Source organism: Pseudomonas syringae CC1557 (genome assembly GCF_000452705.1).
Taxonomy (GTDB): domain Bacteria; phylum Pseudomonadota; class Gammaproteobacteria; order Pseudomonadales; family Pseudomonadaceae; genus Aquipseudomonas; species Aquipseudomonas syringae_F.
In genome coordinates, this window is record NZ_CP007014.1 from 4,742,501 (window position 1) to 4,800,171 (window position 57,671).

The following is a 57,671-nucleotide window of genomic DNA, read 5'->3' on the forward strand; positions in this document are numbered from 1 at the left end:
AGGTAGATGGATTCAGGCGTGACGTCAGACTCTTTGGAGTCAGACGCAGAAGGAAGCTTGATTAGCATGATGACTCCGCAGCCTAGGGGGAACTGATGCACCAATAGACTACGGAGTATGGTGGAAATTAGATCATTGCGATGCTTTATGGCGACGCAGCAAAAACTGAATCGGTCCCGATAGCGCGTAGGCGAGGAATATCAGCAGCAGAATGCGCGGCGGATCACTGAACACCACGGCAAACACCAGTACCACCGCCAGAATCGCAACGAAAGGTACACGGCCCTTCAAGTCCAGCTCCTTGAAGCTGTTGTACTTGATGTTACTGACCATCAGCATCCCGGCCGCTGCAACCAGCAGCGCCACGAGAAAGGACAGCTTGGAACCCTGAATGCCGAAATCGCTGAACGCCCAGACCGTTCCCGCCACGACACCCGCCGCCGCCGGACTGGCCAGACCAATGAAGTAGCGCTTGTCCGCCTTGCCGACCTGGGTATTGAAGCGCGCAAGCCGCAAAGCAGCACCCGCTACGTAGATGAAGGCGACCATCCAGCCGACCTTACCCATGTCACCCAACGCCCAGCCAAATGCCAGCAACGCCGGGGCAACACCGAAAGCGACCATGTCGGACAGAGAATCGTATTCGGCGCCAAATGCGCTCTGGGTGTTAGTCATGCGCGCAACGCGGCCATCCAGCCCATCAAGGACCATGGCGACAAAGATAGCGATTGCGGCGAATGCGAAATACTTGCTCGCAGCCGCATAATCCCCCGCACTCATGGCGCTTTGCGCGCTCATGGAACTGATGATCGAGTAGAAACCGGCGAACAGATTCGCCGTGGTGAACAGGTTGGGCAGCAGATAGATGCCGCGATGCCGGACCTGACGGCCTTCGGCGTCATGCCCTTCTTCAACATGCTCATCGATGGGTAGCAGACTTTCAGCGTCAGAGGCCTTAATGGGCTCTTCAGGACGTTCGCTCATGGAGATTACCTTACAGCGGTATGAAAAGGTTCGACACAGGTCTGCGGCGAGGGTTCGCCGGCAAACGTTGCAGCTTTATACCAGAGCTTGATCCATAACAAAAAAACGCGACCGATTGGTCGCGTCTTTTTTATAGACAAGCTGTGAACCAGAGGTAGCCGGCGGTAAACCGGACCAGCTTAGTTCTTTTCTTTGTCGACGATTTTGTTTGCCGCGATCCAAGGCATCATCGAGCGCAGTTTCTCACCGATGATTTCAATGCCATGCGCAGCGTTGTTACGACGCTTGGCGGTCATCGAAGGGTAGCCGGTAGCGCCTTCAGTGATGAACATCTTCGCGTATTCGCCGTCCTGGATGCGCTTCAGAGCGTTGCGCATAGCCTGACGGGATTCGGCGTTGATGACTTCAGGGCCGGTCACGTACTCGCCGTACTCGGCGTTGTTGGAGATCGAGTAGTTCATGTTGGCGATACCGCCTTCGTACATGAGGTCAACGATCAGCTTCAATTCGTGCAAGCATTCGAAGTAAGCCATTTCTGGCGCGTAGCCTGCTTCAACCAGTGTTTCGAAACCGGCTTTGACCAGTTCGACAGTACCGCCACACAGAACAGCCTGCTCGCCGAACAGGTCGGTTTCAGTCTCGTCCTTGAAGGTAGTTTCGATGATACCGGTACGGCCGCCGCCAACGCCCGACGCGTAGGACAGAGCAACGTTCTTGGCGTTGCCCGAAGCATCCTGATAAACCGCGATCAGGTCAGGAATACCGCCGCCTTTGACGAATTCGGTACGCACCGTGTGGCCTGGAGCCTTCGGCGCGATCATGATCACGTCGAGGTCAGCGCGTGGCACAACCTGATTGTAGTGAATCGCGAAACCGTGAGAGAACGCCAGCGTTGCGCCCTTTTTCAGGTTCGGCTCGACTTCGTTCTTGTAAAGCTGGGACTGGAACTCGTCCGGGGTCAGGATCATGACCAGATCGGCAGCAGCAACGGCAGAAGCAACGTCAGTAACTTTCAGGCCATGAGCCTCAGCCTTGGCGACAGTGGCCGAACCTTTGCGCAGACCGACAGTGACATCAACGCCGGAGTCTTTCAGGTTGCACGCTTGAGCGTGGCCTTGTGAACCGTAACCGATGATGGCGACTTTCTTGCCCTGGATGATCGAAAGGTCACAGTCTTTGTCGTAGAAAACTTTCATGGAAATCCCCTGTTGTCCTGGCCGTTCAGGCCATTTGCTTAATTGATTTAAATGCTCAGCACTTTGTCGCCACGGGCAATACCCGTCACGCCGCTGCGTACTGTTTCCAGGATGGCGGCTGTACCGATGGCCTGAATGAAGCTGTCCAGTTTGTCGCTCGTACCGCTCAGTTGCACGGTATAGACGCTGGCCGTCACGTCGACGATCTGCCCGCGAAAAATATCCGTGGTGCGCTTGATCTCTGCACGCTGCGCGCCGGTAGCCTTGACCTTGACCAGCATCAGTTCACGCTCGATGTGAGCGCTCTCCGACAGGTCGACCAGCTTGACCACTTCAATGAGCTTGTTGAGGTTCTTGGTGATCTGCTCGATCACCTCATCGTGACCCACGGTGGTCAGCGTCAGACGCGACAGGGTCGGGTCTTCGGTTGGCGCAACCGTCAGGCTTTCGATGTTGTAGTTACGCTGCGAGAACAGACCGACCACACGCGACAGCGCACCCGGTTCGTTTTCCAGCAGTAGGGAAATGATATGGCGCATGATTATGTCCGCTCCGTCTTGCTCAACCACATATCGCGCATGGAGCCGTCTTTGATCTGCATCGGGTAGACGTGCTCGGCCACATCGACCTGAATGTCGAGGAACACCAGCCGGTCAGTCATGGCAAAGGCTTCTTCCATCCTGGGCTTCAGATCTTTCAAATCGGTGATGCGCATGCCGACGTGGCCGTAGGCTTCGACCAGTTTGACGAAGTCAGGCAACGACTCCATATAGGAATGCGAGTGACGCGCGCCGTAGCTCATGTCCTGCCACTGACGAACCATGCCCAAAACGCCGTTATTGAGCAGGATGATCTTTACCGGCAGACCATATTGCAGGCAGGTCGACAGCTCCTGAATGTTCATCTGGATACTGCCTTCACCGGTCACACAGGCCACATGCTCGTCCGGGAAGCTAAGCTTGACGCCCATCGCAGCAGGGAAGCCGAAGCCCATGGTGCCCAGACCGCCCGAGTTGATCCAGCGGTTCGGCTTGTTGAAACGGTAGTACTGCGCCGCAAACATCTGATGCTGGCCTACGTCAGAGGTGACATAAGCGTCGCCCTTGGTAACTTCGCACAGTGTTTCGATCACGGTCTGCGGCTTGATGACCGAGCCATCGCCACGGTTGTACGGGAACAGATCGCCTGTCCCGCGCCACTCGTCGATCTGCTTCCACCAGGCATCGACCGATGCCTGGTCAGGCGTTTCGCCGATCTCTTTCAGGGTGGCAACCATTTCGGTCAGCACGCTTTCGACTGGACCAACGATCGGCACGTCGGCCTTGATGGTCTTGGAGATCGAAGCCGGGTCGATATCGATGTGGATAATCTTGGCATTCGGGCAGAACTTGCTCGCGCCATTGATGACCCGGTCGTCGAAACGCGCGCCGACGGCCAGAATCACATCGGTGTGGTGCATCGCGAGGTTGGCGGTGTAGCTGCCATGCATCCCGAGCATGCCGACGAACTGACGATCAGTGCCCGGATAGCACCCCAGCCCCATCAGGGTATTGGTGACCGGAGCATTCAGCAGTTGAGCCAGTTCGGTCAGTTGCGCCGAAGCGTTGCCCATGATCACGCCGCCACCGGCATAGATAATCGGACGCTTGGCGACCAGGAGCATTTCCACAGCCTTGCGGATCTGGCCGGAATGACCACGGACCGCAGGGCTGTAAGAGCGCAGCTTGGCTTTTTTCGGGAAGACGTATTCGAATTTCTCGGCCGGATTGGTCATGTCTTTCGGAATATCGACTACCACAGGACCAGGACGACCGGACTGCGCCAGATAGAACGCTTTTTTCAGGATTTCCGGGATTTCCGACGGGTGCTTGATCATGAAGCTGTGCTTCACGATAGGCCGGGAGATACCGATCATGTCGGTCTCCTGGAACGCATCGGTGCCCACCAGCGTGCTCGCTACCTGACCGGACAGAACCACCATCGGAATGGAGTCCATGTACGCGGTGGCGATGCCGGTAATGGCATTGGTCGCACCGGGACCCGACGTCACCAGCACCACGCCCGCCTTGCCGGTCGCACGTGCATAGCCGTCGGCCATGTGCGTGGCAGCCTGCTCGTGACGAACAAGGATGTGGCTTACCGCCGGTTCTTTGAACAGGGCATCGTAGACATGCAGGAGGGCACCACCCGGGTACCCGTAGATGTGCTCAACGCCTTCGTCACGCAAAAAGCGGACGATCATTTCAGCGCCAGATAAAAGCTCCACGTTGTTCACCTCTAAAACGCCAGAATACCGCCCATTAACGGACGGGTCTTTATAGGTTTACTGCCAGCAGAGCATGAGCGACGGTGGTCGCCGACTACGTCAGCACTGACTGAGCAAGTATTGGGATGTCCCTGAGTGTTGCGGAACATTCCCACCCAGCGCGAGGTAACGCGTTGCGGGTGTTACAGGTCGGCGCGGGTGTGCGCCTCATGATCTACCGAGAGGGTCTGCTTCTGGCAGTCCTTCTACAGCGAACTTTGGATTGTTGTGATTCCCCCCCCTCAAGTCAAGTCATCCGTGCGCTTTCTTGGCAGCAAGCTCATGAAATCGCACCGTTTCGGACGGAAACGCACTGTTATGGTAGTTTTCCAGAGGCACAGATACCTCAAGGACTCGACATGCGCTGGATGATTCTCGCCACAGCACTGACCATCGCAACAGCTGGCCAGGCCGCTTCCGTTTATAAATGGGTCGACGCCCAGGGCGTGACCCACTTTGACGCTCAACCGCCGACCGGCCAGCAGGCCCAGCAAATCAACGTGCAGCAGCCGCCGCCTGTCGCTGCACCGGCCACGCCTGCGGACGATGGAGTCACGCAGCAACGCGCCATCGACCAGAGAGTCAAGAATCAGGTGAAAATGCAGGAAGCCAAACGTTCCGAGAATTGCGAGACCCTGCGCACCAATCTCGCGCAACTGCAGAACAATCCACGAGTACGCGAGCAGGTGGGCGGAGAGTCGAGGCGTCTTACGGAGGAGAACCGCAAGACGCGTATCGAAGAAACCGAACGGGCGATCGGTGACTTCTGCCGCTAGCGATCAACGCGCCTCGCCGATCAGATGATCGAACCGCGCAAGATGCTGCAGTAGCAGGCGGGTTTCACTCAAGCGACCGGCATAGACCATCTCGGCCATTTCCACGATGCCGGACGCATTGGGCAGCGGCAGGTCGCGTTCAAGGATGACTTTCATGCGCGGCAGAAAGATCCATTGCAGCCACTGAGCGAATTCCAGCGTATCAACACTGAACGGCTCCTGACTGGACAGCGCCGCCTCGCTGGGCGGCGTGGCGTCCCACCAGCCCAGCGCACGCAACTCGCGCTCTATCAGCAGCAACTGCTCGGCAACTTCAGGCAGGCGCTGATCCATCAGCGAGCCTTCTGACGAGCCAGTGCAGCACCCGCTGCATCACCCTGCTTCTCACGAGACTGCGCAATCAAACCCCAAAGGCTGGCCTGAAGGCTGGCACGGCCATTGGCGTAAGTCAGACCGCGACGAGCCAGTTGCTCGGCCTGGGCAGCATCGCCCTGAGCAAGACGAACCTGCGCCAGACGATAAAGCACCTGCGGCTCGCGCGGCGCAACACGCTGCGCGCGCTCAAGGCTGGAAGATGCGCCGTTGAGATCACCGCTGCTCTGCTGTTGCTGTGCCGTGGTCAGCAAGGCCAGTACCGGACCATCCAGTTGCTCGTCCTCGGACAGACCACCGCCGCTGGAAGGAATGCCGCTGGGTGCAGATGCAGCCGGCATGCTGTAGCTGTTGTTCGCAGCCGGAGCCGGGCTGCTCGGTGCTTGCGTGACTGGAGCAGCATCGACCGGCGGCGTGTTGACGCTGAACGGAGCCTGACTGGCAGGAGCAGAGAAACTCTGACCCGCATCAGCGCCGCCCCCGCCAGGCACCATCACCACGACGCCCGAATCCTGTGGCACGGCTTGCGGCTGTTGCTGAACAGGCGCGGTGTTGGCCCGATAGGCGCCCTTGTTTGTAGCTGCCACACGCTCACCGTTGGACACTCTGGAACTCGAATCCTCGACCGGAATTGAGCCGCGCTCCACGCTGGCGCAGCCATTCAGCAAAGCCAGAGCCGTTACAGCTGGAATCCACCATTTATTCACGTCAAAACCTCGATTGCCTAGTTCAACCAACCCTTGACCCAGTCCATCACCTCAGTCGCAGGTGCTGGAGCGCCGCCGCATGTCGCGCCGGGCTGGGGCTCACTGCCGCGAATATACGGCATCTGCACTGCATTCGGGCAGCTGGCGTCCGAACCCTGGCCGGTCTGCGCATCCACCCACGCCAGCACGACGTTGTCCGGCATTGCCATGTCCAGCGGCAGCGGATCAGCCTTGCGCATGAAGCTCGTCCAGACCTGCAAGGCCCCGGTAGCACCGGTGAACGGTGTCTTGCCGTTATCGTCGCGGCCCATCCAGACCACTGCCAGCAGATCCTGACTGAAACCGGCAAACCAGCTGTCGCGGGAATCGTTACTGGTGCCGGTCTTGCCCGCCAGGTTCAACGAGCTCGGCAAGACGTTGTAAACAGATTTGCCCGTACCTTCACGCATAACGCGCTGCATCGCATTCTGTACCAGATAAATCGCACCTGGATCAAAGCGCTGCTCGATCTTGAACGGATAGCGCTTGAGCGGTTCACCTTCAGCGGTCAACACGCTGCGGATACCGCGCATCGGCGTATTGAACCCGCCACTGGCGATGGTCTGGTACATGGTGGCGACCTCCATCGGACTCAAGCCGCCTGCCCCCAGCAACATCGAAGGATAAGCAGGCCATTCGCGGGTAACGCCCAGCTTGGCCAGCGTTTTGAACACATTCGGAATACCCAGATCAAGGCCCAGCTTGGCGGTCGACAGGTTGTAGGAATGCGCCAGCCCCTGATACAGAAAGATATTGCCGTGGGACTTGCGATCGTAATTCTGCGGCTTCCAGATCTGACCGTCGGCGCCCTTGACCTGGAACAGCTCGTCGGCGATCCAACTGGTGAGCGTGTATTGGCTCGGGCGCTCCAGCGCCGTCAGATAAATAGCCGGCTTGACCAGCGAGCCAATCGGCCGCACCGCGTCGATCGCCCGGTTGAAACCCGAGAACCCGGCTTCACGTCCACCGATCAGCGCCTGCACTTCACCGGTCTCCGGATTGGTGACGACCATGCCCGCTTCTACTTCATCAACACCCTTGCGTCCGGCGAGCTTTTTGAACGTATCGTCTATGGCGGCCTGGGATTTCATCTGCAGGATCGGATCGAAACTGGTGAAGATCCGCAGGCCCTCTTCGGTCAAGTCTTCATCACGATAGTCTTCACGTAACTGACGTTTGACCAGATCAAGAAACGCCGGGAAAGAACTGTCGGCAAGCGTGCCGGTTTTGGTCACACCCAGTGGCAGTTTTTTCGCAGCGGCGACCACTTCCGGCGTGGCAACACCTTGCTGCTCAAATAAGTCGAGCACCAGATTACGGCGTTCCAGTGCGCGCTCGGGATTGCGACGCGGGTTATAGAAAGACGGCCCTTTGACCAGACCGACCAGCATCGCCACCTGATGGATTTTCAGCTCGGACAGCGGCTGACTGAAGAAATACTGACTGGCCAGGCCGAAACCGTGGACAGCACGCTGGCCGTCCTGACCGACAAATACCTCGTTGAGATACGCTTCGAGGATTTCCTGCTTGCTGTAATGAATCTCCAGCAAGACAGCCATCATGGCTTCGGTCAGTTTGCGGGTCAGGCTGCGCTCGTTGGTCAGGTAGAAGTTCTTGACCAACTGTTGAGTCAGCGTACTGCCGCCCTGGCGCATCTGCCCTTGGGAGGTGTTGACCCAGATAGCCCGGGCGATGGATTTGGGCGACACACCAAAGTGGTGATAGAAATCCCGGTCCTCGACCGCCACCAGCCCGTCGAGCAGATACGGCGGTGCCTGATCGAGCTTGATCAGAATGCGGTCTTCGAGATTTTTCGGATACAGCCCGCCGATCAGCAGAGGCTCAAGCCGTGCGACTGCAAGCTTGGCGCCGTTGCCCGAGGACAGGTCGGCTACATAGTCACCAGAAAAGCGCACGCGAACCTGCTGCGCTGCGTCAGTGCCTTCGTAGAACTGAAAGCCGCGCGTATTGAGATCGACGGTATTGCCGTTCACCGCTGCGGCGCCGGGCCCGTTCGCCACGCTTTCGCGGCGATAGCCCAGAGCGTCCAGCTCGATGAGGAAGTCATCGCGGCTGAGTTTTTGCCCGACGAACAGCTCCAGCGGCCGAGCGTAGACCTTGGCCGGAATGGTCCAGCGCTTGCCGGAGAATTTTTCCTGAACAATGGCATCGAGATAAATCGCCAGGCCGCCCAGCAGAACCAGGCCGACGATACCAAGCTTCAACGCCCAGCCCAGCCACTTGTGCAGGCTGCGGGGAGGTTGCTTTTTGGGGGAACGAGAGGTGCGGGATCGAGTCATGGGCGCGGATTATACGCACTTTGCCAAGGATCGACAGACGCCTGAGTCAGCGGTTTGCAGCCTCGTGCCAAGCGGCCATAATGGCTGCATCCGGTACTTACATTTTGAATACATTCCTGAAGGATCGTCCGTGAGCCAGTCTTTGATTGCAGCCCTGCAGAACCCTGCCCTCTTCCCTCATCCGGTGGAGCATTTTCAGGTCATCGAAACGCACATTTCGTGGGTTCTGCTGACCGGCCCTTACGCCTACAAAATCAAAAAGCCGATGAACTTCGGCTTTCTCGACTTCACAACACTCGCCCTGCGCGAGCATTTCTGCCGTGAAGAGCTGCGCCTGAACAAGCGCACCACCGACGATCTGTACCTGGAAGTGCTGTCGATCACCGGCTCGCCCGAAGCGCCACAATGGGGCGGCGACGGCGAAGTTATCGAGTATGCACTCAAGATGCGCCAGTTTTCTCAGGACGGCTTGCTGAGTACGCTTCAGGCAAATGGCGAACTGACCACCGCGCATATCGATGCGCTGGCACAGCAGATCGCGGATTTCCATCTCGACTCGCCACGCGTTACCAGCGAAAGCGAGTTGGGGTCGCCTGACAGCGTCATGGCGCCGGTGGTACAGAATTTCGAGCAGATTCGCCCGTTAATCAGCGAAAAGTCCGACCTGGATCAGCTTGATGCCCTACAGGCGTGGGCTGAATCGAGCTTTGCACGACTCAAACCACTGCTGACCCAGCGCAAGGCTGACGGCTTTATCCGCGAGTGCCATGGCGATATCCATCTGGGCAACGCAACCGTGATCGACGGTAAGGTCGTGCTCTTTGACTGCATCGAATTCAACGAGCCCTTCCGCAAGACGGATGTCTACGCAGACATCGGCTTTCTGGCAATGGACCTTGAAGACCGGGGCCTGAAATCACTTTCACGGCGTCTTGTCAGCCAATACCTGGAAGTGACCGGCGATTATGAAGGCCTTGAGTTGCTGAACTTCTACAAGGCCTACCGCGCCATGGTTCGTGCCAAGGTTGCGCTATTCAGCCAGGCACCCGACGCCGATGGATTGCAGCGTGCGGCAACGCTGCGCCAGTATCGCAACTACGCCAATCTGGCCGAAAGCTACAGTGCCATCCCCTCGCCATTCCTGGCCATCACCCACGGTGTCTCCGCGGTAGGCAAGAGCCACGTAGCCATGCGGCTGGTCGAGTCACTGGGCGCTGTGCGCCTGCGCTCCGATATCGAACGCAAACGCCTGTTTGCCAGTCAGGGCACAGAGCTGTATGGCGAGCAGGCCAGCATTACCACCTATGCGCGCTTGCACGAGCTGGCTGAAAAGACCCTGCGTGCAGGTTTCTCGGTTGTCATCGACGCCACTTATCTCAAGCATGGGCAGCGTGACGCCGCGGCCAAAATAGCTGAAATCACAGGTGTGCCGTTCCTGATCCTCGATTGCGAGGCGCCACAGGCGGTCATCGCTGGCTGGCTCGCGCAACGTCAGGCACAGAACAACGATCCGTCCGACGCAACTCTGGAGGTTATCGAAGCTCAGCAAGCCAGTCGCGAACCGCTCGAAGCAGACGAAATCCTGCGCAGCAAGAAGGTTGCGACCAATGTCAGCAGCGATCTGGACAGCCTTGTCGACACCCTGCGCCAGCGCCTGCCAAGCCTGTAACACCGACGCATGGCCGTTGAGCAATTAATGCTTCACGGCCTCAGGCCGATGGCAATATAGTGGCGTCATAATTTCAACGCAACCAAGAGGCCGTCATGAGCCAGCCCAAACAGATCGACTCACCGCTTTACATGCTGCTGCGCAAGGAAAATATCGAAGGCTTCAATCAGGAAAAACCACGAACCGGCACCATCGACATGGTCGGCGGCGATTTCCGTGGTCTGGACCTGCGTTCGCTGGACACCGCAGGCATCGACTTCACCGATGCCTACTTCCGATCCGCCGACCTGCGTGGCCTGGATCTGCGCAACACGCCGATGGAAGGTGCAAGCATCGCTCACGCACAGATCTCTGGCGTCTTTTTCCCGCCCGAGCTTTCCGCCGACGAGATCCTGATGTCCGTCAATTTCGGTACGCGACTGCGCTATCGCATTCGTTGAATGCCCGGTATCTCCAGCCTGCATGCGCCCTGCATGTGGGACCGGTGAGGTATTGCCGGTCACCTCTTGATCCATCATGACGCTGTCGCCTGCGTAGCGCTGTCGATTACCTGCACAGAAACGCTTGCCACTGCTCGGCAGAGAACCGGGGAAAAAGATCTGTTGACTTACAAATGAGAATCGTTATGATTATCACATTCAGTCGCAAGACTGAACGGTAGCCTGAAAGACCTTGGTTCGGACTTTCAGATTATCTCCTCATCAGGCTAATCACGGTTTTTGACCCGGCTTTTTGCCGGGTCTTTTTTTGCCCGCCTGAAGCAGGAACCACGTCAGAAACCGCCGCTTTCACCCGCTACTTCCTGCAGCCCCAATCGCCCCAGCAGGTCATCCAGCAGACTGGAACCGCCCAAACGCACGCGTCCGGCATTGACCCACTGCGTACCAAACCGTCCGCGAGCCAACGCCAGGTAAAAGCGTGCCTCGTCGTACGTGCGAATGCCTCCAGCGACTTTGAATCCGACCTGCCCGCCAACATCAGCGATGGACGCCAGCATGATGCGTGCAGCTTGCGGAGTGACGTGGGTGGCGGCCTTGCCCGTGCTGCTCTTGATGAAGTTGGCCCCTGAGGCAATTGCGTCGCAACAGGCGGCGTGGATGGTTTGCGAGTCCCGCAGATCACCTGTCTCAAGGGTCACCGTGAGCGCCACTTGCCCGCCGCACAACGAACTGCACGCCGATATCAGATCTATACCGGTCTGCCGGTCCCCACCCAGCAGTGACCGAAAGGGATAGACAATGTCAATCTCGTCAGCGCCAGCTATCAACGCAGCGCGCACTTCGGAAACCACCGATTCGATATTGCTGCTGCCGTGGGGGAAGTTGACCACAGCTACCACCTTGATATCGCGCGCCAGCATCCGGTCAAGCGTGGTGCGCGCCAGGCATACGAAGCGCGGCTGAACGCAAACTGCCGCGACAGGCCCGACTGGCGTCCAGGCCCGCTGGCAAATACCGACAACGCGCTGTTCGGTGTCGTCGATGTTGAGGGCGAAAAGCTCCATCAACCTGATAGCCTGGCGCGCCTGCCACTCGTCATCTGCAGTCATGGGTTTCATGGTGTTCCCGTTTTGAAAGACATGGCAGGACGATATACGGCCTGATAGACCAACAGGGACGGGCAACACACTCCGGGACATGAACTACATAAATATCGGAAAAGTACTACGCCACTTGTGCTGGGATAAAGCGGGACGCTCTTCAAAGCGGCGGCCTGTGGAAGCTGTCAAACTGAGCGGAGCGTAGTTCAGTAATGGTTGAAAGTCGCCCTCCGGAGTCCCTTTGAGATTTCTTTGCACCTCCAGTCAGTTGCCCGAAGCACAAAGTCGCGGGTTTGAAGTCGGTGAGCACAAACTGCTGGCGATCCGTCGTCAGGGAAGCGTGTTCATCTATCGCAATCGCTGTCCGCATCGCGGCATTAGTCTGGAGTGGCAGGCGGATCAATTCCTCGACAGCAGCGCCAGCCTGATCCAGTGCGCCACGCATGGTGCGTTGTTTCTGATCGAGAGCGGCGAATGTGTTGCCGGGCCGTGTGAAGGTCAGTCGTTGACAGCGATTGGCTGCCGTGAGGATGACCAGGGTATCTGGGTCGAGCTGCCGCAAGATGATGACGGCTGTTGAATACCCTTTACGCGCCTAGTCCAGCCATTGCACCGTCAAAGGTCGGTCGATGTAGACCTGCTGCGGCGTCAGTTGCACGCCATACGCCAGAATCTGCACACCTGCGTCGACCGCTTCCCGCAACGCAGATGCATAGGCAGGGTCGATTTCCTTCGCCGGACGCACGGCATCGACGCCGGTCAGGTTGACGCAATACAACAACACGGCACGCACACCTGCATGCGCCAGCGTCGCAAGCTCCCGCAAGTGCCGTGCACCCCGCTGGGTGACAGCATCGGGAAACGCGGCCACCGCAGAATCATCGAACCCCAAGGTGACGCTCTTCACTTCCAGGTACAGGTAGCCATCCGGGTATTCCAGGCGAAAGTCCACCCGGCTTTTTTCCTGTCCATAGGCCACCTCGCGCTTGAGTGCGGTAAAGCCGTTGAGCTCGCTGATGACGCCAGCGCGCAAAGCTTCCTCGACCAGCGTATTCGCGCGCCCGGTATTGATGCAGGCCAGGCGACCCTGTGGCGTTTCGCTGATTTCCCAAGTGCCCGGCAGCTTGCGTTTGGGGTCATTCGAGCGACTGAACCACACTCGCCCGCCAGGCATCATGCAATTGAGCATCGAACCGGTGTTGGGGCAATGAATGGTCAGCCTTTCGCCGCTGTCGGTTTCGATATCAGCCAGAAAGCGCTTGTAACGAATCAGCAGGCGGCCTTGCTCAAGTTCCGGAGTAAAGCGCATCAGGCGTTCCAGCTCCGCAGACCGCGAGTGATGCGCTCGACGGCCTGTTCCAGGCGCGGCAGGCTCTGCGTGTAGGCGAAGCGCACATGATGCCCCGCCTGATGGCGACCGAAGTCCAGCCCCGGGGTGAAGGCCACATGCTCGGTTTCCAGAAAATGCCGACAAAACGCGATGGCGTCACCGCCAAACGCAGAAATGTCGGCATACAGATAAAAAGCACCTTCCGGCTCGACAGCGATGCCAAAACCCAACGCCCGCAAAGCAGGCAGCAGAAAGTCCCGACGGCGGCCGAACTCGGCACGGCGCTGCTCGAGGATTGCCAGCGTCTGTGGCTCGAAGCAGGCCAGCGCGGCATATTGCGCCATGCTCGGTGCGCTGATGTAGAGGTTCTGCGCCAGCTTTTCCAGATCAGCCACCGCATCGGGTGGCGCAACCAGCCAGCCCAGCCGCCATCCGGTCATGCCGAAATACTTTGAAAAACTATTCAGCACGAAGGCGTCGTTATCCACCTCCAGAACGCTGCTGGCTTCAACACCATAGGTGAGACCGTGATAGATCTCGTCCACCACAAAATGCCCGTTACGCGCCTTCAGTGCCTCGGACAAGGCTGCCAACTCGCCACGCTGCAACAGCGTGCCAGTAGGGTTGGCAGGCGATGCGACCAACGCTCCGACGCTGTTCTGATTCCAGTGAGCAGCCACCAATTCGGGCGTAAGCTGATAACGCTCCTGCGGCCCGACCGGGACCAGTTGCGCTTCGCCTTCGACCAGACGCAGAAAATGTCGATTGCACGGGTAGCCTGGATCGGCCAGCAACCAATGCTTGCCTGGATCGACCAACAGACTGCTGGCGAGCAACAAGGCCCCCGAACCACCCGGGGTGACCAGAATGCGCTGCGGATCAATGTCGAGCCTGTAGCGCTGGGCATAAAAACCAGCAATGGCTTCACGCAGTTGCGGCAGGCCACGGGCGGCGGTGTAACGAGTTTTGCCATCTGCCAGCGCCGCCTGTCCCGCCTTGATTATCGGTTCAGCGGTCGTGAAGTCGGGTTCGCCGATTTCCAGGTGGATGACATCATGGCCCGCCGCCTGTAATTCATTGGCCCGCGCCAGAAGCGCCATGACATGAAAAGGTTCGATGGCGCGACTGCGTGCGCTGTAAGGCTGAGCCATGGGTCTTCCTTATAGTGAAGCGGGAGCAAAACATGATTGTCATGACGGCGAGGCATGATTCTACCCGACCGCCCGACTGCCGTGCCTTTCCAGGCTTGCCTGTACGGGTCGGCGGATGCCGGGCAAAAGATAAATACGACGGAGCGAAGCAGCTAGAGTTCATTTATGTGCAGGGCTGTTTAGCAAGAGCCATCTTTGTAGGCCAATTGCGCCATCATGCTCGACAACCGGGAGTAGCGCACTCCGATTTGATCTGGTAAGTTCGCCCGCTTGCAGTTGCAGGGCCGACCGGTGTCGGTGATGGAACAATCCTGCACAACGGATTAGAAGAGTGAGAGGCGGTCCAGACATGCCCACCCAAGAGAACCAACAAAGCAAGCCAATCAGCGGCTTTGAACCCTACGTGCAAACGAAGGGCGAAGAGTACATGGGCGAGTCCATGCGCTTGCATTTCACCAAAATCCTGAACAAATGGAAGCAGGACTTGATGAAAGAGGTCGACCGCACGGTTGACCACATGAAGGACGAAGCTGCGAATTTCCCTGATCCGGCCGACCGTGCCAGCCAGGAAGAGGAGTTCAGCCTTGAGCTTCGTGCCCGTGATCGCGAGCGCAAATTGATCAAGAAGATCGACAAAACGCTGCAACTGATCAAGGACGAGGAATATGGCTGGTGTGAATCCTGCGGCGTTGAGATCGGTATCCGCCGCCTTGAGGCACGCCCAACGGCTGACCAGTGCGTCGACTGCAAGACGCTTGCAGAAATCAAGGAAAAACAGGTCGGCAAATGACCTGACGTTGGCCTTGAACTGAAAAAAGACGCTTCGGCGTCTTTTTTTGTGCCTGCTTGAATCACGACGATAGTCCAGGTGCCCTATTTCTGGAGTCTGTAGCGGCCTCTTCGCGAGCAAGCGCTGCGCCAGAATCAACAGCGGATTTGCCTATAACGATGAGCACTGCGCGTGGTGCTGCGTTTCGCTTGCTCGCTCACGCTCGCCGCCCTTAACATCCCGGCCATGAAAAAACCGACCTATATCGGGCGCTTTGCGCCGACTCCCAGTGGTTATCTGCATTTCGGCTCGCTGGTCGCAGCGCTGGCGTCGTATCTGGATGCGCGTGCGGTGGGTGGGCAGTGGTTGCTGCGCATGGAAGATCTCGACCCGCCTCGCGAAGAGCCGGGTGCACAAACGGCGATTCTCGACACCCTGGAGCGTTACGGTTTCGAATGGGACGGCGCGATGGTCCGCCAGAGCGAGCGTCATGAAGCCTATGCTGAAATCATCCAGCGCTGGTTCAATCATGGCCTGGCGTACGCGTGCACCTGCTCGCGCAAGCAGCTTGAGTCGTTTCAGGGTATTTACCCGGGGTTCTGTCGCGATGCGGGACACGCACCAGACAACGCGGCAATCCGCATTCGTGTACCCGAGCTGGAATACCGTTTCGAAGACCGGGCGCAGGGCATCTTTCGCATGCATCTGGGCCGTGAGAGCGGTGATTTCGTGATTCGCAGGCGTGACGGGCTTTACGCCTATCAGCTCGCGGTGGTCATCGATGACGCCTGGCAAGGCATCACCGACATTGTGCGCGGCGCCGATCTGCTGGACTCGACCCCTCGGCATTTATATCTGCAGGAACTGTTGGGCCTGCCTCAGCCGCGCTACCTGCATGTACCGTTGATCACCCAGCCGGACGGTCACAAGCTCGGCAAATCCTATCGTTCCCCGCCGCTACCGGCCGACCAGGCAACACCGCTATTGCTGCGGGCCCTGCGCGCGCTGGGCCAGACAGTCGAAGCGCACATGGCCGAGGGCACCGCGAAGGAAGTGCTCGCCTGGGGAATCGAGCACTGGAACGCCGACCTGATCCCCAGGCTGCGCACGATTGAAGAAGCCCGGATAGACTGATCCAGAGCGGTCGCCGAAAACTGCGACTTATGGATGCTTGCAGGTTATCCGGCATCCGTTAACATGCCGCTCCTCATCTACCAGCGCAGGGAGACCAGATGTACATATACCGGTTGGTTTTGCTTCTGGTGGTAGGCATCTACCTGTTCTCCCCGGCCATCATGGACTGGTGGATCGACGCAACCGGCGCCTGGTATCGGCCGTACATGCTGTGGCTGATCCTGATCGTGGTGACGTTCATTCTGCAGAGCCAGCGAGATGCCGATGAGCTTTAGTCTGACGCAGATGCTGCTGGTCAGCGCCGCCTACCTGCTGCTGCTGTTCGGCGTGGCCTGGGTCAGCGAGCGCGGCCTGATTCCGCGCTGGATCATTCGCCATCCTCTGACCTACACCCTTTCACTCGGCGTGTACGCCAGTGCCTGGGCGTTTTACGGCACTGTCGGGCTGGCCTACAAATACGGCTACGGCTTTCTGTCCAGTTACCTCGGCGTTTCCGGCGCATTCCTGCTGGCGCCGGTGCTGCTTTACCCTATTCTCAAGATTACCCGCACCTACCAACTGTCATCGCTGGCCGACCTGTTCGCCTTCCGTTTTCGCAGCACCTGGGCCGGCGCGCTGACCACCATTTTCATGCTGATTGGCGTGTTGCCGTTACTCGCCTTGCAGATTCAGGCAGTGGCTGACTCCATCAGTATCCTGACCCGTGAACCGGTGCAGGACCGGGTCGCCATTGCCTTTTGCGCATTGATCACCCTGTTCACCATCTTCTTTGGCTCGCGGCATATCGCGACCCGCGAGAAGCATGAAGGTCTGGTGTTCGCCATTGCATTCGAGTCGCTGATCAAGCTGATCGCGCTGGGGGGTGTCGGCCTTTATGCCTTGTACGGCGTGTTCGACGGCCCGCAACAGCTTGAATTATGGCTGCTGCAGAATCAGACCGCCCTCGCCTCGCTGCACACGCCCTTGCAGGAAGGGCCCTGGCGCACCCTGCTGCTGGTGTTCTTCGCCTCGGCCATCGTCATGCCGCACATGTATCACATGACCTTCACGGAAAACCTCAATCCGCGCTCGCTGGTCAGCGCCAGTTGGGGGCTGCCGCTGTTTTTACTGTTGATCAGCCTGGCCGTGCCGCTGATTTTGTGGGCCGGGCTCAAGCTAGGCGCCACCACCAGTCCGGAATATTTCACCCTTGGAATCGGCATCGCCGCCAACAGCAAGTCGCTGGCTCTGCTTGCCTACATCGGAGGCCTCTCGGCAGCCAGCGGGCTGATCATTGTCACCACACTGGCGCTGTCCGGCATGGCACTCAACCATCTGGTGCTGCCGCTTTACCAGCCACCGGCCGAAGGCAATATCTATCGCTGGCTGAAATGGACCCGGCGCGGGCTGATCGTGGCAATCATCGCCCTGGGCTACGCCTTCTATCTGATGCTGGGTGCCCAGCAGGATCTGGCCAACCTGGGCATCGTCGCCTTCGTCGCGACCCTGCAATTTCTGCCCGGCGTACTGTCAGTGCTGTACTGGCCGACCGCCAACCGGCGCGGTTTCATTGCTGGCCTGCTGGCCGGGATTTGCGTGTGGGTGGTCAGCATGCTGCTGCCGCTGATCGGCAACCTGCAGGGCTTTTATATCCCTTGGCTGAACATGATCTACGTACTGGACGACACCAGTTGGCACATGGCAGCGATTGCTTCGCTGGCGGCCAACGTGTTGCTGTTCACCCTGATTTCGCTGTTCACCAACGCCAGCCCTGAAGAAGTCAGTGCCGCCGAGGCCTGCGCAGTTGATAACGTGAGCCGCCCGCAACGCCGCGAACTGCATGCGGTGTCACCGCAGGAATTCGCCACGCAACTGGCCAAGCCCCTCGGCGCGAAAGCCGCGCAGAAAGAAGTCGAACAGGCGTTGCGTGATCTTTACCTGCCCTTCGACGAGCGCCGTCCTTATGCGCTACGCCGCCTGCGCGACCGGATCGAAGCCAACCTGTCGGGCTTGATGGGCCCCAGTGTTGCGCAGGACATGGTGGAAACCTTCCTGCCCTACAAGTCCGGCAGCGAAAAATACGTTACCGAAGACATTCACTTTATCGAAAGCCGGCTTGAGGACTACCACTCGCGCCTGACCGGGCTTGCCGCCGAACTCGATGCCCTGCGCCGCTACCACCGGCAGACGTTGCAGGAACTGCCCATGGGCGTGTGTTCACTGGCCGAAGATCAGGAAATATTGATGTGGAACCGGGCGATGGAAGAGCTCACCGGAATTGTTGCGCAACGTGTCGTCGGCTCACGCCTGGACACCATCGCGGAACCATGGAAAGGGTTGCTGACTGGTTTCACCAGCGTGCCGGACGAGCATTTGCACAAACAGAAACTCGGTCTGGACGGACAGACCCGCTGGCTCAACCTGCACAAGGCGGCCATCAATGAACCGCTCGCACCCGGTAACAGTGGCCTGGTAGTGCTGGTTGAAGACCTGACCGATACCCAGATGCTTGAAGACAAGCTGGTGCATTCCGAACGACTGGCCAGCATCGGACGCCTGGCTGCCGGCGTGGCGCATGAGATCGGCAACCCGATCACCGGCATCGCCTGCCTTGCGCAAAACCTGCGTGAAGAACGCGAAGAAGACGGCGAACTGAAGGAAATCAGCAGCCAGATCCTTGAACAGACCAAGCGCGTATCGCGGATCGTCCAGTCGCTGATGAGCTTCGCCCACGCGGGTGCTCATCAGCACAGCGACGAGGCCGTCTGTCTGGCCGAAGTGGCCCAGGATGCTATTGGTCTGCTGGCGCTGAACCGGCGCAATTTCGAAGTACACTTCTACAACCTGTGCAACCCCGAACACTGGGCCGTCGGTGATCCGCAGCGCCTTGCGCAGGTCCTGATCAACCTGCTCTCCAACGCACGCGACGCGTCCCCTGCGGGCAGCGCAGTCAGGGTCAAGAGCGAAGTATCCGAGCACACTGTCGACCTCATCGTCGAAGACGAAGGCAGCGGAATTTCAAAGGCAATCATGGACCGTTTGTTCGAGCCATTTTTTACCACCAAGGAGCCTGGCGAAGGAACCGGACTTGGCCTTGCGCTGGTCTATTCCATCGTTGAAGAGCATTATGGACAGATCACTATCGACAGCCCGGCCGACCCCGAGCAACAGCGTGGCACTCGAATTCGGGTGACCTTGCCACGCCATGTCGACGCGACGTCCACCGCGAACTGAGACCGTCGAGAGAACTGAATCAATGCCGCATATTTTGATCGTCGAAGACGAAACGATTATCCGCTCAGCCCTGCGTCGTCTGCTTGAACGCAATCAGTATGAGGTCAGTGAAGCGGGCTCCGTTCAGGAAGCTCAGGAACGTTTCAGCATTCCATCATTTGATTTGATTGTCAGCGACCTGCGTCTGCCAGGCGCACCCGGCACCGAACTGATAAAGCTGGGCGAAGGTAAACCGGTGCTGATCATGACCAGTTACGCAAGCCTGCGCTCGGCCGTCGACTCGATGAAGATGGGCGCGGTGGATTACATCGCCAAACCTTTCGATCACGACGAAATGCTCCAGGCTGTCTCGCGTATTCTGCGGGATCGCCAGACCGTGAAGAGCCTGCAAGCCGAACGCAGCGCCATGAGTAAGGTGAACGGCGCCGAAAAAGTCACCTCGCAGAACGCCAGTGGCGAGATCGGCATCATCGGCTCCTGCCCGCCGATGCTCGATCTTTACAGCAAGATCCGCAAAGTGGCGCCGACCGACTCCAACGTTCTGGTTCAGGGTGAATCCGGTACGGGCAAGGAACTGGTCGCCCGTGCACTGCACAACCTTTCACGCCGTGCCAAGGCACCGATGATTTCGGTCAACTGCGCAGCGATCCCTGAATCGCTGATCGAGTCCGAACTGTTCGGTCACGAGAAAGGCGCATTCACCGGAGCCAGCGCCGGTCGTGCCGGGCTGGTCGAAGCGGCAGACGGCGGGACCCTGTTTCTCGACGAGATCGGCGAACTGCCACTGGAAGCCCAGGCGCGCCTGCTGCGCGTCCTGCAGGAAGGCGAAATCCGGCGTGTCGGTTCGGTGCAGTCACAGAAGGTCGATGTGCGCCTGATTGCTGCAACACACCGAGACCTCAAGACCCTGGCCAAGAATGGCGAATTCCGTGAAGACCTGTTTTACCGTCTGCACGTTATCGCCCTCAAGCTGCCGGCGTTGCGCGAACGTGGCAGCGATGTACTGGAAATTGCCCAGGCGTTTCTGGTGCGGCAAAGCGCCAAGGTTGGCCGTGACGACCTGAAGTTTGCCCCGGACGCCGAACAGGCCATCCGTCATTACAGCTGGCCGGGCAACGTACGCGAACTGGAAAACGCCGTCGAGCGCTCGGTGATCCTTTGCGAAAACCCGGACATTACCGCCGACCTGCTGGGCATCGACATCGAACTGGACGGTCTCGATGACGACGAGTACATGGGCATGGCCCCACTGCCCGGTTCCTCGAACACCACCGGCAGCGAGCCGAGCGAAGACCTTTCGCTGGAAGACTACTTCCAGCACTTCGTTCTGGAACACCAGGACCACATGACCGAAACCGAACTGGCGCGCAAGCTGGGCGTCAGTCGCAAGTGCCTGTGGGAGCGTCGCCAGCGTTTGGGCATCCCGCGCCGCAAGGGTGTGGCCAGCGAAACCTGAAACCCTGCGCGGGGCTCTGGCATGCGGCGCACAGGGCGACACAGAAACTGTTACCGCCAATACTTCACGTAACAAAAGCCGGGTCTTACGGTAACGCAGGCCCGGCTTTTTTATGCCCGTTTGCGCCGACAAATTCCGCTCGTTGCTCGCGAAGCCCCGATTACCGGGCCTTCGCAAAAGTTGGCACAGCATCTGCAATATGTCTGATACAAGAACAACAACAAGCAGTACGGCACCCATAATAAAAACAATACGAATCGACTCACGCATAACAAGAACAACACGGCGGAGGCGCAGCTAACTGATTCTTTTGGAGAGGAGTTGTATTTGGGGCTTACCCCGCGACCAGGCTGAGAACAACAAAAACTACCCTTAGGTAGCGCCTGAACTGGTTGGATCGAATGATCATTGCAACGCAGCGACCAAAGCAATCCGTTTGCTCTTGACTCCCGATTGGGAGGCTTCACAGACGCAAGTCTCGTGAATGGGCACTCAACAAAAACAAGAAGCCCTAACAGAAAACAACAATAAAGAGCACACACTTTGGGGGAGCTTCGGCTCCCCCAGTAGCTTCCAGGCTAAAAGTGAAACCGGCTCTTGAGACATGGCTCCAGGCCATAGTTTGTTCCTTCCGCGACAGCTTCCTACACCATCCCTCGACTAAATGCTAGAATCCCGACCCATCATGCGGTCATTCCCCGTTTTTGGCCGAATATTCCTTCAAACAGTGCATCCCATGCTGAAGAAGTTGTTCCAGTCATTTCGTTCCCCATTGCGCAAACCGCAGCAACACACGCGTACCACGCCTGAGGTGCTCAACAGCGGCCAGCACTCGCTGCAGCGCGGCCAGTTCAGCCGCTATGCCGTCAATATTGTCGAGCGCCTGCAAAACGCTGGTTACCAGGCCTATCTGGTCGGTGGCTGCGTACGCGACATGATGCTCAACATCACGCCCAAGGATTTCGACGTCGCCACCAGCGCCACGCCAGAACAGGTAAGGGCCGAATTCCGCAATGCGCGGATCATTGGCCGCCGGTTCAAACTGGTGCATATCCACTTCGGTCGCGAAATCATCGAAGTCGCGACGTTCCGCGCCAATCATCCTCAGGATGACGAAGAAGAGGACAGCAATCAGTCTTCGCGTAATGAAAGCGGCCGCATCCTGCGTGACAACGTATACGGTACGCTCGAAGAGGACGCCCAGCGTCGCGACTTCACGATTAATGCGCTGTATTACGATCCGGTCAGCGAGCGTGTTCTGGATTACGCCAACGGCGTGCACGACATCCGTAATCGCCTGATCCGCCTGATTGGCGATCCGGAACAACGCTATAAGGAAGACCCGGTGCGCATGCTGCGCGCGGTACGCTTCGCCGCCAAGCTGGATTTCGGTATCGAGAAGCACAGCGCCCAGCCGATCCGCGCACTGGCGCCGATGCTGCGTGATATTCCTTCGGCGCGTCTGTTCGAAGAAGTGCTCAAACTGTTCCTCTCCGGATACGCCGCGCCGACCTTTGAAATGCTGGTCGACCTGGAACTGTTTGATCCGTTGTTCCCGGCCAGTTCCAAGGCGCTGGAATACAACCCGACGTATACCCATACACTGATCAGCAGTGCCCTGCTCAATACCGACCTGCGCATCAAGCAGAACAAACCGGTCACACCGGCGTTCCTGTTTGCCGCCCTGCTCTGGCCTGCGCTGCCGGCCAAAGTGCTGCGTGCGCAGGAGCGTGGCATGCCGCCGATTGCGGCCATGCAGGACGCTGCTCACGAACTGATCATCGAACAATGCCAGCGCATCGCGATCCCGAAGCGTTTCACGCTGCCGATCCGCGAAATCTGGGACATGCAGGAACGCCTGCCACGTCGCTCCGGCAAACGCGCCGACCTGCTGCTGGATAATTCGCGCTTCCGTGCCGGTTACGACTTCCTGCTGCTGCGTGAAAGCGCGGGCGAGCAGACTGATGGTCTCGGTCAATGGTGGACCGACTATCAGGATTGCAACGAAAGCGAACGCCGCGACATGATTCGTGACCTGAGCAACAAGCCGGAAGCCGCAGGCACTGCGCCGCGCAAACGTCGTCGTACCAGCGGTGCCAAGCGCAAGCGCACCAGCGGCGAGACGCAAAGCGGTGAATGAACCGCTGTTGACCGGTGAACGCGTGTACATCGGCCTGGGCAGCAACCTCGCTGACCCGGCCGGGCAGTTGCGCAACGCGCTCAAGGCGCTGGCGCAACTGCCCGATTGCGAGCTGGCTGGCGTGTCGTCTTTCTATGTCAGCGACTCGTTACTGCCGGGCCAGCCGCGCTTTACCAACGCTGTCGCAGCGCTGGACACATCTCTGCCACCCTTGGCACTGCTCGATGCGCTGCAAGCCATCGAACGGGATCAGGGCCGTGAGCGCCACGAACGCTGGGGGCCGCGCACGCTGGACCTCGATATCCTGCTGTTCGGCGAGCGCCTTATCGACGAGCCCCGCCTCAAAGTGCCGCATTACCACCTGCACGCCCGAGCGTTCGTGCTGTACCCGCTGGCAGAATTGGCTCCCGACCTGATTCTGGCGGATGGCCGCGAATTGAATCAGTTGCTCGACGATTGTCCGTTTACCGGCCTGGAACGCTTGTCTGGCGCTGCGTAGCTTTAGCCTGTTACCTCACCCGTGTAACCGATCCTGCATACAGGTAACACCCGCAATTGACTTAACGCCCCCTCCTCACGAAGATAGGCCTCCCGCCGCCTGGCCACTGGCGAACGGGTGCGAAACAGGCCTTTGCAAAACACCGCGACACGACGGTGTGCCTGCTTTTCCAGAATGACTCTCACGCGCTGAATACGTTTCTTTACAGCGCCTGATGGAGGACTTTACATGCCGAACATAACCGTTACGTCGCTGCTGGACATGAAGCAAAAGGGTGAAAAGATCACCATGCTGACCTGCTACGACGCAACCTTCGCTCACACAGCCTGCCAGGCCGGTGTCGAAGTGCTGCTGATAGGCGACTCGCTGGGCATGGTCCTGCAAGGTCACGATAGTACGCTGCCCGTCACCACCGCCGAGACGGCCTACCACGTTGCCTGCGTCAAACGCGGCAATGCGGGCGCGCTGATACTCGCCGACCTGCCGTTCATGGCCAACGCCACGCTGGAACAGACGTTCATCAACAGCACCACGCTGATGCAGGCCGGTGCGCACATGATCAAGGTCGAAGGCGCTGCCTGGCTCGGCGAATCCATTCGCCTGCTGGCCGAACGCGGAATCCCGGTCTGCGCCCACATGGGCCTGACGCCGCAGTCAGTCAACGTGCTGGGCGGCTACAAGGTTCAGGGTCGTCTGGAAGCCCAGGCACGGCAGATGCGCGCCGACGCCATCACTCTGGAACAGGCGGGTGCGGCGATGATCCTGCTGGAGTGCGTGCCGAGCGAACTGGCCGAAGAAATCACCCAGGCCGTAAAAATCCCGGTGATCGGCATCGGCGCAGGCAGCGCCACTGACGGCCAGGTGCTGGTGCTACACGATATGCTAGGCCTGTCCATCAGCGGGCGTGTGCCCAAGTTCGTGAAGAACTTCATGATCGGTCAGCCCGATATCCAGTCCGCCATTCAGGCCTACGTTACCGCCGTCAAAGACGTCAGCTTTCCGGCCATTGAACACGGATTCTCTGCATGAACACAGTCAAAACTGTCCAGGAACTGCGTGCGGTGATTGCGCGCGCACGCGGCGAAGGCAAGCGGATCGCCTTGACGCCGACCATGGGCAACCTGCACAGCGGGCATGCCGCTCTGGTCGCCAAGGCCGCTCAACGTGCCGATTTCGTGGTCGCGACCATCTTCGTCAATCCGTTGCAGTTCGGCCCAAGGGAAGACCTCGCGACCTACCCTCGCACACTGGCTGCCGATCAGGAAAAACTGCTGCAGGCCGGCTGTAATCTGCTATTCACACCCAGCGTCGAAGAAATGTACCCGCACGGCACGGCCAGCCAGACCATCGTCAGCGTTCCGCACCTGTCGCAAGGCTTGTGCGGTGCCAGCCGTCCCGGCCATTTCGAGGGCGTCGCCACCGTGGTCAGCAAGCTGTTCAATATGGTGCAGCCTGATCTGGCGATTTTCGGCGAAAAAGACTTTCAGCAACTGGCCGTCATTCGTGCCATGGTTCGCGATCTGAACATGCCGATCCAGATCATTGGCGAACCCACTGTACGCGCTGACGATGGCCTGGCGCTTTCATCGCGCAACGGCTACCTGAACGAAGAGCAACGTGCTGCTGCGCCTGCGCTGTATCAAGCCCTTCGCCAGATAGCCGACGCCCTGCGCGCAGGCGAGCAGGACTTCGACACGCTGCTGACCGGCAAAAAGCAGCAACTGGAAGCTGCCGGTTTCCGGATCGACTACCTGGAAATCTGCGAAACCGACAGCCTGCGTCCGGCGACGGCGCAGGACCGTGATGTGGTGATTCTCGCCGCTGCGTTTATGGGCAAGACCCGACTGATCGACAATCTGCACCTGACCAGCAGCTGAAGGGATGCACCGGTCAATGAACTAAGCCGCACCTGAAATGCCATACCGGTACAGGTTGCCCGAAGCGCAATAGACAGTATTTGAGTGAAAACCCCGGTTCCTTACGTGCGAAAAAGTACCGGGGTCAGGTAGGACGAGGCGCAGACAAACAGGTACGTGAAGGGTAGTCTGCGACGTATAGCCAGTGAGACAGCTTGCAACCTCGCTCTAAAAATTCCAGGATCGAACCCGTTAAAGGAAACCCGCAGCGATGGCGTACTACCGCAATCCTTCCGATGTGACCGCTCTGCCCGCTTGGCAGGCATTGAACAAACACCGCCAAGACATGCAGGACTTCAGCATGCGCGAGGCCTTCAATGCCGACCCGCAGCGCTTCAGCCAGTTCACGCTCAGCAGCGCCGGTCTGTTTCTCGATTACTCCAAAAACCTGATCACCACCGAGACCCGTGACCTGCTGGTCAGCCTGGCTGGCGAAGTGGGCCTCAAGGACGCGATCAAGGCGCAGTACGATGGCGAGCTGGTCAACTCATCCGAAGGTCGCCCGGCACTGCACACCGCGCTGCGCCGTCCGGTTGGTGACAAGCTGAAAGTCAATGGCGTCGACGTGATGCCTGACGTCCATCGTGTGCTCAACCAGATGACCGAGCTGGTTGGTCGCATCCACGATGGTCTATGGCGCGGTTACACCGAAAAGCCGATCACCGACGTGGTGAACATCGGCATCGGTGGCTCGTTCCTGGGTCCGGAGCTGGTTTCAGAAGCCCTGGTGGCCTACGCGCACAAAGGTGTACGTTGCCATTACCTAGCGAACATCGATGGCAGTGAGTTCCACGAGCTGTCGATGAAGATCCGCGCCGAGACGACGCTGTTCATCGTCTCGTCGAAGTCTTTCAACACGCTGGAAACCCTGAAGAACGCCCAGGCTGCACGCGCCTGGTATCTGGCTCAGGGCGGCTCGGAGCAGGAACTGCATCGCCACTTCATCGCGGTCTCCAGCAACAACGCCGCTGCGATCGCGTTCGGCATTCGCGAAGAAAACATTTTCCCGATGTGGGACTGGGTCGGCGGTCGCTACTCGCTGTGGTCGGCCATCGGTCTGCCTATCGCGCTGGCCATCGGCATGTCCAACTTCAAGGAACTGCTGTCCGGTGCCTACACCATGGACCAGCATTTCCAGAGCGCACCGTTCGAGCAGAACATGCCGGTATTGCTGGCGCTGCTCGGTGTCTGGTACGGCAATTTCTGGGGTGCTCAGAGCCACGCAATCCTGCCGTATGACCATTACCTGCGCAACATCACAAAGCACTTGCAACAGTTGGACATGGAATCCAACGGCAAGAGCGTACGCCAGGACGGCACACCCGCGTTAACCGACACCGGACCAGTGATCTGGGGCGGCGTGGGCGCCAACGGTCAGCACGCTTATCACCAGTTGCTGCATCAAGGCACACAGATGATCCCGGCCGACTTCATTGTGCCGATCGTCAGCTTCAACCCGGTTGCCGACCACCACCAGTGGCTGTACGCCAACTGCCTGTCGCAGAGCCAGGCCTTGATGATGGGCAAGACCCGCGCCGAAGCCGAAGCCGAGTTGCGTGACAAGGGCATGGGCGAGGACGAGGTGCAGAAACTGGCGCCGCACAAAGTCATCCCCGGCAACCGTCCGAGCAACACGCTGGTGGTAGAACGCATCAGCCCGCGTCGCTTGGGCGCGCTAGTGGCAATGTATGAACACAAGGTGTTCGTGCAGAGCGTGATCTGGGGCACCAACGCGTTTGACCAATGGGGTGTGGAACTGGGCAAGGAAATGGGCAAGGCGGTGTACCAGCGTCTGACCGGCGGCACCGAAGAACCGGCCGACGATGCCTCGACCCAAGGCCTGATCAACTACTTCCGCGGCCGTCACCGCGGCTGATTTTTCCCGTTCATGAATATCGTTCCCACGCTCGCGTGGGAATGCTGTTCATGACGCTCTGCGTCACAAAGAGGACGCAAAGCGTCCAGAACTGCATGCCGACGCGGAGCATCGGCACGATAATCAGTTGGATTTGTGCATCACGATGAGCGCTGCGCGCTTGGCATGAGCTTCAGTCAGTTTTATTCACGTCCCGCCCCGATGCACGAGCCCGACATGGAATTCATCCGTACCCGCATCGAAACCCAGGTCATTAGCCTCACCGGCCTTGCGCTCGGTCAGCTGGATCTGGAAAACCCCAAAGGTGATCCCGGCCTGTTCGGCCCGCAGGCGGTGTGCTGGACGGTGCATGGTGATTTCACCAGCATGCTGGTCGGCGGCATCAGCGCCTTGATGCTGCAAGTGCTGCATCCGCTGGCATTGGCGGGAATCTGGGATCATTCCAACTTTCGCCAGGACATGCTCGGCCGTCTGCGACGTACCGGGCAGTTTTTGTCCGGCACCACCTATGGCGCCACACAGGATGCCAACTGGCTGATCGACAAGGTGCGCACCATTCACCTGAAAGTCACCGGCACGGCGCCTGACGGTCGTCCTTACGCCGCCAGCGACCCGGACCTGCTGACCTGGGTACACGTCGCTGAGGTCAGCAGCTTCCTTGCGGCGCATTTGCGCTACCACAATCCGGCGCTGTCACTGGCCGATCAGGACCTGTATTACGCCGAAACCGCTCTGATCGCCGAACGTCTGGGCGCTCGCAACGTCCCGCATTCGCGGCAGGCAATCGACGACTATCTGGCAGCCATTCGCGGGCAACTGGTCTGTGACGAGCGCAGCCGCGAAGTGCTGCGCCTGCTGCTCGATGCGCCTGCACCCAACTGGCTCGCCAAGCCCTTCGGCGTATTGATGATGCGCGCCGGTCTCGACCTGCTGCCGGACTGGGCCAGCGCAATGCTCGACGTCACGCAAAGCCCGTTGCAGCGCCGGATTATCCGCCTCGGCGTCAACAGCACCGCGCCGATACTGCGCTGGGCGGTGCGGGACGGATCGGCGCAACGTGCAAACCGCCGCATGGGCCTTTGAGCAATAGGTGCAGGCCAGCCGTAAAACGTGACTGAGCGGTTCGCGGTTGGAACCGGCATCCCTATCTGTGCCACCATGAGCCCTCAATAACAATGAGGATCAGCGCCATGCAAGACGTCGTTATCGTTGCCGCCACCCGCACCGCCGTGGGCAGTTTCCAGGGCTCACTGGCGGCCATTCCAGCGGTCGATCTGGGTGCTGCGGTCATTCGCCAGCTGCTTGCGCAGACCGGTGTGGATGGCGCGCACGTCGATGAAGTCATCATGGGCCAGGTACTCACCGCTGGCGCCGGGCAGAACCCTGCGCGACAAGCCGCCATCAAGGCAGGCCTGCCCTTCTCGGTCCCGGCCATGACCCTCAACAAGGTGTGCGGCTCGGGACTCAAAGCCCTGCATCTGGCCGCTCAGGCGATTCGCTGTGGCGACGCTGACATCATCATCGCCGGCGGCCAGGAGAACATGAGCCTGTCCAACTACGTCATGCCCGGCGCGCGAACCGGCCTGCGCATGGGCCACGCAACCATGGTCGACACGATGATCAGTGACGGTCTGTGGGACGCATTCAACGATTACCACATGGGCATCACCGCAGAAAACCTGGCGCAGCAATACGACATCAGTCGCGAGGCACAGGATGCCTTCGCCGCGCATTCTCAGCAGAAAGCGATTGCCGCCATCGAAGCCGGGCGCTTTGCCGACGAGATCACCCCGATCCTGATTCCTCAGCGCAAGGGCGACCCGGTGTCCTTCGCGGTCGATGAGCAACCTCGTGCCGGTACCACGGCCGAAACCCTGGGCAAACTCAAACCTGCATTCAAAAAGGACGGCACGGTCACGGCCGGTAACGCCTCGTCACTCAACGACGGCGCTGCCGCAGTGATGCTGATGAGCGCTGCCAAAGCAGAACAACTGGGACTGCCAGTGCTGGCACGCGTTGCTGCTTATGCCAACGCCGGCGTGGACCCGGCGATCATGGGCATCGGCCCGGTCAGCGCCACTCGCCGCTGCCTGGACAAGGCTGGTTGGGCACTGGACGAACTGGACCTCATCGAAGCCAACGAAGCATTTGCCGCGCAATCTCTGTCGGTGGGCAAGGAACTGGGGCTGGACCCGGAGAAGCTCAACGTCAACGGCGGAGCCATTGCTATCGGCCACCCGATTGGCGCATCAGGCTGCCGCGTGCTGGTAACGCTGCTGCACGAGATGATCAGGCGGGATGCGAAAAAAGGTCTGGCCACGCTGTGCATCGGTGGTGGCCAGGGGGTTGCCCTCGCGCTGGCGCGCTGAGGGCGTCCAGATCAGGCGCCTGCGGGCGCCACTTCCATCTCGGCGGGCTCCGGCCGCTTGATCAGCGCATACACCACGCCGGTCAGCAGACTGCCCGCAATGATCGCCAGCAGATACAGCAGCGCGTGATTGATGGCGTTCGGGATCAGCATCACGAACAGGCCGCCGTGTGGCGCCATCAGCTTGCAGCCGAAGTACATCGACAAAGCACCCGTCAGCGCACCGCCGACCACGCTGGCCGGAATCACCCTTAGCGGGTCTTTGGCAGCGAATGGAATGGCACCCTCCGAAATAAAGCACAGCCCCAGCACAAACGCTGCCTTGCCCGCTTCACGTTCGCTCTGAGCGAACTTGCGACGGGCCAGGATCGTGGCAATGCCCATCCCAATGGGCGGCACCATACCGGCAGCCATGGCAGTGGCCATCGGTGCGTAGCTTTGCGAGGCCAGCAAACCGACCGAGAACGCGTAAGACGCCTTGTTGATCGGCCCGCCGAGGTCGACGCACATCATTGCGCCCAGCACCACGCCCAACAGAATCGCGTTGGTGGTGCCCATGCTGTCGAGGAAGTGGGTTAGCGCTTCGAGCATCCCGGCTACCGGCTTGCCGACCACGTAGATCATCACCAGACCGGTGAACAGGCTCGACAGCAACGGAATGATCAGAATCGGCTTGAGCGCTTCGACGCTGGCAGGCAGACGGGCGTAGCGATTGATCGCTGCGGCGCTGTAACCGGCCAGAAAACCGGCAATGATACCGCCGATGAAACCAGCGCCCAGCGTGCTCGCCAGCAAACCACCGATCATCCCCGGCGCCAGGCCCGGGCGGTCAGCGATGGAATAAGCGATGTAACCGGCCAGCAATGGCACCATCAGTTTGAACGCGGCTTCACCGCCAATCTGCATCAATGCCGCAGCCAGTGTGCCCGGCTCCTTGAACGCGGTAATGCCGAATACGAACGACAGCGCGATCAGCAAACCACCGGCAACCACCATCGGCAGCATGAACGACACGCCGGTCAGCAAATGCTTGTAGACCCCGGTCTTCTCTTGTCGGGCCGGCGATTTGGCAGTCGCCGAATCGGACTCGACCTGCCCTTCGGCCAATGCTTTTTTCAGGGTGGCTTCGGACTGCTTCAGCGCAATCCCGGTACCGCAACGGTAGATTTTCTTGCCGGCAAAACGATCCGTGTTGACCTCGATATCGGCGGCCAGCAACACCACGTCGGCGTCGGCAATCGCCTGAGCACTGAGCGGATTGCGTGCGCCGACCGAGCCTTGGGTCTCGACTTGCAGATCGTAGTTCAGACGCTTGGCAGCCTGCTGAATCGCCTCGGCGGCCATGAACGTGTGAGCGACGCCGGTCGGGCAGGCCGTGATGGCCACAATGCGCGGTTGCGCACCGGCACTGCTGGCACCGTCAGCAGCATCCGCCTGCGACGCTACATGCACCTGCGCTTCTTTTACCGCACGCTGCAAAAAGCCATCGACATCCTGCAACGCGTGCGCGGGCGAGTCTTGAAGCACGCGCTTGCCGACGAAGCGGCTCAGGTCCACCGGACCGGTATTGACCACCAGCACCAGATCAGCGGCCTGGATATCCTCAGGCGACAGCTGCTGATCGGCCTTGTTGGGGTCGATGATTTCGACGCTGGTTTCCCAGCCCTGGCGCAGTGCGGCCGCTTCGAGCAATCGTGCGCTGAGTACGCTGCTGACCTTGCCGTTCGGGCAGGCCGTAACTATGGCTAACTTCATGACGATCCTCTCTTATTGTTCTGTCAGGCTGCGCACAGTGACGCCGCCTTCAAGCCGTTTGAGTTGGGCGGCATCGGTGATGCCGAAACCGATCTGGGTCACGGCCATGGCAGCGATTGCCGTGGCCGTGCGCAGGGTTTTCTGTGGATCGTGACCGCCGATAAGGCCGTGAACCATGCCCGCCAGCAGCGAATCGCCGGCACCCACGGTGCTGGCAACGGTGACCTTGGGCGGCAGCGAATGCAGCGCCAGGTTCGGGCTGAACCAGTGCACGCCTTCGGAGCCCTGAGAGATCACCACATGCTCGATGCCCTGAGCGTGCAGACGAGCGGCGGCTTCGGCTTGTGCGTCAATGGAAATGATCGGCGCGTCAAGGGCTTCGGCCAGCTCTTCGGTGTTGGGCTTGATCAGCCACGGCCCGGCCGCAAGACCGGCCCGCAAGGCCAGACCACTGCTGTCCAGCGCCACTTTCAGACCAAGGTCCTTGAGCATCAGCAGCAGCTTCTGCAACCACTCGGGAGTGACGCCACGCGGCAGACTGCCCGCCACCACCACCACATCGAAACCCGCTGCGATCTGCTGAACGCGCGCAAACAGGGCTTGCTGGGCCTCTTCACTGACCTGCGGGCCTGGGCCGTTCAGGTCGGTGATCCGGCCACTGCCTTCGGCCAGCTTGATGTTGCTGCGGGTTTCGCCCGGCACACGCACGAACTCGTCGACAAAGTTGCGTCGCTCGAACAACGCTTCGAACGCTTGCTGGTTGTCGACACCGAGGAAACCGGCAACGGTCAGCTCATGGCCGAGGTCAGCCAGCACCTGCGCCACGTTGAGCCCTTTGCCTGCGGCATGGGTCAGCATCGCATTGCTGCGATTGACCTGCCCCAGTTCCATCTGCCCCAACTGCACGGTCAGGTCCAGCGCCGGGTTCATGGTCAGGGTAAGAATCTTCGCCATTACAAAGCCTCCACAAGCGCACGGACTTCGGCAGCGCTGCCCGCCGTCAGCGCGGTTTGCGCCAGTTGCTGAGCAGTGCTCAGGGTCAGTTCACGAACGCAGGCCTTGACCTCGCCAATGCTGCGCGCCGACACACTCAATTCATCCACGCCCAGCCCGACCAGAATCGGTACAGCAAGCGGATCAGCCGCCAGTTCGCCGCAGACGCCCACCCACTTGCCGTTGGCATGCGCGGCACGAACGGTCATGTCGATCAGTTGCAGCACCGAAGGGTGTAGCCCGTCCGCCTGCGCCGACAGCGTCGGGTGACCGCGGTCGATGGCCATGGTGTATTGGGTCAGGTCATTGGTGCCGATGCTGAAGAAGTCCACTTCCTTGGCCAGTACCGGCGCAATCAAGGCAGCCGACGGCACTTCGATCATGATCCCCAGTTGCAGATCGCTGACCGGAATCTCTTCGCGCAGACGCTGGGTCATGTCGCGCGCCTGACGCCATTCTTCAAGGGTGCCGATCATCGGGAACATGATGCGCAACGGGCCACTTTCGGCCGAACGCAACAACGCGCGAAGCTGGCTTTCCATGACGTCCGGACGCTGCAGGGTCAGGCGGATACCGCGAACCCCGAGAAACGGGTTTTCTTCCTTGTCGATCGGCCAGTAAGGCAATGGCTTGTCGCCGCCGACATCAAGAGTGCGCACCACCAGCGGACGCCCGCCGAGGTCGGTAAGGACGCGGCGATATTCAGCTTCCTGAGTCGCTTCGTCGGGTGCCTGGGAATGCGCCATAAACAGCAATTCAGTGCGCAGCAGGCCGACGCCTTCTGCGCCCTGCTCCACGGCAGCCGGAGTGCCTGTGCTGTCGCCAATGTTGGCGAAAACTTCCACGGCGTGGCCGTCGCGTGTCACGGCGGGCTCCATGCGCGCGGCCGCGGCGGCCTTGAGGCGCTCCTCGCGGGCATCGCGGTCCTGGACCGCACGCTGCAAGGTCGCCTCGTCAGGCGCAACCGTAAGGCGGCCGCGCTGGCTGTCGAGCAGCAGCACCGTTCCGGGCTTGAGCAGCAACACGTCGTCACCGGCACCGACCAGCGCGGGAATGCCCAGCGCACGGGCCACAATGGCGCTGTGCGCGGTCGCGCCGCCGCGAGCGGTCAGAATGCCCGCAACCTGCGCCGGATCAAGGCGCGCGACGTCGGAAGGCCCGACTTCGTCCATTACCAGAATGTAAGGCTCGTCTGGCGCGGCGACGGTTTCAACGCCACAGATCTGCGCCAGCACGCGGCGACCTACGTCGCGCAGGTCGGCAGCACGCTCGGCCAGCAGCGCATCTTTCAACTGCTCCTGCTGAACGGCAGCCGCTTCGATAACCGCCGTCCACGCCGCAGCCGCGCTCTCATTATCGTTCAGACGCTGCTCGACCTCGCCGGTCAGTTCCGGGTCGTCAAGCATCTCCTGGTGGGTGATGAAGATTTCGCGGATGGCCTTGGACTTGCTGCGTTGAATCAGGTTTTCAATGTCGCGACGCACTTCGCCGATGGCGTTGTGCAGACGCTCGCGCTCGGCGGCGACCGATTCGCCCTTTTGCGGGTAATCGAAGGTCTGCAACACTTGCACGTGCGCCGGGCCAACAGCGATGCCGGGCGACGCAGAGACCCCCTGCAACACACTGCCCGCAGCCGGCACGTTCGCCGACTTGGCGACGGTCGCAGCAATCGGCTTTGCCTGAGGCTCGGAGACGGCAGGCAACGGTTCGACTTCTTCGCCAAGCCCCTGCTCTACCGCAGCGACAAGCGCAGGCAATGCATCGGCAGCAATCGACGGTTCGGCGATGAATTCCAGCGTCTGGCCACGGCGAGCGCCGAGGCTGAGCAGCTTGCTCAGGCTCTTGGCCGACACCGCAGCCTCGCCGGTCTCCAGCACGCGCATGCGGATCTCGCCGTCGAACTCTTTGGCCAGTTGCGCCAGGATCTTGGCCGGGCGTGCATGCAGGCCATGGGCGTTAGCCAATTGAATCTGGCGGGTCGGCCATTCGGCAGGCAACTCACCCCCCAGCGCTTCGAGCACCACACGGCTATTGGTGGCATGGCCCAGCTCATGGCCGCGACCTTCGATCAGCAACAGACACAGACGCTCAAGCAATGCCTGATGCGCCTCACCCAGACTGGCCAGACAGAACAGACCCGTCAGTGGCTGGCCCAGATAACGAATCGGTTTGTCGGGCGTAACGAATGCCAGACCGGGGCGCTTCACGGTCTGCTCACTGTGCAGCCACCACAGGCCATCACCCAGCGACAGCGCTTCGACCTGCTGAAGTACGGCGGCGAAACCGTTGCTTACACAATCGGCCTTGCGCAGCAGACGTGCGCCGCGCCATACAAGCTCTTCAAAATCGTCGGCCGATACGCCGAGGCTGATCATCTGTGCGTCGAGCGCCAGTTCCTGCGGCGCACCCTGCAACAGCTGCAGCAGGTCTTCAGGGGTTTTCGCCTCACGCAGCGCCGGGCCGAGATCCTCTTCACCCAGCGCGCGGGTCAGCAGTTGCAACAGACGTAAATGCTCATCGGATTTGGCTGCGATACCGATCGCCAGGTAGACGATCTGGCCGTTGCCCCAATCCACGCCTTCAGGGAACTGCATCAGACGCACGCCTGTGGTAAACACCAGGTCGCGGGTTTCGGGGGTACCGTGCGGGATGGCGATGCCCTGACCCAAAAAAGTCGAGCCTTGCTGCTCACGGTTCATCAACCCAGTAAGATAGCCTTCCGCTACCAGACCATCGGCGACCAGGTGGTCAGCAAGCAGCTTAAGTGCGGCAGTCTTATCCACGGCCGACTGCGCCATGGATATTTGCTCCAGAGTAAGTTCGAGCATTGCCTTGACTCCTGTGCGGCGCCAAGGCGCCACCTGATTCTTGTTTTAATGACGATCATGGGTGATCGACAGCGTAGGAAAATAAAGCGACACCTATCGGACATCACTTTCATCTGGATTGCAGCAGACAACAGGCGTGCTGAATCGTTTAATCTATAATTGCACGGCACGTTACTCGATTCTGCGGATTCATTGAAGCCCAGCCGCAAAATCGGTGTAGGAGACTTCCCAAAATACTTGAAGTACTTGGGAATTTCCTACTGTCTGGTGTAAAGATCATTGTCACATCAAAAAATAATTCGACTTTCCTGATCCACGCACCTTATTAAAGGAAATTCCGGGGTGAAACTGAGCGATATTGCACGTCTGGCGGGTGTTTCCGTGACCACGGCCAGCTATGTGATCAACGGCAAGGCCGAACAACAGCGCATCAGTCCGGCAACGGTAGAGCGCGTCAAGGCAGTCGTCGAGCAGCACAACTTCCGACCCAACCCTCAAGCAGCAGGCCTGCGCAGTCGGCACAGCAAAACACTGGGCTTCATTCTTCCAGACCTGGAGAACCCCAGCTACGCACGCATTGCCAAGCTGCTGGAGCAAGGCGCTCGCCGCCTTGGCTATCAGCTGCTGATTGCCAGCTCCGACGATGACCCGGTCAGCGAACTGCAACTGTTGCAGCTTTTTCGTGCGCGGCGCTGTGATGCCCTGCTGGTCGCCAGTTGCCTGCCGCCCGGCGATGAGAGCTATCGGGACTTGCAGCTCAAGGGCATGCCCATCATCGCCATCGACCGGGAGATGAACCCCGCGTTTTTCTGTTCGGTGGTCAGCGACGACCATGACGCCAGCCTGCAGCTTACCCGCAGCTTGTTACAGACCAGCCCACGGCATATCGCGCTGCTCGGCGCTCGCCCCGAGCTGAGCATCAGCCGGGCGCGTGCCGCCGGTTTCGAACACGCCCTGGAAGGTTTCACCGGGACCTCGGCTATCGAGCATGGCGAAGCGTTCAGCCGCCAGTGCGGGCAACGCCTGATGACCGAAATACTGCAACGCGACGGGCATTTTCCCGACGCGCTGATCACCACCTCCTACGTGCTGCTGCAAGGTGTGTTCGACGTACTGCAAAGTCAGGCGCTGAATTCCATCCAGCTGCATCTGGGCACCTTCGGTGATACCCAGTTGCTGGATTTCCTGCCGTTGCCGATCAATGCCATGGCCCAGCAACATCAGTTGATCGCCGACAAGGCGCTGCAACTTGCCCTTGCCGCTATCGAGAAAGATGACTACCAGCCCGGCGTGCATGCCATCGTGCGGGCGTTCAAGCAACGCATTCACGAGGCCTGATGTGCAACTGATCGACACCCACACCCATCTGGACTTTCCAGGGTTCGATGCCGACCGTGAGCACGTCCTGCAACACAGTCAGGCACTCGGCGTGCAGCGCATGGTGGTGCTGGGGGTCTATCAGCGCAACTGGCAGCGATTATGGGACCTGACGGTTGCCAACCCTGCCCTGCATGCGGCGTTCGGGCTGCATCCGGTGTATATCGACGAGCACCGCGCCGAGCACCTTACCGAGCTGGGCGACTGGCTGACTCGCCTGAAAGGTCATCCGCAGCTATGTGCAGTGGGCGAGATTGGCCTCGATTACTACCTCGATCACCTGGACAAGTCGCGTCAACAGGCAGTTTTCGACGCGCAGTTGCAACTGGCTGCCGATTTCGACCTGCCCGCCTTGCTGCATGTGCGGCGTAGCCACGCGGACGTGATCGCCACCCTCAAGCGTCACAGGCTAAAGCGTTGCGGCGTCATTCATGCCTTTGCGGGCAGCCGTGAAGAGGCGCGGGAATATATCAAGCTGGGTTTCAAACTCGGTCTGGGCGGCGCAGCAACCTGGCCACAAGCACTGCGCATGCATCGGGTGATTGCTGACCTGCCGCTGGACAGTGTCGTGCTGGAGACCGACTCGCCGGACATGGCGCCTGTCATGTACCCCAACCAGCGCAACAGCCCGCAGCATCTGCCTGATATCTGCCAGGCGCTGGCGGGCTTGATGAACATCAGCCCGGAACAGCTCGCCGAGGCCAGCACGCGCAACGCTTGCGAGCTGTTCGGCTGGCCTCAAACCGTTACTGGCTGAAGCATCAGACCAGCAGCGTCCATAGTGCAAACCCCGCGTACCAGACGATTGCCGCGCGGACCAGCAATTCCCAGAGCATGTCCAGGCTGGCAACGCCTTCCGGGCCGATGACCGGGGAAGGCACTTCGCTGGCAGCGCATCCGGCACGAGTGATCAGTTGCATGGAACTGATGTTCCAGTTGAGCAATTCATGCAGCATGACCCGACTGACCGCCACGAAATTGCCGACCAGCGCGAAGCTGGCGGCCAGCAATCTGACCGGCAGCCAATCGAACGCGTGACGCAACTGCCCTGCCCGCTCGACCAGCGCCGGGGTCTGGCCCTGTTCAGCAGCAAGCGCCAACAACCGGTAGGCCAGTGCAGCCACCGGACCGAGCACGAAATACCAGAAGATGACCGCGAAGAAACTCTGAAAGGCCTGCCACAACAGGTAGCTCTGCACGCCCTGCAACAGTTGCTCGCTGTCATCGGCCTGCACGCCCATGTCGCGCTCGGCTACATGCACGGCAGCCTGAGTATCACCGCGTCGACAGGCATCTCGAAAAGGCCCGAGCACGGCAATAAGGTCAATTCGGCCGAGGCTGTAGATCAGCACCAGCAAATGGATCGGCAGGACCAGCCAGCCGTAAGCCACCGAGCCGACAATCGTCAGCACCAGTTGCAGCAGCAAGACCGGCACAAGCACCAGCAACGCCAAAGTGAGCCAGGGGCGTGCGGCGGTTCGCGGGCTGGTTTCAAGCTTTGTCAGCTCTTTCAACCATGGACCATCACGCTGTACCCGCTGGCGCAGTGCAGAAAATTTCTCTATACAGACCGCCAGCAGCAACACCAGAAAACTCATCGTTTGTCCCTCACATCAATCCAGCAAAGCGGCTCGAAACCTGGCCCAGTCAAAGCAGGGTCCCGGATCTGTCTTGCGTCCCGGCGCGATGTCACTGTGGCCACAGATACGCTCGGGCGTGATCTCTATAAAAGCCTTTCGCAACTGGCGCGTCAGGTCAATCAGCGCGTGGTATTGCGCCTCGCTGAAGGGCTGTTCGTCCGTACCTTCCAGCTCGATACCGATGGAAAAGTCGTTGCACCCCTCACGCCCGTGAAAACTCGACACCCCGGCGTGCCATGCACGATCAAGACAAGAGACGAACTGAATGACGTCGCCATCACGTTCAATCAGAAAATGCGCCGACACCCGCAAATCGGCAATGCCGGCAAAGTACGGATGCTCGGTGATGTCCAGTCGATTCTGAAAAAAAGCCTGCACTTTGCCGGTCTTGAATTGCGCAGGTGGCAGGCTGATGTTGTGGATCACCAGCAGCGAGATCTCACCGTCGGGTCGCGCATTGAAGTTGGGCGAAGGGCAATGCTGCACGCCAGCGCACCAACCGCTTGCGGAGTCCAGTTGCATGAATGCTCCTTGAGCGCTGGAAATGGATGACACCAATTATGCCCGCGATGCATGCGGAGGTGGGGGGTTGATATAGACCTCTTGCGCAGGAAGCAGCCCGACTGGATTGCTCGTAGCGCCCTGTGTCACAAGAAGTCTGCAGTCTTGCGAGGAATCAGGCGCCTTTAAGCTTGCGCAGGGTGCCGATCACTGATTCCAGCGCTCGGTCAAACAGCAAGGCGTCGTCGAGGACGCGTACCGCGCCGCGGCGAAATTCGATGGCGAGGCCGACGCGGGTCTTTTCCAGCACTTTCATGCCGGTGCGATTGACGAACACATAACGGCCGGTCGGCTCGACAATGGCAGTCAGCTTGCAGCGCAATTTGTGCTCTTCATCTTCCTGAATCTCGACCCAGCAACCGACCCGCAAGGTGTCGACCATCTTCAGACCGGCATCATCGTCAGGCAATTGCACAACCGGCTCGTTGAACAACCGCTCTTCAGGGGCAATCAAGACAATTTCTTCAACCACCGCCATCATCGGCGGACCTGCTGCAACCTCAGCGCCTGATGGCGACGCGTCACCGGCAACATGTTCGCCACTGGCTTCCTGCAGACGTGTGAAATGCTGAAACGCCTGAACATGCAGCGACTCCAGCTGGCTGAAGAACTCGCTGGTAGCGAACGGATCGAATGCCGCGCTGGTCAGGCCGTCGCGCAAGGACTTGAGCAGCCCCGGCACCAGTTCCAGCAAACGCTGCAGCGCCTGTGGGTCGTCATGCAGCTCGACGCTCCAGATCAACTCGTCCATGGTCGTCAGGCCCGCCTGCCACTCGCTGGACGCCTCACCATGCTTGAGGCAAGTCAGCAGCAGCACCTTGCTCCAGGCCTCCTGCAACAGACGCACCACCACTTCCGGCAAGGTACGCCCCAACAGGCGCTGATTCAGTTCCTGCTGGACCTGCTGGCGAGCCAGTTCTGCGCGCGCACGGCCTTCCTCGGCATCACGGGTACGCTGTTCCAGCAACTCGCTGCGACGGCGTTCGTCGCTGGTGAAGGCCAGAAAATCGGCAAGCAGTTCGGGAAAAATCGACGGATCGTCGTCAAAGTCATTGAGCAGGCGCTGCACGATCTGCTCGACCCGCTGATACAACGAGTCGCGCTGATAATCGTCACGCCCACCCCAGCCCAGGGCTGCGGTGGCAATTTCGTTGAGCAGGCGGCGCGCCGGGTGGCTGCCACGACTGAAAAAGCTCTTGTCGAGCACCGCCACCTTGAGCATCGGAATCTGCAGGCGCCCGATCAGTGCGCGTAGCGAAGGTGGCAGATTGCGGTCATCGAGAATGAACTCGAACAACATCGCGATGAGGTTGATCACATCCTCATCACCCACACCCACGATCCGCGACTTGCCGGTTTTCACATTGACCCGCGTCAGCAGCTGTTCAAGCTGGTTGCGCAAATCGAAGTCGTCAGCCGTTTCCTGAGACGGCACGTACTGCTGCAAGTGCGAAAGGAGACGCAGCAGATCCCTGCTGGAAATCGGACGTTCTTCGGCATTGGGCTCGTGACGCGGCGCAAGGTTGCCACGCACCTGAAGCAACAACTCCTGCAATGCCGAAAAGACTTCCTGCACGCCTTTATCGAGTTTGTCCGCCGCCTCACCGAGCGCAGTGTCGGACAACTCGGCAGCGCGAGCCCTGGGCGCCGCCCGATCAGACGACCTGCGGGTCGGCAGTACTTTCATGTCGGGCAATATGCCGGTGGCAATCAGCAACTGATTGGCTTCGCCGTACAAATGATCGGTGTTGGTCAGCACATACTTTTCGAACAGTTTGAGGATGATCAGCTTGACCTTGATCTCCACACCCAGATTGCGCCCTGCCTCAAGAAAGAACCTGCACAGCATTGCCGGCCCGAGCGGGTTGCTTTCGTCGGCGATGGGCTGCGGCACCAGAACGTTGAGGCGTGCAGTGAGCTGGCCCAGCGCAAGGCTGTCGCGGCTCATGACCTTGGTGACCATGGCGTCGACGGCCACGGTTTTCTCGAGATCGTCGTTATGCACCAGCGCCAGTTTGTCGAAAGACACGGCGGCTGGCAGCACGGGGTCCTGAATCTGGTACTGCCCCAGAGACAGAAAGGATTCGTAGAATTTGTCGAGAAAGCCACGCTCGATACTTTTACGCTTGAGACGCAGATCACGCATGGCTTCGAAAAAGATGTTTTGCTCGGTGTTGCTAAGGGCGCGGTCAGCCATTTCGAACAGCGTGTCGTCGGCGTTATCGAACAGCACCTGCAAGGCATCCTTGAGCTGCTGCGCCGCCTTGTCGCGGACCTGCAGCAATACCACCGGTAACCTGGCCAGCGGAGCGCTGGCCCCCTGCGCAGGAAGCATTTTGCTCAACGGCACTACTTTTTCGTCGTTCGGCATTACACCCCCCGTCAGGAACATACCCGAGCCGCATCACAAACGTGGCTTACCACCCTCGCTTTGTGAAGCGACCCCCTTGGTGCTGCGAAAAAAACGTCAAACCTGTGACGTCAAATACTAGTCGAATTATCTTTCAGAAGCATCTTGCAAAAATTGTCATTAACGCCAACGAGACGTGGTCCACATTTTATTCGAGTGAATGCAAAGCATTCATGCGCACCGATAGACCGCGACATTTGCATTCCATCGCAAGCGAATTTGCCAAACCGACCAACTGCACGTTCGGAAAGCCTGCCCGGAGCACGGCTGCAGGTGGGTAAGCAGGATGCAGTGCCTTATACTCGGACGACTTTGTTAGTGGAGCCCGCTATGCCGAATTTACGACTTGCCGATCTGACAGCCGAAATCGAAGCCAATGTGCGCCGCGCATTGCTTGAGGATGTCGGCAGCGGTGACATCACCGCTCAATTGATTCCGGCAGAACGGCTGGCCAAGGCCACGATCATCTCCCGCGATGCTGCGGTGATCGCCGGTACCGCGTGGGTCGATGCAGTGTTTCGTCAACTCGACCCTCGTGTGGCCGTGCACTGGCAGGTGGTCGATGGCGACCGGGTCAGCCCGAATCAGGCGCTGTTCCATGTGGAAGGCCCCGCGCGTTCGCTGCTGACGGGCGAACGCAGTGCACTCAACTTCCTGCAGATGCTCTCCGGCGTCGCGACCCGGGCGCAGTATTTTGCCGACATCGTGGCAGGCACCGGGGTCAGACTGCTCGATACCCGCAAGACTCTGCCGGGGCTGCGTCTGGCGCAGAAATACGCAGTGACCTGTGGCGGTTGCCACAATCATCGCATCGGTCTGTATGACGCCTTCCTGATCAAGGAAAACCACATCGCGGCCTGCGGCGGCATTGCTCAGGCCGTGGATGCGGCGCGCAAGATAGCGCCAGGCAAGCCGGTGGAAGTCGAAGTCGAGAGCCTGAACGAGCTCAAACAGGCGCTGGATGCCGGCGCTGACATCATCATGCTCGACGAGCTGAGCCTGGAAGACATGCGCGAAGCCGTTCGCCTTACCGCAGGGCGCGCTCGGCTTGAAGCCAGCGGCGGCATCAACGACGACACATTGCGGGTGATCGCCGATACCGGCGTGGATTACATTTCCATCGGTGCGATGACCAAGGATGTAAAGGCGGTGGACCTGTCCATGCGCTTGAGCATCTGACGGCTTCACGCACACACGACAACTAGGATTTGATCGGGAGCAGATGCCTTGGACCAATGGTTTGTCATGAACGCGGGCAAGCAGCTCGGCCCGATGGATGCAGCGGCAGCGCGATTGATTGCGCGTGAGGCGCCCGGTGCCTGGTGCTGGAAACAAGGCATGCCGGACTGGCAGCCGATTTATCAGGTTCAGGAAGTGCGCGCCGTCAAAAAGGACGGCGTAACACCCTTCCCGCCCCCGGCACCCGAGATGGCCCAGCCAAGGCCTTCCGGCCTGCCCGTGCAGGCTTCCCGGACGCCTGCGCCGGTTCCCGCTGCAGTACCGGGCAAACGCCCCTCATTCACTCCGGACCCGAACGCTTCGGGTGGCTTTGGCTTGTCCCAGACCACCGATGGCGTGGACTTCAAGCTGTACGGCTCGGAGACCCAGTTCATCGAGCTGGAACTTGACCCCGGCGAAAGTGCGGTCGCCGAAGCCGGTGCGATGATGTACAAAACCTGCGACGTGCAAATGGAGACCATCTTCGGCGACGGCAGCAATCAGTCGCCGGGGCTGCTGGGCTCGTTGCTCGGCGCAGGCAAACGCATGCTCACCGGCGAAAGCCTGTTCACGACGGTGTTTTCGCAACAGGGTACCGGCAAGGGCCGGGTTGCCTTTGCTGCGCCCTACCCCGGCACCATCCTGCCGCTGAACCTGCGCGATTTCGGTGGCAGGCTGATCTGCCAGAAAGACAGCTTCCTGGCCGGCGCCAAAGGCGTATCCATCGGCATCCAGTTTCAGAAGAAGATCCTGACCGGGCTGTTCGGCGGTGAGGGTTTCGTCCTGCAAAAGCTTGAAGGCGATGGCTGGGTTTTCGTGCACATGGGTGGCACGGTGCGCAAGATCGAACTGGCATCAGGCGAAGGCCTTGATGTCGATACCGGCTGTCTCGCGGCCATGACCCAGACCGTGGACTACGACATCCGTATGGTCGGTGGTGGCATCAAGTCGATGCTGTTCGGCGGCGAAGGCGTATTTTTTGCCAGACTGACCGGCCCCGGCACGGTGTGGCTGCAAAGCCTGCCGTTCTCTCGTCTGGCCGGGCGCATGCTGGCAGCAGGCCCGTCCGGTGTGGGCAGAAGCGAACGCTGATCGTCGTCATTTGACCGAGGGCCGTGTGACGCCCTCCCTTGCCAAGGAAGAACCATGCAAATCGCTCAAGGCCAACGCATTCCGCTTTCGACCCTGATTCAGGGCACCGATTTCACGCTGTCGATCAGCATAAAATCGCCTCATGTAATCGACTACGTGTGCTTCGGCATCGACGCCAACGGCAAGCTGTCAGACGACCGTTACATGATCTTCTTCAACCAGCCAGACAGTCCGTGCAACGGCGTCAAGCAGGTGAACGGTGGCGACTTTCAGCTCTCGCTGTCCCGTTTGCCCGCGTCCATAGACCGACTGGTGTTCACGGCGTCGATTGATGGCGCGGGGGCGATGAGCGATATCCAGTCCAGCCACTTCAGCATTCAGCAACAAGGTCGCGAAGCGGCACGTGGCGAGTTCTCCGGTGCAACCTTCTCCGCCGAGAAAGCCATTATGGTGGCCGATATCTACCGCAAGAACGGTGAATGGCGCATAGCCTCCAACCTGCAAGGCTACAACGCCGGCCTGGATGCGCTGGTCGTGCATTTTGGCGGTGAAATTGCCGACGCTCCGCCTCCCCCGCCCGCACGAATTTCTCTTGAGAAGAAGATTGCCAACGCTGCGCCGCAACTGATCAGCCTGGCGAAAAAAGCTCAGATCAGCCTGGAGAAAGCCAGACTGACCGACACCAAGGCCCGAGTCGGCCTGGTGCTGGACGCGTCAGGTTCGATGAACCCGCAATACACGCGCGGCCATGTGCAGGAAGTGGTTGATCGCCTGATTCCACTGGCGGTGCATTTCGACGACGACGGCGCGCTGGACTGCTGGGCATTCGGTGCCAAGCCGCAGCAACTCGGTTCAGTCACGCTGGGCAACTTTCAGGACTTCATCAAGACTGACCATGGCGGCTGGAAAGACTGGGAACTGGGCGCACGCGTCAACGACGAGCCCAAGGCGATGCGCATGGTCATCGACTACTACAAGAAGTCAGGCGACAAGACGCCGGTCTACATCCTGTTCATCAGCGACGGCGGCGTGCATCAGGATCGTGAAATCACCAAACTGATGACCGAGGCCGCCAAACTGCCGATTTTCTGGCAATTCGTGGGGCTGGGTGGACGCGGTTACGGGATTCTCGAAAAGCTTGATGACATGGGCGGTCGCGTAGTCGACAACTGCAACTTCTTCGCCCTGGACCGCCTGGATGAAATCCCGGAAGATAAGCTGTATGACTTGCTGATGGAGGAATTTCCGGACTGGCTGAAAGCAGCCAAAAGCGCCGGGATTTTGTAGCGTATTCAGCAATCGGAACCTCAACTATCGTGCGACGCTCCGCGTCCTCTCTGCGACGCAGAGCGTCGTGTAGCCTTGTAACTATCCTACCAATGCTTTCAAAAGCCCCAATAAAAAACCCCGCCATCGCTGGCGGGGTTTTTTATCGGGCGCTGATCGGGTTTAGCCGATTGCAACACCGTGGGCTTCTGCCAGCGGTTTCAGACCGCCGACAAACCCTTGGCCGATGGCCTTGAACTTGAACTCTTCGCCGTTGCGATACAGCTCGCCGAAGATCATCGCGGTTTCAGTCGATGCGTCTTCCGACAAGTCGTAACGAGCGATTTCCTTGCCGTCAGACTTGTTCACTACACGAATGTAAGCGTTCGACACCTGACCGAAGCTCTGCTTGCGCTCTTCAGCCGAGTGGATAGTGACGGCAAAAACCAGCTTCTTGACCGCAGCGGCCAGGCCGGTGAGCTTGACCGTTACCGACTCGTCATCACCTTCGCCAGCGCCTGAACGGTTGTCGCCCAAGTGCTCGACCGAACCATCAGCCGATTTCTTGTTGTTGTAGAAAATGAAGCTGTTGTCATCCAGCACCTTGCCATTTTCGCCAACGATGAAGATGGACGCGTCCAGATCGAACTCGGTGCCATCGGTAACCCGTGGATCCCAACCCAGACCAACGGTGATTTCTGTCAGGCCAGGAGCCTCTTTCGACAGGGAAACGTTACCGCCTTTACTCAGACTTACTGCCATGCTCGTAATCCTTTCTATAAAAGTGATTGGACGCGAATCAGAAATTCATGCCGAACGAGTTGGCCAACGCTTTCAGGCCACCCTGGAAACCGCTACCGACGGCGCGGAATTTCCACTCACCGTTGTTGCGGTACAGCTCGGCGAAGATCATCGCGGTTTCGGTCGAAGCATCTTCAGCAAGGTCGTAACGAACCACTTCAGCGCCCGACTTTTCATTCACTACACGAATGAACGAGCGGCTGACCTGACCGAAGTTCTGACCACGGTTTTCCGCGTCATGAATAGTCACAACGAACGCGATCTTGTCGACATCAGCCGGGACGCGCGTCAGGTCGACCTTGACCACTTCGTCATCGCCATCGCCTTCACCGGTACGGTTGTCACCGGTGTGCTCGACGGAGCCATCAGCACTTTTAAGCTGGTTGTAGAAAATGAAGTCAGCTTCACTGCGGACCTTGCCATTGGCGCCCAACAGGAATGCGCTGGCGTCCAGGTCGAAAGCCTGGCCGTCAGTGGCGCGAGGGTCCCAGCCAAGACCGATGAGAACATTGGTCAGGGTAGGGTCGGTTTTCGACAGCGAAAGGTTGCCACCTTTTTGCAGAGTCAAAGCCATGATCGTTTATCTCCTTTATCCAGTGTTTACGCTTTTTCTTCAGCCGGTTCTTCTTTGCCCGGGAAGAGCAGGCTGGCGACGATACCGATGATCAGCACGACGACCACAACCAACAGGCTGGCGTTGGCGCTGATTTCGTAACCGTGATGGAACAGGTGGTTGGTAGCATTCAGGCCCAGTTTCAAGGCGATGAAGAACAGCAGCGCAATAACTGCTTTCTCCAGATGCACCAGGTAGCGTTTCAGGGCTTCAAGTACAAAGTACAAGGTACGCAGGCCGAGAATCGCGAACAGCATGGCCGAGAACACGATCAGCGGCTCGCGGCTCACTGCGATGATTGCAGGCACGGAGTCGAACGCGAACAGCACGTCGGAGATTTCCGCCACAACCAGGCACAGGAACAGCGGAGTAGCGAACAGTGCGCCTTTGGCGGCCAGCGAGATGCCGGCGTTTTCAGGCTTTTTGACTTCTTCTTCCAGAACCGAACGACGCACGAAGAAGTTGCTGCCGTGCAGCTTTGGCCACACCGGGAACAGTTTCTTGGCGAAGCGATAAGCCATGTGCTGCGAGTAGTCGACTTCTTCGTCGTCGTCATCGCCGGCACGCAGCATCATGATGGCTGTCCAGGCAACGATGACCGCAAACACCACTTCGACCCAAGGGCCCAGCGCCAGCAGGCCTGTACCGATTGCGACGAAGATGCCTCGGAAAACGATGGCACCGATGATGCCCCAGTACAGAACACGGTGGCGCAGGCCATCCGGAATCTTGAACCAGGAGAACAACGCCATGAACACGAACAGGTTGTCGACGCTCAGCACTTTTTCCAGCGCGTAACCGGTGACGAACAGTGTGGCAACTTCAGAGCCGTGCTGCACGTACAGGAAACCGGCGAAAGCCAGCGAAATGGCGACCCAGAAGACCGACCACGCCGAGGCTTGCGCCAGGGTGATCGGCTTGTTTCCCCGGTGGGAGAACATGTCGATAGCCATGGCCGTAATGGCCAGACCGACGAAAACCGCCATCGTGAGTGGAGGGAAGCCTAGAGAGGTGCTTTCCATTTAACTGCGTTCCTTAGGGTAAAAATTACAGGTCAAAATCGGACGGGTTCAGGCCAAGCTCGCGACAGATCGTGCGGCAGACTTCCCGCTCCTTCTCATCGAAGCTGCCATCAGCGCCACCGATTGCACAGCAGACGCGCACCAACAGACGTGATGCATCTTCTTTCTTCTTGATCTTGCCGATGGTTTTCAACGCCTCGGCACGGCCAATTTCGTAATCGAACTCAAACTTGGAGCAGGCTTCCTGGAAACCCTGAATGACCTCCTTCATGTCAAAAACTTTCAGTTCCTGAGAGTTCTGAATGAAGCCGGCCATTTTCTGCTTTTCACTGGCGCTGATGTCGCCATCAGCGGCAGACACCAGTGCACAACCGGAAACCACAGCGTCCATGAACTCGCGATTCTTGAACTTGGAAACTTCGTTTGCCAGCTTGTCGCGGGCCGCTGTTGCGTTTGTTTTCAACCAGTCCAGCATGTCTATCTCCCATGAGGCGGCACAGCCAGCCAGAAATACCACGGTATTGTTTACTTGGAACCAGCAGCCCAGCGCATGCCCCAGCCGTAGGCTTTGTCCATGTTGCTGTGGCCGTTATGGAAATCCACACGACGCGTCACCTTGACCGCACCGTTGTCGTTTTCCAGCAAGGCAATTGCACACATGCCCTGACGGCCGCCTTCTTCGTTAAGACGAACTTCAATGGGCGGCTGGCCTGGCGCATGGATGGTGACAACCCCGTCGGTCTCTTTCCAGTTCGGTGCACCTTCATAGATGAACGCGTAAACCAGAATGCGCCGGATCTTGCCCCAGTGCGCGCCGTTGATGTGCAGCCACTCACCATCGCTGACCGACCCGGTCCGGTCATCGCCCATCAGTTTGATGAACGGTTCGCTGTTGAGCGATCCGAACGAGTTGCCCAGCGCCTGAACCGCCCCTTTGGAGCCGTCCTGCAATTCGAAAAGGCAGCCTACATCAAGGTCGATGGCATTGCTCTTCTTCATCGAGAAGAAGCCGCCGCCCTTGCTGTCGTTGCGGCGATTCCAGTTCAGGTTGACCCTGATCTCGCCAAAACCGGCACTGGTCTTTTCCAGACTGATCGAGGCACGGGTCTTGTCCAGCGTGATCTTGCTCAGGCTGACCGTCGACTTGGGCGCTGGAGCTGGTGCAGGTGCAGGTGCAGGTGCAGGTGCAGGTTGATCCTGAGGCGCGGCGACTTCAACACCAAAGTTTTTCGCCAGAGGCTCCAGCCCGCCCGCAAAACCCTGAGCAACACAGCGGAATTTCCAGGCGCCCTGACGCAAGTAGAACTCGCCCAGAATCAGCGCGGTTTCTTTCATGCCGCTGGTAGGGATATCCGCTTCGATATCCCCGGTGATGCTCAATGCCAGGCGCGACACACTGTCGAAGCTGGCCTTGTTCTCATAGATGGTCGCCGTCAGGGCGACCTTCTCGATGACTGAATCCAGACGGCTCGGGTCAAGCGTGAACACTGCACGACCTGCCGACGCTTCCGTCTGCTGGAGCGCACCGTTGTTCACGCTTTTCTGGCCGTAGAAACACATGTCCTGATCGCCACGAACCTTGCCTGAGCCAGTCAGCAGGAATGCGGACACATCGATATCCGCGCCTGCCAGCGGAGAGTAGCTGACCTCGACCGTCAACGGCCCGGTAGCGACTGGCGCATTGGCGCCTGGGACAAGTCGGGTCATGCGCGTACAGCTCCGATGGCCAGTTCGACCAGATCATCTGCCGTACGGCCATTGGTAACCTGACCGACAGCCGTGAAATCCCAGCCCGCTGGCGTGCGCGACAGATAAGACATCACGACACCGGTATGCTGACCTTTTTCGGACAGGTCGAAGCGGCCCAGCTCGTTACGGCTGCCCAGATCAACGATGCGGCAGTAAGCATTGGCGACTTTTTCGAAGTTCTGCCCGGTGAACGAGTTGACGGTGAACACTAGGTATTTGACTGCAGCAGGCAGCTTCTCCAGATCAACGCTGATGGTTTCGTCATCGCCAGCGCCTTCGCCGGTGCGATTGTCACCCGAGTGTTGAATGGCACCGTCGCGCGATTGCAATTGACGGAACCAGACGAGATCGAGGGGCTTCTTGTCGGCATCGAGCATGATGCAGGAAGCATCAAGGTCGATATCGCCACCACCACCGCCAAGCAACTTGCCGAAGAAACCGCTGGCTTTTTCAGGGTCCCATCCAAGGCCCATGCTTACTTTCTTGAGGCCTGTGCCAGCGGTTTTCTCGAGTGAGATCGTCTGGTTCTTTGCCAAAGTGAGTGCCATTTTTCGCTCCATGTGGACTACGGAATTCGGATAAAAGTGTTACAGCCTTACCGTGTTGGCCCGTCATTACCATGAGGATTGTGTAACTTGGCGTTAACAGGCCCTTTATAGCGGCCTCTACGCCACGTCGGATGGAACAACCGCCAATGCGCATCCTGAGCAGCGGCGAGCAATTCGTGATCACCCCGGGTGTCGCCCCAGGCACGAACCCGGAACTGTGAAAGCGGCCCGTAAACACTTTCCAGGCGCGCGACCTTGGAGTCGCACCGGCAATTACTGCCTTCGATCAACCCGGTCAGCTTGCCGTCGATCACTTCCAGATTGGTGCCGATCAGCTGGACTTTCAAGCGATCAGCGAAGGGTTGCAGGACCATAGCAGGCGATGCTGAACATAGCGTGACAATGGCGCCCTTCTCGATTTCAGCGGCAATGGATTCCAGCGCAGCGGGGCGCATCAGGCGTTTCCAGTGCGACTGGCAGAAGGCTTCTGCCTTTTGCTGCAGCCATTGCACTTCAACACCGCTCAGAAAAGCCTTGATCAGGCGGCCTTTGAGTTCATCACGGGTCAGGCGCTTGGCCAGGTAGCCGAGGCTCGGCAGCACCAGCCGCGCCATGCGCACAGAGAAAGCACGTTGCCCGAAGGCGAATTTGAGAAACGGGACGAAGCTGTCGTGGCGGGTAATGGTCCCGTCGAAATCGAACACCGCCAGCAGGCGTTGTTCCACTTCGATTTCAAGGTCCGGCCCTACAGGCGCAAGATCAGGTTCTACGGTTTCAAGGTCAGGTTCTATCATCTAGCTAACTGCCTCAGCGAGTCGAATGCTGGCATCCATGATCGAAGCGGGTGCGGGTAACACTCCATGCCATTTGGCGCGCTCCATGATGTGGGTTGCCCATTTGTAATGGGTCGCCGGTTCACACATAGCATCGTTGTACTTGAACACGGCGGGAGCCACAGAGTTCAAAATCATCCGGGCGGAGTTCATGTCCTCCAGACTGACGCGTAGCGCATTCTGAATGATATTGACCTGCGAAGGGTGAATTGCCGTCTTGCCGACCAATCCATTGGTTATATCCAGCGCCAGCTCGTGCTTCAGGATATCTGGCGTGGCAAGTTGCTCGAACACCGGTGCGGTCAGGGCAAACCCCTGCGCGCCCATTACCCCTGCCAGCATGGGTATGACATAGCCCATGGGCGTCGAGTACAGCGTCATGGCCGGGTTGCGGCGCAGTCCCAGACAGCCCATCAGGTCATTGCCACCGATGCGCAGGGCAATGATCCGTTCATTGAGACTGGCCTTCAAGGCTTGACCGAGCTCGACCATCGCCCCGGGATTGAACACTTCCGGTGTTTCCAGCGTAGGCATCAAGGCCAGCGCCGGATTGGTGACGGCCTGCTCCCAGCTGTTCAGGTTGGTCAGCGAGAGCTTGGGAACCACGAACCCGTCGACATGGGCCATCAATGGCCAGTCGTTGAGAATACGCGCCATTGCTGCATCACGCGGACGCACGAACAGCAGTGGGCCATTGGCTGGCCGGCCGCCGCGATCCTGAATGCGCGTTAGTACCTGGCGCAGGTTGAGCAGCGCGGTATCGACATCGATCAACGCGACTGCATCTTCCAGGCACACCACCAGTGAACGCAGCTCGGGAATCTTGTCGCCGCACACGACATCGACAATGTCGTCACGGGTAGCGGGCATGTACAGCGTTGCCCCCAGCGCATAAGGCGAGAATAAGGCCATTAGCCGAGACTCCGTATGATGGTCACCGCCCGGTAAGGGCCCAGGGCATCGCCGACTTCCTCGACGGGGATGCCCGCCTTCTCTGTCAGATGCAGCAGCAATTGCACATCACTGTCAGTCAGATTGCGTACCAGCACATGATCCGGCACACGACGCATCACCGCCCTTGTCGCCTCGGCAATACCCGGCTTGACCCGATTGAGGTTATTCACCCCGAAGCGTTCCGCAAGGCTGCCGACCACCTGCGATGCAACGCTATTGAGTTCGACTCGCTGCGTCTGCGTCCAGGGGGTCAGCATCAGCGTCGAACACTTTTGACGACGCTGGCGCTCGATCTGTTCAATGAAAGCACGCGTGACGTCGTGGTCCTGTAAATGCTCATACACCACGCAGCCATGCAGCCCGCCGTCCGCCGGCCAGATTGAACGCGACACCAGCCCGGACACCGTTGCGCCAAGGATGCCTGAGGGAATCACCCAGTCTTCCGCCGAGGCCGCCAGCCACGCGCTGCCACACGGATCGGCCAGCACCACCAGCCGAGGATCTGCCGGAAAGCGTGCATCACCCGCCAGGCTGCGCCGGATTTCCCCGGAGATCGCGCCTTTGCCGGTCCAGCCATCGACAAACACGATGTTCTGCGCGCCATGGGCCTGAATGATTGCTTCCAGTGCCACCTTGTCGATGCCGCGATCACGCACAATGCTGATGCCGTAGTGATGCGCTTCACGGCCCAGATCGATCAATGCCCGACGCAGCAACACACCGAGCGGCAAACCGGCACGCACGAACGACACGAGAATTATTTCAGACCCTGTGCATTGCCTGTCCAGCGCCTGCGCCAACGCCTGAACATCGATTGCCATGCGCGCGCCATTCTGACTGAGCGCACGCTCGTAAAGCGCCTTGTGAGCGTCGCTGGGCGCGGACTCTTCACTGATCATTTCCGAATAATGTTTCTGCCCTGTCTGGATCAGGCGTTCCTTCTCTTCGACACGGGTGGACTGCATCTCGATACTGCGCAACAGGAAGTGCACGTCATCCTTGAGATAGCTACCGCTACCCACCGTCTCAAGCCCGTGAACGGGATCACTCATGCGCAGCTCCGACAAACATTTTCGCCAGCTGACTGCGGGCAGGCGTCGCCCACCAGTGGCACTCTTCCATGAAACCCAGGTCGGTAATGCTGTCGCCAAAACCCAATACCGGACGCTCGCCGTTGATCGCCTTGTCGCGGCGCAACCATTCCTGGACGGCGTAGCGCTTGGACAGCCCTTCGGGCAGAAAAGCCAGGTTGTTGCCGTTACCGTGAATGTGCATGTCATCAAGCAGGCCGCGGGCCTGCACTTCAGCCAGCACCTGCGTGAGGATGCTGTCATCGCTCTCGTTGTGCTTGGTCACGACGTAATGAAACAACTGCGCCTCTTCCACCACCCAGCCGCGTAATGAAAAGCCCATTTCCTGACCGATCGCCAAGGTTGCAGCAGACAGTTCGGGCAGACGCGACTGATAGACGGCCAGGGTCAGTTTCATCTGCTCGTTCCAGGCAGGGTCGAGCTGCCCCATGACATCGAGTATCACACCACCGTGCGAACAGATCGCGCCCGCCGTAAACGGCAGCTTGACCCGACTGTAGGCTTCGACACTGCGCGCCGTTACTGGCACCACATCGGAATGCGCCAGTAACCAGTGGGCGAAAGACTTCTGCACATTGGTCATGTAACCGTTGGCATTGCCGCTGACGTCGAGCGTCGCGACGTGTTTTTCAATATCAGCCGGGGTTTTGCGGGCGGTCTGGAACAGGGTGTCGTCCAGATCGACGAAGATCAGCGGGCGGTCGTTACTCATCACAGATGACCTCGGCATTCAGCGCTTCGATCAGCTCGGCAGGCACGGCCTGCCTGGGGGTCTCGGTGCAGATCAGCACCCGGTCGAACTGACCCGGGCGCACGTTGTACAGGAAGTTGGGAATGCCCAGCCCGTAGTTGTCCGAGAACGACAGCGCATGATCGATAGCATGACCAATGGCAATAGGCGAGCGACTGGTGGAACTGAAATGCACGTCGGCGCCGGCTTTTTCCAGACGCTCGGCGAGCAGAAACGGACGCCAGACAAACTCACTGGTGCCGACCACCAAAACCCGTTCGCCCTTGTTGACCACAAGGCCCGGCGCCAGCGTATCGGCGACCGACAGCACGCCCATACGGCCCCAGTCATTGGCGGTGACCAGTGGCCAGTCACCCATTGCGACAGTGCCCACTTCCGGCATGTCCGGCAACGGTGCGCTGACGTCTTCATCAAAGGAATAGGAGCCCTGCAACAATGACACCTGCTCGGCCAACGCGCCCATCGAGGTACTGACAGCCCCGGCCGACCAGTCGGTCAGCACGCAGGTCACCACCCGCTCGATCTTGTTCAAGCCGGCCTCGACCAGCGACTGATGAAGATTGATGAAGGTCTTGCCAGTGGAAGCCTCATCATCGACCAGCACCAGCGAACGGGCGTTGAGCATCATTTCGCGCATCGCCGGGTCAGTCGGCAGATGAATCAAATGAGCGCTGGCATGGCTGTGTTCTTCTTCGAAACGGGCGAACAACTCGGTGCCGGTCGGATGGCGAGTGCTGACCAGATACAGCGCATCAGGCCGCGTTGCGCTGTAGGCGCGGTGAACGCCTGCGCCAAGGCCGACTGCCGTTTCGGCCATGCCGATGACCAGCACCGGGCCCGGCAGGTCTGCCGGGATCTTGTGTGCCAGGTCCTGAAAACTCTTGAGCATAACGCTCGGACGCGCCGGAATATGGCGTCCCAGCACTCGCGATACAAACAGAAACGCGCGCTTCGGATTACGCCGTTCAGCAAAGCCAAACAGTGAATCCGGGGCAATGGTGGACGAATCGACGCTGACATCGAGGCGACCACGAAGCAGATCAGCACGAAGCTTTGTAGGTGTGGAAAAAGCTGCGCTGCTGTCCATCGATAAATTCCTGATTAACTGATACCTGCTCAAATGGCAGGAAGCCCGGCCTCATTGACGTGAGGCTTCCAAGAGCCATAACGATGACTGGGCGATGCGTGAGATTTCTGTAGTGGTATACGACCTTTCCGGACGGGCATGCGGCGCATCAATGCGGCAGGCCTGTAGAAAGGACAACAATAGTGCGGACTTGACCGCGAAATTCATGTTCTGCCCGTCCGGCACGGTAGACGTCACCATGCCGATCACTGCACCACCGTTATCGAACAGTGGGCTGCCACTGGAGCCCGGCTGAATGGGCGCAGTGAACTGGAACAGGCTGGCGTCGTTGTGCAGGCCGAACAGGCCGGAAATACCGCCTTGCGTCACCTGCAGACCGCCACCGGAAATCGACGCCAGTGGATAACCCAGAACCGCCACGTTATCACCCGGCTCGCAGCCCTGCCCGTCCCGGAATGTAACCGGAGACAACAGCGGAGCACCCTGCACGCGCAGCAACGCGATGTCATTGCGGCGGTCGATCACCACGGGCTCGGCCTTGTAGCGACCGTCCAGCGAGTTGATATGAAACACCGTCATGTCTTCGATGACATGCGCGCAGGTCAGGACATGTGCCGGACCGACCACAAACGCTGTGCCGGTCGCCGATTCGTGCCGCGGCCCGCCGCCTGAACCGCCAGCAGGACGACGCGGATGGCGATCATCCACTTCCAGGCCTATCTTGCGCCCGAACGCCGACAGCCCATACGCCGAGCCTTCGCTCAACGCACGAAACTTCCATTGATCATTACGCTTATAGAACTCGCCGATGATGATCGCTGCTTCGCCATTGCTGCGCAGATCAACGCGATGTTCGATATCGTTGTTAACTTGCAGATGCAGGCTGGCAATCTCGGCGACCGGACCGGTCGCCGCGAATACATACACCATCAGCAACACCCGGTCGCTGTCGGCAGGTAGCCGATCCAGTTTGAGCGTGCAGCCCACGTTCTGCGGGCCGCCGCTCCATTCCATCCAGCTCTGCTCCTGATGCAGCAGCGCCGGTTCGCCCATGGGCAGGCGTTTCTCGTTGACCGGCAGCAGGGCAACGGCAGCATATTCACCAAAAATCGAAGACTTGCCGCTCTCCAGATTCCAGGTGCAGTGAGCGTTTGCTAAAGCAGTGTTTGCACCTGGTGCCAGAAGCTTCATGCCCGATCCTCCGTGATTAGAGCGATTAGTGATAGCAAAAATCTATTATCCTGATCAAACCTCGGCCCGTACAGCGACGGTGATGGCCTTGATCCGGATATCCTCCAGCCAATGTGTTTCCGGTTCTTTCAGCCCAAGACGCCGCGTGGCGAAAATACCGGGCAGATTGACATCCGTGTGGCGCGTATAGCCAATGCCGCCTGAATAACGCGGGTTAATCTCCAGCAAACGTGGCTGACCGTCAGCATCATCACGGGTCTGCACATTGATCAGCCCGTCGCAGACAAAATGCTCGGCCGCGCGCACCGCCAGTTGCACGGCTGCGCTGTCGCGCTCAAAAGTCTGGTTCAAGCCCACCTTGCGTCTGCCGACATACGCCACCGCCTTGCCACCCTCGCACACCATGTCCACCGAACATTCACTGCCCGGCATGTAAGGCATCAGCAGCATCGCTGGCAGATCGTCGGACTGGCGGTAAGCATCAAGGTACGCGCTAAAAGTTGTCTCGCGGGCATCCGGGTTGGCGAAACAGCGAAATGCATCGGCTTCTGCCTTGAAGCGCCAGAATCCCTGACCATAAATCCCGACCACCGGCTTGATGCAGACCTCGCCAGAAACCGCCAAGGTATCGTAAGCCGCTTGCAGCTCCTCGGCATTGCACGCGGTGATCGCCGGGATGCACGCCAGCCCAGCCGCTTCGGCAGCAGCCGTGAAGCGACTCTTGTTGTCGACATCCAGGAAAGTTTGCAGAGACGTTCCCCCCGTTACAAGGTCCAACCCCTCAGCAATGAAGCGTGCACGCTGCGCTTCATAGAGGCCGCCCACCCGCCCGGCGATAATGACTTTCACACCCAACGAGCGAGCATTTTCCAGCACCCAGTCAATCCGTTCCTCGTTATCGAGCGGCTCTTGCAACGCCACATCAGCCAGACCGGTAATTTCGGAGCGCTGCTGACGATGAGAAGCGATAATGCGCACCGACGCAGGCAAGGCATCACGCGCGCCGATAATCACGTCGCGCTGGCTGGCCTGCCCTTCAAGGAACCAAATCATGTCAATCTCCGGAAGACTGCGCCGCCCGAAACGGCCTTGTCGAATTTTGTAATAACTGTTTTGCTTCGAAATGTTCGGATTAAGGCAAAGTCACGCAATTTTAAAATAGAGGACGCTGGTATGAAGTGGCTTAAAAGGTCGATTTGGCTTGTAGTATTCGTTGCACTGGGGATCGGCGCATTAAGCCTCTACTACGTCCTGCCGCGCCATGATGTCGTGATGATCACCGGTGTGGAAGTCAAAAGAATGGACGCCGACGGCGTCATCAACGCCGAAAACCCGGCAGACGGCCCGACCCGCGACGTGTACTTCATCAACACCGAAGACCCGGACACCAAGAAAGTCGTGGTCTATCGCAACGAAGACACCGGCTGGAGCTTCCCGTGGTACTTCAAATTCGACTCCGCCGACATCCAGGCCAAAGCCCAGGGCTACTCGCGTGACTCCCAGCAACTGGCGTTGATTCGCTACTACGGCTGGCGGATAACCATAATGTCGATGTTTCCCAACGTGACAGAGATTGAAGCGGTAACGAGCCGTGACCAGCCGTTTCCGGTGTTTAATACGATCTTTTTTGTGGTGGTGGGGTTGTTGGTGGTGATGGTGGTTGTTGGGATTAGGAGGAGGTTTAAGGGGCGGGCTCGGGTTGATGGAGTGGCGCGGTAACATTTGTACTTTAATAATTGCCGAGAAAAGCCCGATCCGTGATCGGGCTAGATGTGGAGCTGCTTGAACTTGCGTGCTGCGGAGAACGTCCATGGCACACGAAAAGCCGCGCCGCCTTCGATCAATAAGGCCTGCTCGGTAATTGAAGGCCACCACCTGACCAGATTTTCTGCCTTGTTCCAGTAGGTCATTTGGCCCCACTGCTTGGCGAGGCAGAAAATAGGCATACCACACTCCCGGAATGCCTGGCGCTCAGCGTCTCCCTTGGAAAACTTGTCCTGAGATACTACCGCCCACCCGCCTTCTTTTTTGAGGCGGGTCACCCAGTCAATATCTGCGGAATTGGCGGGAAATCTTTCACGCAGTGATACCACTGAGTGACCTTCATTCTTGGTCAGTTCGTTGAGCGCTCTGGCGATAGCGGACGGCAGG

Annotated in this window: 53 protein-coding genes (2 of these 53 running past the window's edge); 22 read left to right on the forward strand and 31 right to left on the reverse strand. The window is 59.2% G+C overall.

Annotation, left to right across the window (positions count from 1 at the left end; genetic code table 11):
- The 5 genes from msrP to N018_RS21005 form a co-directional block, all read right to left on the reverse strand.
- Positions 1 to 68 carry the beginning of a protein-methionine-sulfoxide reductase catalytic subunit MsrP gene (gene msrP / locus N018_RS20985; protein WP_024646894.1) on the reverse strand. It extends 946 nt beyond the left edge of the window, so only the first 68 of its 1,014 coding nucleotides appear in the window; it begins with the start codon at positions 66 to 68; the stop codon falls past the left edge of the window.
- A 64-nt stretch (positions 69 to 132) separates the two neighbouring features.
- Entirely contained in the window at positions 133 to 984 is an 852-nt protein-coding gene (pssA, locus tag N018_RS20990; RefSeq protein ID WP_024646895.1) for a CDP-diacylglycerol--serine O-phosphatidyltransferase, read from the reverse strand.
- A 179-nt stretch (positions 985 to 1,163) separates the two neighbouring features.
- Positions 1,164 to 2,180: a ketol-acid reductoisomerase gene (ilvC, locus tag N018_RS20995; RefSeq protein ID WP_024646896.1), complete on the reverse strand. Its 1,017-nt coding sequence runs from the start codon at positions 2,178 to 2,180 to the stop codon at positions 1,164 to 1,166.
- A gap of 47 nt (positions 2,181 to 2,227) precedes the next feature.
- Positions 2,228 to 2,719: an acetolactate synthase small subunit gene (ilvN, locus tag N018_RS21000; RefSeq protein WP_002552075.1), complete on the reverse strand. Its 492-nt coding sequence runs from the start codon at positions 2,717 to 2,719 to the stop codon at positions 2,228 to 2,230.
- Positions 2,720 to 2,721: 2 nt separating this feature from the next.
- Positions 2,722 to 4,446 (reverse strand): acetolactate synthase 3 large subunit, encoded by a 1,725-nt coding sequence (locus N018_RS21005; RefSeq protein ID WP_025390658.1) that lies wholly within the window; start codon positions 4,444 to 4,446, stop codon positions 2,722 to 2,724.
- 398 nt (positions 4,447 to 4,844) lie between these two features.
- Between N018_RS21005 and N018_RS21010 the strand changes: the two genes are divergently transcribed.
- Entirely contained in the window at positions 4,845 to 5,261 is a 417-nt protein-coding gene (locus N018_RS21010; protein ID WP_025390659.1) for a DUF4124 domain-containing protein, read from the forward strand.
- Between the two features lie 3 nt (positions 5,262 to 5,264).
- On the opposite strand, the gene N018_RS21015 is transcribed toward N018_RS21010, so the two are convergent.
- Genes N018_RS21015 through mrcB form a run of 3 tightly spaced genes read right to left on the reverse strand, consistent with a single transcriptional unit; the run spans position 5,265 to position 8,679 of the window.
- Positions 5,265 to 5,594: a YqcC family protein gene (locus N018_RS21015; protein ID WP_024646899.1), complete on the reverse strand. Its 330-nt coding sequence runs from the start codon at positions 5,592 to 5,594 to the stop codon at positions 5,265 to 5,267.
- A complete protein-coding gene (locus tag N018_RS21020) occupies positions 5,594 to 6,340 on the reverse strand; it encodes a tetratricopeptide repeat protein (protein WP_195757153.1) in 747 nt (248 codons plus the stop codon). Before N018_RS21020 ends, N018_RS21015 begins: the two co-directional genes overlap by 1 nt.
- A gap of 17 nt (positions 6,341 to 6,357) precedes the next feature.
- Positions 6,358 to 8,679, reverse strand: coding sequence for a penicillin-binding protein 1B (mrcB, locus tag N018_RS21025; protein ID WP_024646901.1), 2,322 nt, complete (start codon positions 8,677 to 8,679; stop codon positions 6,358 to 6,360).
- Positions 8,680 to 8,809: 130 nt separating this feature from the next.
- Here mrcB and N018_RS21030 point away from each other — a divergent pair, with 130 nt between their 5' ends.
- A complete protein-coding gene (locus tag N018_RS21030; protein ID WP_024646902.1) occupies positions 8,810 to 10,348 on the forward strand; it encodes a bifunctional aminoglycoside phosphotransferase/ATP-binding protein in 1,539 nt (512 codons plus the stop codon).
- Between the two features lie 95 nt (positions 10,349 to 10,443).
- Entirely contained in the window at positions 10,444 to 10,788 is a 345-nt protein-coding gene (locus N018_RS21035) for a pentapeptide repeat-containing protein (protein WP_025390660.1), read from the forward strand.
- A 332-nt stretch (positions 10,789 to 11,120) separates the two neighbouring features.
- Here N018_RS21035 and deoC read toward each other — a convergent pair whose 3' ends face one another.
- On the reverse strand, positions 11,121 to 11,906 hold the full coding sequence (gene deoC, locus N018_RS21040) for a deoxyribose-phosphate aldolase (protein WP_025390661.1): 786 nt from the start codon (positions 11,904 to 11,906) through the stop codon (positions 11,121 to 11,123).
- 223 nt (positions 11,907 to 12,129) lie between these two features.
- Between deoC and N018_RS21045 the strand changes: the two genes are divergently transcribed.
- Positions 12,130 to 12,468, forward strand: a complete 339-nt coding sequence (locus N018_RS21045) for a Rieske (2Fe-2S) protein (protein ID WP_080274881.1) — start codon at positions 12,130 to 12,132, stop codon at positions 12,466 to 12,468.
- Between the two features lie 15 nt (positions 12,469 to 12,483).
- On the opposite strand, the gene sfsA is transcribed toward N018_RS21045, so the two are convergent.
- Together sfsA and N018_RS21055 are read right to left on the reverse strand one after the other, a co-directional pair.
- On the reverse strand, positions 12,484 to 13,197 hold the full coding sequence (gene sfsA / locus N018_RS21050; protein WP_025390663.1) for a DNA/RNA nuclease SfsA: 714 nt from the start codon (positions 13,195 to 13,197) through the stop codon (positions 12,484 to 12,486).
- Entirely contained in the window at positions 13,197 to 14,369 is a 1,173-nt protein-coding gene (locus N018_RS21055) for a pyridoxal phosphate-dependent aminotransferase (protein WP_025390664.1), read from the reverse strand. The genes sfsA and N018_RS21055 overlap by 1 nt, the downstream gene beginning before the upstream one ends.
- A 349-nt stretch (positions 14,370 to 14,718) precedes the next feature.
- Here N018_RS21055 and dksA point away from each other — a divergent pair, with 349 nt between their 5' ends.
- From dksA to N018_RS21115, 12 genes are all read left to right on the forward strand, one after another.
- Complete coding sequence (gene dksA, locus N018_RS21060) at positions 14,719 to 15,159, forward strand: RNA polymerase-binding protein DksA (protein ID WP_024646908.1); 441 nt, start codon at positions 14,719 to 14,721, stop codon at positions 15,157 to 15,159.
- A gap of 225 nt (positions 15,160 to 15,384) precedes the next feature.
- Positions 15,385 to 16,272 carry a tRNA glutamyl-Q(34) synthetase GluQRS gene (gluQRS, locus tag N018_RS21065; protein ID WP_025390665.1) on the forward strand — a complete coding sequence of 296 codons (888 nt, stop codon included), beginning with the start codon at positions 15,385 to 15,387 and terminating at the stop codon, positions 16,270 to 16,272.
- A gap of 98 nt (positions 16,273 to 16,370) precedes the next feature.
- On the forward strand, positions 16,371 to 16,547 hold the full coding sequence (locus N018_RS21070) for a hypothetical protein (protein WP_002552060.1): 177 nt from the start codon (positions 16,371 to 16,373) through the stop codon (positions 16,545 to 16,547).
- Positions 16,531 to 19,485 (forward strand): sensor histidine kinase, encoded by a 2,955-nt coding sequence (locus N018_RS21075; RefSeq protein WP_025390666.1) that lies wholly within the window; start codon positions 16,531 to 16,533, stop codon positions 19,483 to 19,485. The genes N018_RS21070 and N018_RS21075 overlap by 17 nt, the downstream gene beginning before the upstream one ends.
- A gap of 22 nt (positions 19,486 to 19,507) precedes the next feature.
- On the forward strand, positions 19,508 to 20,941 hold the full coding sequence (locus N018_RS21080; RefSeq protein WP_025390667.1) for a sigma-54-dependent transcriptional regulator: 1,434 nt from the start codon (positions 19,508 to 19,510) through the stop codon (positions 20,939 to 20,941).
- Between the two features lie 736 nt (positions 20,942 to 21,677).
- Positions 21,678 to 23,081, forward strand: a complete 1,404-nt coding sequence (locus N018_RS21085; RefSeq protein WP_025390668.1) for a polynucleotide adenylyltransferase PcnB — start codon at positions 21,678 to 21,680, stop codon at positions 23,079 to 23,081.
- Positions 23,074 to 23,580 (forward strand): 2-amino-4-hydroxy-6-hydroxymethyldihydropteridine diphosphokinase, encoded by a 507-nt coding sequence (gene folK / locus N018_RS21090; RefSeq protein ID WP_024646913.1) that lies wholly within the window; start codon positions 23,074 to 23,076, stop codon positions 23,578 to 23,580. Before N018_RS21085 ends, folK begins: the two co-directional genes overlap by 8 nt.
- Before the next feature lie 228 nt (positions 23,581 to 23,808).
- A complete protein-coding gene (panB, locus tag N018_RS21095; protein WP_024646914.1) occupies positions 23,809 to 24,609 on the forward strand; it encodes a 3-methyl-2-oxobutanoate hydroxymethyltransferase in 801 nt (266 codons plus the stop codon).
- Positions 24,606 to 25,457 carry a pantoate--beta-alanine ligase gene (panC, locus tag N018_RS21100; protein ID WP_025390669.1) on the forward strand — a complete coding sequence of 284 codons (852 nt, stop codon included), beginning with the start codon at positions 24,606 to 24,608 and terminating at the stop codon, positions 25,455 to 25,457. The genes panB and panC overlap by 4 nt, the downstream gene beginning before the upstream one ends.
- A 250-nt stretch (positions 25,458 to 25,707) precedes the next feature.
- Positions 25,708 to 27,372 carry a glucose-6-phosphate isomerase gene (pgi, locus tag N018_RS21105; protein ID WP_025390670.1) on the forward strand — a complete coding sequence of 555 codons (1,665 nt, stop codon included), beginning with the start codon at positions 25,708 to 25,710 and terminating at the stop codon, positions 27,370 to 27,372.
- 216 nt (positions 27,373 to 27,588) lie between these two features.
- A complete protein-coding gene (locus N018_RS21110; protein ID WP_024645184.1) occupies positions 27,589 to 28,455 on the forward strand; it encodes an oxygenase MpaB family protein in 867 nt (288 codons plus the stop codon).
- Positions 28,456 to 28,562: 107 nt separating this feature from the next.
- Positions 28,563 to 29,741, forward strand: a complete 1,179-nt coding sequence (locus tag N018_RS21115; RefSeq protein ID WP_025390671.1) for an acetyl-CoA C-acetyltransferase — start codon at positions 28,563 to 28,565, stop codon at positions 29,739 to 29,741.
- A gap of 11 nt (positions 29,742 to 29,752) precedes the next feature.
- Here N018_RS21115 and N018_RS21120 read toward each other — a convergent pair whose 3' ends face one another.
- From N018_RS21120 to ptsP, 3 genes are read right to left on the reverse strand one after another with little or no spacing between them, the layout of a single operon-like run.
- Positions 29,753 to 31,495 (reverse strand): PTS fructose-like transporter subunit IIB, encoded by a 1,743-nt coding sequence (locus tag N018_RS21120; RefSeq protein ID WP_025390672.1) that lies wholly within the window; start codon positions 31,493 to 31,495, stop codon positions 29,753 to 29,755.
- 12 nt (positions 31,496 to 31,507) lie between these two features.
- On the reverse strand, positions 31,508 to 32,449 hold the full coding sequence (gene pfkB, locus N018_RS21125; RefSeq protein WP_024645187.1) for a 1-phosphofructokinase: 942 nt from the start codon (positions 32,447 to 32,449) through the stop codon (positions 31,508 to 31,510).
- On the reverse strand, positions 32,449 to 35,316 hold the full coding sequence (gene ptsP / locus N018_RS21130) for a phosphoenolpyruvate--protein phosphotransferase (RefSeq protein WP_025390673.1): 2,868 nt from the start codon (positions 35,314 to 35,316) through the stop codon (positions 32,449 to 32,451). Before ptsP ends, pfkB begins: the two co-directional genes overlap by 1 nt.
- Before the next feature lie 342 nt (positions 35,317 to 35,658).
- Between ptsP and cra the strand changes: the two genes are divergently transcribed.
- Together cra and N018_RS21140 are read left to right on the forward strand one after the other, a co-directional pair.
- Positions 35,659 to 36,654: a catabolite repressor/activator gene (gene cra / locus N018_RS21135; RefSeq protein ID WP_025390674.1), complete on the forward strand. Its 996-nt coding sequence runs from the start codon at positions 35,659 to 35,661 to the stop codon at positions 36,652 to 36,654.
- The gene (locus N018_RS21140) at positions 36,611 to 37,450 is read left to right on the forward strand and encodes a TatD family hydrolase (RefSeq protein WP_051476182.1); all 840 of its coding nucleotides are present in this window, start codon (positions 36,611 to 36,613) and stop codon (positions 37,448 to 37,450) included. The genes cra and N018_RS21140 overlap by 44 nt, the downstream gene beginning before the upstream one ends.
- A gap of 4 nt (positions 37,451 to 37,454) precedes the next feature.
- Here N018_RS21140 and ampE read toward each other — a convergent pair whose 3' ends face one another.
- From ampE to N018_RS21155, 3 genes are all read right to left on the reverse strand, one after another.
- Positions 37,455 to 38,291, reverse strand: a complete 837-nt coding sequence (gene ampE, locus N018_RS21145; protein ID WP_024645191.1) for a regulatory signaling modulator protein AmpE — start codon at positions 38,289 to 38,291, stop codon at positions 37,455 to 37,457.
- A 15-nt stretch (positions 38,292 to 38,306) separates the two neighbouring features.
- Positions 38,307 to 38,855, reverse strand: coding sequence for a 1,6-anhydro-N-acetylmuramyl-L-alanine amidase AmpD (gene ampD / locus N018_RS21150; protein WP_024645192.1), 549 nt, complete (start codon positions 38,853 to 38,855; stop codon positions 38,307 to 38,309).
- 154 nt (positions 38,856 to 39,009) lie between these two features.
- Complete coding sequence (locus N018_RS21155; protein ID WP_025390676.1) at positions 39,010 to 41,265, reverse strand: DUF1631 domain-containing protein; 2,256 nt, start codon at positions 41,263 to 41,265, stop codon at positions 39,010 to 39,012.
- Positions 41,266 to 41,634: 369 nt separating this feature from the next.
- On the opposite strand from N018_RS21155, the gene nadC reads away from it, so the two are divergent.
- The 3 genes from nadC to N018_RS21170 are packed head-to-tail and all read left to right on the forward strand — an operon-like array spanning position 41,635 to position 44,901.
- A complete protein-coding gene (gene nadC / locus N018_RS21160; protein ID WP_025390677.1) occupies positions 41,635 to 42,483 on the forward strand; it encodes a carboxylating nicotinate-nucleotide diphosphorylase in 849 nt (282 codons plus the stop codon).
- Positions 42,484 to 42,531: 48 nt separating this feature from the next.
- Positions 42,532 to 43,614 (forward strand): TIGR00266 family protein, encoded by a 1,083-nt coding sequence (locus N018_RS21165; RefSeq protein WP_024645195.1) that lies wholly within the window; start codon positions 42,532 to 42,534, stop codon positions 43,612 to 43,614.
- A gap of 54 nt (positions 43,615 to 43,668) precedes the next feature.
- The gene (locus tag N018_RS21170) at positions 43,669 to 44,901 is read left to right on the forward strand and encodes a VWA domain-containing protein (RefSeq protein ID WP_025390678.1); all 1,233 of its coding nucleotides are present in this window, start codon (positions 43,669 to 43,671) and stop codon (positions 44,899 to 44,901) included.
- A 162-nt stretch (positions 44,902 to 45,063) separates the two neighbouring features.
- Here the strand turns inward: N018_RS21170 and N018_RS21175 are convergent, their stop codons facing one another.
- From N018_RS21175 to N018_RS21235, 13 genes are read right to left on the reverse strand one after another with little or no spacing between them, the layout of a single operon-like run.
- On the reverse strand, positions 45,064 to 45,642 hold the full coding sequence (locus N018_RS21175) for a TerD family protein (protein ID WP_024645197.1): 579 nt from the start codon (positions 45,640 to 45,642) through the stop codon (positions 45,064 to 45,066).
- 37 nt (positions 45,643 to 45,679) lie between these two features.
- Entirely contained in the window at positions 45,680 to 46,255 is a 576-nt protein-coding gene (locus tag N018_RS21180; protein ID WP_024674297.1) for a TerD family protein, read from the reverse strand.
- Between the two features lie 26 nt (positions 46,256 to 46,281).
- Positions 46,282 to 47,316, reverse strand: coding sequence for a TerC/Alx family metal homeostasis membrane protein (locus tag N018_RS21185; protein WP_024645199.1), 1,035 nt, complete (start codon positions 47,314 to 47,316; stop codon positions 46,282 to 46,284).
- 25 nt (positions 47,317 to 47,341) lie between these two features.
- Positions 47,342 to 47,791, reverse strand: coding sequence for a tellurite resistance TerB family protein (locus N018_RS21190; RefSeq protein ID WP_024645200.1), 450 nt, complete (start codon positions 47,789 to 47,791; stop codon positions 47,342 to 47,344).
- Positions 47,792 to 47,841: 50 nt separating this feature from the next.
- The gene (locus N018_RS21195; RefSeq protein WP_025390679.1) at positions 47,842 to 49,023 is read right to left on the reverse strand and encodes a TerD family protein; all 1,182 of its coding nucleotides are present in this window, start codon (positions 49,021 to 49,023) and stop codon (positions 47,842 to 47,844) included.
- Complete coding sequence (locus N018_RS21200) at positions 49,020 to 49,613, reverse strand: TerD family protein (RefSeq protein WP_024645202.1); 594 nt, start codon at positions 49,611 to 49,613, stop codon at positions 49,020 to 49,022. The genes N018_RS21195 and N018_RS21200 overlap by 4 nt, the downstream gene beginning before the upstream one ends.
- A 47-nt stretch (positions 49,614 to 49,660) precedes the next feature.
- Positions 49,661 to 50,407: an HAD family hydrolase gene (locus N018_RS21205; protein WP_025390680.1), complete on the reverse strand. Its 747-nt coding sequence runs from the start codon at positions 50,405 to 50,407 to the stop codon at positions 49,661 to 49,663.
- Positions 50,408 to 51,358 carry an HpcH/HpaI aldolase/citrate lyase family protein gene (locus N018_RS21210; protein WP_025390681.1) on the reverse strand — a complete coding sequence of 317 codons (951 nt, stop codon included), beginning with the start codon at positions 51,356 to 51,358 and terminating at the stop codon, positions 50,408 to 50,410.
- Positions 51,358 to 52,452: a cysteine protease StiP family protein gene (locus N018_RS21215; RefSeq protein WP_025390682.1), complete on the reverse strand. Its 1,095-nt coding sequence runs from the start codon at positions 52,450 to 52,452 to the stop codon at positions 51,358 to 51,360. The genes N018_RS21210 and N018_RS21215 overlap by 1 nt, the downstream gene beginning before the upstream one ends.
- On the reverse strand, positions 52,445 to 53,203 hold the full coding sequence (locus N018_RS21220) for a trehalose-phosphatase (protein ID WP_025390683.1): 759 nt from the start codon (positions 53,201 to 53,203) through the stop codon (positions 52,445 to 52,447). The genes N018_RS21215 and N018_RS21220 overlap by 8 nt, the downstream gene beginning before the upstream one ends.
- A complete protein-coding gene (locus N018_RS21225; RefSeq protein ID WP_025390684.1) occupies positions 53,196 to 54,329 on the reverse strand; it encodes a phosphoribosyltransferase domain-containing protein in 1,134 nt (377 codons plus the stop codon). Before N018_RS21225 ends, N018_RS21220 begins: the two co-directional genes overlap by 8 nt.
- Before the next feature lie 51 nt (positions 54,330 to 54,380).
- Complete coding sequence (locus N018_RS21230) at positions 54,381 to 55,520, reverse strand: trypsin-like peptidase domain-containing protein (protein WP_025390685.1); 1,140 nt, start codon at positions 55,518 to 55,520, stop codon at positions 54,381 to 54,383.
- A gap of 54 nt (positions 55,521 to 55,574) precedes the next feature.
- A complete protein-coding gene (locus N018_RS21235; protein WP_025390686.1) occupies positions 55,575 to 56,573 on the reverse strand; it encodes an ATP-grasp domain-containing protein in 999 nt (332 codons plus the stop codon).
- Between the two features lie 120 nt (positions 56,574 to 56,693).
- Here N018_RS21235 and N018_RS21240 point away from each other — a divergent pair, with 120 nt between their 5' ends.
- Positions 56,694 to 57,239, forward strand: a complete 546-nt coding sequence (locus N018_RS21240; protein WP_025390687.1) for a DUF1523 family protein — start codon at positions 56,694 to 56,696, stop codon at positions 57,237 to 57,239.
- A gap of 47 nt (positions 57,240 to 57,286) precedes the next feature.
- On the opposite strand, the gene N018_RS21245 is transcribed toward N018_RS21240, so the two are convergent.
- A protein-coding gene (locus N018_RS21245; RefSeq protein WP_025390688.1) for a hypothetical protein crosses the window boundary here: on the reverse strand, positions 57,287 to 57,671 show its 3' portion. Its footprint extends 23 nt past the window's final position; the window shows 385 of its 408 coding nt (coding positions 24-408); its start codon lies off the right edge, out of view — the gene reads right to left on this strand; it ends in the stop codon at positions 57,287 to 57,289.

Bases quoted from the DNA above. Each gene is read 5' to 3' on its own strand.
- pssA (WP_024646895.1), bottom strand. From the start codon at position 984: ATGAGCGAACGTCCTGAAGAGCCCATTAAGGCCTCTGACGCTGAAAGT.
- ilvC (WP_024646896.1), bottom strand. From the start codon at position 2,180: ATGAAAGTTTTCTACGACAAAGACTGTGACCTTTCGATCATCCAGGGC.
- ilvN (WP_002552075.1), bottom strand. From the start codon at position 2,719: ATGCGCCATATCATTTCCCTACTGCTGGAAAACGAACCGGGTGCGCTG.
- N018_RS21010 (WP_025390659.1), top strand. From the start codon at position 4,845: ATGCGCTGGATGATTCTCGCCACAGCACTGACCATCGCAACAGCTGGC.
- N018_RS21015 (WP_024646899.1), bottom strand. From the start codon at position 5,594: ATGGATCAGCGCCTGCCTGAAGTTGCCGAGCAGTTGCTGCTGATAGAG.
- mrcB (WP_024646901.1), bottom strand. From the start codon at position 8,679: ATGACTCGATCCCGCACCTCTCGTTCCCCCAAAAAGCAACCTCCCCGC.
- N018_RS21035 (WP_025390660.1), top strand. From the start codon at position 10,444: ATGAGCCAGCCCAAACAGATCGACTCACCGCTTTACATGCTGCTGCGC.
- deoC (WP_025390661.1), bottom strand. From the start codon at position 11,906: ATGAAACCCATGACTGCAGATGACGAGTGGCAGGCGCGCCAGGCTATC.
- sfsA (WP_025390663.1), bottom strand. From the start codon at position 13,197: ATGCGCTTTACTCCGGAACTTGAGCAAGGCCGCCTGCTGATTCGTTAC.
- N018_RS21055 (WP_025390664.1), bottom strand. From the start codon at position 14,369: ATGGCTCAGCCTTACAGCGCACGCAGTCGCGCCATCGAACCTTTTCAT.
- dksA (WP_024646908.1), top strand. From the start codon at position 14,719: ATGCCCACCCAAGAGAACCAACAAAGCAAGCCAATCAGCGGCTTTGAA.
- gluQRS (WP_025390665.1), top strand. From the start codon at position 15,385: ATGAAAAAACCGACCTATATCGGGCGCTTTGCGCCGACTCCCAGTGGT.
- N018_RS21070 (WP_002552060.1), top strand. From the start codon at position 16,371: ATGTACATATACCGGTTGGTTTTGCTTCTGGTGGTAGGCATCTACCTG.
- N018_RS21075 (WP_025390666.1), top strand. From the start codon at position 16,531: ATGCCGATGAGCTTTAGTCTGACGCAGATGCTGCTGGTCAGCGCCGCC.
- N018_RS21080 (WP_025390667.1), top strand. From the start codon at position 19,508: ATGCCGCATATTTTGATCGTCGAAGACGAAACGATTATCCGCTCAGCC.
- N018_RS21085 (WP_025390668.1), top strand. From the start codon at position 21,678: ATGCTGAAGAAGTTGTTCCAGTCATTTCGTTCCCCATTGCGCAAACCG.
- panB (WP_024646914.1), top strand. From the start codon at position 23,809: ATGCCGAACATAACCGTTACGTCGCTGCTGGACATGAAGCAAAAGGGT.
- panC (WP_025390669.1), top strand. From the start codon at position 24,606: ATGAACACAGTCAAAACTGTCCAGGAACTGCGTGCGGTGATTGCGCGC.
- pgi (WP_025390670.1), top strand. From the start codon at position 25,708: ATGGCGTACTACCGCAATCCTTCCGATGTGACCGCTCTGCCCGCTTGG.
- N018_RS21110 (WP_024645184.1), top strand. From the start codon at position 27,589: ATGGAATTCATCCGTACCCGCATCGAAACCCAGGTCATTAGCCTCACC.
- N018_RS21115 (WP_025390671.1), top strand. From the start codon at position 28,563: ATGCAAGACGTCGTTATCGTTGCCGCCACCCGCACCGCCGTGGGCAGT.
- N018_RS21120 (WP_025390672.1), bottom strand. From the start codon at position 31,495: ATGAAGTTAGCCATAGTTACGGCCTGCCCGAACGGCAAGGTCAGCAGC.
- pfkB (WP_024645187.1), bottom strand. From the start codon at position 32,449: ATGGCGAAGATTCTTACCCTGACCATGAACCCGGCGCTGGACCTGACC.
- ptsP (WP_025390673.1), bottom strand. From the start codon at position 35,316: ATGCTCGAACTTACTCTGGAGCAAATATCCATGGCGCAGTCGGCCGTG.
- N018_RS21140 (WP_051476182.1), top strand. From the start codon at position 36,611: ATGCCATCGTGCGGGCGTTCAAGCAACGCATTCACGAGGCCTGATGTG.
- ampE (WP_024645191.1), bottom strand. From the start codon at position 38,291: ATGAGTTTTCTGGTGTTGCTGCTGGCGGTCTGTATAGAGAAATTTTCT.
- ampD (WP_024645192.1), bottom strand. From the start codon at position 38,855: ATGCAACTGGACTCCGCAAGCGGTTGGTGCGCTGGCGTGCAGCATTGC.
- N018_RS21155 (WP_025390676.1), bottom strand. From the start codon at position 41,265: ATGCCGAACGACGAAAAAGTAGTGCCGTTGAGCAAAATGCTTCCTGCG.
- nadC (WP_025390677.1), top strand. From the start codon at position 41,635: ATGCCGAATTTACGACTTGCCGATCTGACAGCCGAAATCGAAGCCAAT.
- N018_RS21170 (WP_025390678.1), top strand. From the start codon at position 43,669: ATGCAAATCGCTCAAGGCCAACGCATTCCGCTTTCGACCCTGATTCAG.
- N018_RS21175 (WP_024645197.1), bottom strand. From the start codon at position 45,642: ATGGCAGTAAGTCTGAGTAAAGGCGGTAACGTTTCCCTGTCGAAAGAG.
- N018_RS21180 (WP_024674297.1), bottom strand. From the start codon at position 46,255: ATGGCTTTGACTCTGCAAAAAGGTGGCAACCTTTCGCTGTCGAAAACC.
- N018_RS21185 (WP_024645199.1), bottom strand. From the start codon at position 47,316: ATGGAAAGCACCTCTCTAGGCTTCCCTCCACTCACGATGGCGGTTTTC.
- N018_RS21190 (WP_024645200.1), bottom strand. From the start codon at position 47,791: ATGCTGGACTGGTTGAAAACAAACGCAACAGCGGCCCGCGACAAGCTG.
- N018_RS21195 (WP_025390679.1), bottom strand. From the start codon at position 49,023: ATGACCCGACTTGTCCCAGGCGCCAATGCGCCAGTCGCTACCGGGCCG.
- N018_RS21200 (WP_024645202.1), bottom strand. From the start codon at position 49,613: ATGGCACTCACTTTGGCAAAGAACCAGACGATCTCACTCGAGAAAACC.
- N018_RS21205 (WP_025390680.1), bottom strand. From the start codon at position 50,407: ATGATAGAACCTGACCTTGAAACCGTAGAACCTGATCTTGCGCCTGTA.
- N018_RS21210 (WP_025390681.1), bottom strand. From the start codon at position 51,358: ATGGCCTTATTCTCGCCTTATGCGCTGGGGGCAACGCTGTACATGCCC.
- N018_RS21215 (WP_025390682.1), bottom strand. From the start codon at position 52,452: ATGAGTGATCCCGTTCACGGGCTTGAGACGGTGGGTAGCGGTAGCTAT.
- N018_RS21220 (WP_025390683.1), bottom strand. From the start codon at position 53,203: ATGAGTAACGACCGCCCGCTGATCTTCGTCGATCTGGACGACACCCTG.
- N018_RS21225 (WP_025390684.1), bottom strand. From the start codon at position 54,329: ATGGACAGCAGCGCAGCTTTTTCCACACCTACAAAGCTTCGTGCTGAT.
- N018_RS21230 (WP_025390685.1), bottom strand. From the start codon at position 55,520: ATGAAGCTTCTGGCACCAGGTGCAAACACTGCTTTAGCAAACGCTCAC.
- N018_RS21235 (WP_025390686.1), bottom strand. From the start codon at position 56,573: ATGATTTGGTTCCTTGAAGGGCAGGCCAGCCAGCGCGACGTGATTATC.
- N018_RS21240 (WP_025390687.1), top strand. From the start codon at position 56,694: ATGAAGTGGCTTAAAAGGTCGATTTGGCTTGTAGTATTCGTTGCACTG.